This window comes from Streptomyces sp. NPDC006332 (assembly GCF_040612855.1).
GTDB lineage: Bacteria > Actinomycetota > Actinomycetes > Streptomycetales > Streptomycetaceae > Streptomyces.
The window spans coordinates 1-49,905 of sequence record NZ_JBEXRA010000062.1; the positions used below are offsets into that span (position 1 = coordinate 1).

Below are 49,905 nucleotides of genomic sequence, written 5' to 3' on the forward strand. Positions count from 1 at the left end.
GGGCCGAGGACCGCGTTCGGGCTGCCCGCGCTACCGGCCTGCGGAACCTGCCCCTGCACGACACCGCGCAAAACAGGGTCTAGCCGGCCGTTCCCCACGGGGTGTTCACAGGGATACCTCCCTAGGGAGTCATTTGACGGCGATCCGCAGGATGCGGTCCTTGTTGTCGCCTCGGTCTGTCGTGCCGAGCCAGAGTTCGTCGGCGCCGGGCACCTTGGCGAGCGCCCGCAGTCGGCCGTAGGTGCCGCTGTAGTACGACTTGGCCGTCCCGACGGTCTTGCCGGTGCTGTCGATCGGCAGGGCCCACAGCCGCTGGCCGAGCAGCGTCGTGACGTAGATGACGTCGTGCTTGATCGCGATCTGGGCGGGCACGCCGCCCTGGTCCGGGTTCCAGACCTTCTTGGGGTTGGTCATGCCGGCCTTGGAGCAGGACCCCTCACAGGTGGGCCAGCCGTAGTTCCGGCCCGGCTCGACGAGGTTGAGCTCGTCCCAGGTGTTCTCGCCGATCTCGGTCTCCCACAGCCTGCCGCGGGAGTCCCAGGCAAGGCCCTGCGCATTGCGGTGCCCGAGGCTGTAGACCCGGTTGCCGAACGGGTTGCCGGGCGCCGCGGCACCGCTTTTCGTGATGCGCAGAATTTTTCCGTTGAGGGAATTCTTGTCCTGCGCGAGATTGCGCTTGAGCGCGTCACCGACGCTGACGTACAGATAGCCGTCGGGGCCGAATGCGATGTTGCCGCCGTTGTGGTCGCCGCCCCGGGTGATTCCGCCGAGTACGACCTTGTAGTCGCTGAGCGAGCTGCCGTTGAAGTGCATTCTCGCGACCCGGATCGCGGAGGCGGCCGTATGGACGAAGAAGATGTCCTTGTCCGTGGTGCCGTTCCAGGTCGGCGAGGGGGCTACGCCAAGCAGCCCGCCCTTGCCCCCGCTCGGCGACGGGGGGACCGTCTGGGGCACTGTGCCCACCTTCTTCTTCGAGCCGTCGCTCGCCTGAAGCCATACGGCGGCGGTGTAGCGCTCGGTCACCAGGGCTCTTTTCCCGCCGGGCAGGAAGGTGATGGCCCAGGGTCTGGTCCATTTGTCGGACAGGACGGTGACGTCCGACGGCGCCCCGACAGCCCGGGTGCCTTCTGCGGGGTCGGCCGCGGCCGCCGACGCGGGCTGCAATAGGCAGGCGCCGAGAACAACGGTGACGGCGGTGATCGCGGCCCTGCCGGGCCGGAGCCAATACGGTGCCGGTTGCGTCAAACGTGGCATTCAGATGCCCTTTCCTGTCGTGGGGGCGACCGGCCGCGCAGTGAAAGAGAATCCGCCGCCGAATCGAAAAAAGGGGGGACACGGGCCGAAATACGGCATCGACTCCCTCAAGGAGTATCGGGGCCAGGTTTTCACGCGGGCCACCCGAGACCGTCCATCCTGCTGACGCCCACCGGCCGCCGGGCAGCCTCAGACGGCGCCGGCGCCCGGTGCGGCCGATTCAGCCCTCACCACTGGGCAGTTGGACCAGCACGGCAACTGCGACCACGAGCGGAGAGGCCATGCGGCTGACCACCGACACCGCCAAGCAGGCGCCCACCGCCGTCCCGGCCGCCTACGGCCACGCCCTCCTCCGCCTGACCGCATCCCCGACGTCCGCAGCCCGGCCGACGCCGCGCCCACTCGCCGAGCCGGGTACACCGGTCTCGCCCTGGCAACCCCCAATCGGCAGCTCGGGCTCCCCCATCCGAGGCGCAGCCCTCCAGGCGAGGAAAGCTAAGCAGCCAGCGCCTCGTCACTCGTGAGCTTGACCGTCACCTCGACCCCACACCACACCAGTCCGGCGGGCTGGAGGGGCTGAGGTCAGTCTCACGAGGGCACAACCAGGCCGCGGCCGCAGCTCAGAGATCGGCCCATTGCCCTCACTCGGCACCCTGTCCGACACGCAAGACGCTCAGATAACGACGTGACGCCCGATCGCCCATCCGCGTGCGGATACGCCCGGCGATGGCGTCCAGCAAAGGCTCACGGACATCGGGTTCGAGCCTCCGATACAGCGACAACGAGCGAAGGTGATCGGCAAAGCCGTCCCCGTCGAACCACTGAACCGTCGGATACCAGCGCACACTCGCCGGGCCGAACAGCTCTCCGGGACCATCGACCAGACCCCAACCCTCGTCAGTGGCGCGCACCTCGTCCTCCAGCGGCGGATGACCCCAGTCGGGGTTTCCGGGACAGAACCGCTCGTGGAGATCGGCGGTCTCGGCATACACCTGCGCCTCTCCCGGCCGGCGGACAACGACGTGGCCCAGCAGCGCCATCCAACCCCCGGGAGCGAGCACGTCGTGCGCCCGCCGCCATCCGACCAATGGGTCGACCCAGTGCCACGATGACGCAGCCACAACAACATCGAAGCGCCGACCGCGGTCATCCCACTCCTCGAACGTCGATGTCTCAACTTCGACATTAGGGAAGGAGGCAATCCGGTGGCGAGCGAGTGCGGCCATGTCCACGCCCGGCTCCACGGCGGTCACGGAGCATCCGAGCGCTGCCAGCGAACGCGTAGCCTGACCGGTGCCGCAGCCCACCTCGAGCACCGACGACCCTTCGCCCATACCACTGACCGCGCCAAGATCCGCGAACAGCTCGTCGGGGTACCCCGGCCGGACCCGGTCGTAGAGCTCCGGCACCTCATTGAACACCCGGCCCAGGGCACGCCGATTCGAGGACACCTTCGGATCATCGGTCATGAGGACACAAACTATGCCCCTCGTCCACGGAGGCGCCATCCGCTTGCACAGCCTCATCGCGTGCACTCCGAAGTCGGCGGCCACCTGCTCGCCTTCGAACTGCCGCCGCCTCAAAGCCTGGTGGACACGACGCCCCCACGGCCCCGGACACGCGTTCTCACCTGGCAGCGCTCCGGCTCACCGCGCCGAACTGCTGCTCGTAGGCGTTCACCTCAGCGACGACGTTCAGGCATAACGACTGAAAAGGGATTCAATATATCCTTCCAGCCTGTCAGTCAGGACACTGGCTGTCAGATCGACGCGGCCCAGTTCACGCCAGGGAACAGCGACCTTCTCCGCGTCCGGCGCGAAACCCAGCGCGTCCAGCAGCCGCCAGTGGAGATGGGCGGTGGGGTCTTCGGCCAAGGTTCCTCCTGCAGCGACGTAGCGATCGGCGAAGCGCATGCCTGCGGGAACCCCGTGCAGCAGGGCGAGGGCGGTCGAGCAATGGGCCACATCCAGGTCGGCCGGCCCCCAGGAGGTCTCTACCCAGTCGACGACACCACTGATCTGAAGATCATCGCCGGTGCCTGCGAAGAGGACATTGCCGGGGTGGAAGTCCCGGTGCAGAAAGCAACCCTGATAGGCCGGAGGCTCCCGGCGGATGACGTCGACAGCCTGCTGCCACAGCTCAGGCCGCTCTGTGGCTGCTGGGAGAGTCACTCGCTCGGGGGAGGTCCAGGCCTGATAACTGCGAGGTCGTTGTTGCGCGGTCACCGGCAGCTGATGGATACGCACCAGCTGCCGGGCAAGCAGTTCGGCACGGTCATCAGCACCCTGATCGCCCAGGCGCACAGTCCCCGGCAACAGTGACATCAGCAGGGAGGGGTGATCGCAGTACTGCGCCGTCGCGTCCACCGCCGCGAGCGTGGCCGCGGGCACGTCCGTGTCACCGAGCAGGCGCAAGACAGTCGCCTCACGGGTCAGTAAGCCCTCCGCGTGCCGAACGAAGAAAGGCTTGACGAAGGACCGCAGGACGAGTGAGCGCCGACCACCCGGACCACAGAGGTCCAGGCGGCGCATCTCCGACGTCCAGCCGCCGCGCAGCCGCACAACTCTCTCGATGCGCTCCGCCTCGGACAGCCCCTTCTCCACCCAGGAGCGCGTGGCGCCCCAGTCCTGACTGCCAAGATCCGCACCGATACTCTCGGCCCCCTCGCCCGAACCCATGGCGGCAGACTATCCGCCCCGAGCGCACGCAGCCCGTGAAACGAATTCGCCAATGGTGTCGCACTCGGCTCGGTGCCCGCACCACCAGCGTGTTCGCCGTCCGCGTCGCGCCGAGCACGGCGACCGTCCGCAGGATCATCAACGCCACGTGTCCCGGTGGGCTTGCCGACCTGCTCGGCGCCGACCGGCCGGGACCGACACCCTGGCCGTGGACGGCAAGAGCGCCCGCGGCTCGCGCAGCGGCGAGATCCCGGCCGCCCAGCTGCGGGTGCCGGACAAGACCAATGACATCGCCTGCTTCGCCGCTCTGCTGGAGCCCTACGACCTGACCGGCGTGACGGTGACCGCCGACGCCCTGCACACCCAACGCGCACACGCCCACTTCCTCGTCGAGCAGAAAGATGCGCACTACTCCGTCACCGTCAAGAAGAACCAGCCGATCCTCTATACGCAGCTCAAGAGCCTGCCCTGGGACAAGGCGACGGCGAAGTTCTACGACCGCTCCCACGACCACGGGCGGCTGGAGACCCGGGTGGTGCAGGTCTTGACCGTCACCGCCCTTGGCGTCGACTTCCCGCATGCCGCGCAGGTCGCGAAGATCGTCCGCCACAGGACCTGCATACCTTCGCCGAGGACGCCTCGAAAGTCCGCACCGGCCATGGACCGGAGAACATGGCCACCCTCCGCAGCTTTGCTATCAACCAGCTAGCCCGCCGCATCGCGGCCGAGAGCGGGGTGGGCAGGGATGCCTGCACCGCCTGGGCGATGGCGCGCATCGCGCGTCGGCCCGACGAACTCGCCTGCGCCGTAGAGCACTTGGGCGGTGGTCGCACCGCCGCCACCGACACTGGTGCGGCCCGTTGAGTCGGGCTCCTGCTACCGGTCGGCGGAGTAGTTCCTGGCCGAAACGGTGTCCAGGCAGAAGTGATGAGAATCAGTCGGTGGGGGCGCCTCGAAGGGGCGCCCACCGACCGTGTCACTTCTCGGTAGGAGCCAGACTGGTGTTCTGGACCTGCTTCGCGAGCCCGGGCCGTTCCTTGATCAGGTCGGCGCTGATCGGGTCCTCGAAGTACGCCTTGTAGAGCTCGAGGTATGTGCCGTCGTCGATCATCGCGTTGATCTGGGCGTCGATGTCCTTGCGCAGCTTCGGGTCACCCTTCTTCCGGATGGGGAAGGCGGTGCCCTGGAGATTGTCCACCTCGACGGCGACGCGAATCGGTTGCTTTGAGAGGTATTCGTCCGCGCTGGCACTGCTGAGAAGGATTGCCTCGACGCCTCCGGAGCGGAGCTGGCCGATGAGCCCGGTCTGGTCCTTGAACTTGACCATGCGCGCCTCCGGCATGAGCTCGGCCACGAGGTCCTCCGCCACCGAGCCGCTGACGACGCCGACCCGCTTGCCGTCGAAGTCCGACAGCTTGGTCTGCTTGCCGGTCTTGTTGGTCAGGACATCGGTGATGCCCCAGTAGTAGGGGGTGATGAAGTCGACCTGCTTCTTGCGCTCGGGGGTGGCTATGACGCCGGCGACGCCGACGTCGTACTGCCCGGCGGACAGTCCGGCGAGCATGCCCGTGAGGTTCGTGGTCTTGTACTCGACCTTCATGCCGAGGCGCTTGGCGGCCTCGTTCATCAGATCGACAGCGAATCCACTGGGCTTGCCCGACTCGTCGGCGACCGCGAAGGGCGGCTGCTCGGACTGAGTGCCCGCGGTGATCACACCGGGTTTGACCAGGTTCTGGTACTTGGCTGTTCCGGAGTCGGCCGCATTGCTGTTGCCGCCGCAGGCGGTGAGGGAGAGCAGCAGCGCGGTGGTGGTGGCGGCGAGCAGTGTTCTACGGGATGGGTGCATGGCTGGGACTCTCTGTGCGGGGAGGGTGGTTCAGAGGATTTGGGAGAGGAACTGGCGCAGCCGGGGGTGTTCGGCGGCGCCGAAGATCCGGTCGGGGGTGCCGATCTCGGCGAGGCGGCTGTCGCACATGAAGGCGACTCGGTCGGCGGCCTCCCGGGCGAAGCCCATTTCGTGGGTGACGACGGCCATGGTCATCCCGCCCGATGCGAGGTCCCGCATGACGGCGAGTACGTCCTTGACCAGTTCGGGGTCGAGCGCGGAGGTGGCCTCGTCGAAGAGCATCACTTCCGGCTCCATGGCCAGCGCGCGGGCGATGGCGACACGCTGCTGCTGTCCGCCGGACAGGCGGCTGGGCCGCTGGTCGGCGTAGGCGGCGAGGCCGACCTCTTCAAGGCGGCGTCGTGCGATGGCGCGTGCCTGTTCGCGGCCCATGCCCTTCACGGAGGTCAGGCCGAGGGTGACGTTGCGCTCGACGCTCATGTGCGGGAAGAGGTTGAAGTGCTGGAAGACCATGCCGACGCGGGCACGGGCGGCGTCGACGTCGGCCTGCGGGGAGGTGAGGCAGGATTCGCCGAGCCAGATCTCACCACAGTCGGGCGTCTCCAGCAGGTTCAGGCACTTCAGCAGGGTGGACTTGCCCGAGCCGGACGGGCCGATCACGCAGAGGGTCTCTCCGCGCTGCACATCGAGGGTGACCTCGCGTAGCACGGTGTGGGAGCCGTAGCTCTTGCTGAGCCCTTTGACCCGCAGTGCGGCGGGGGCGTCCGGTGTCCGGGGCGCGGCTTCGGGCTGGGGGGCGACCGGGTTCGGATCGGCGGTGGCAGGGGTCATCGGGCTTCTCCTCCGGCGGTCTGGAGCGGGGTGTCGGGCAGGTCCGGATCGGCCGGGGCCGGTGTTTTGTCGGGGCGTGGGCCCTCACGCAGTCGCCGGTCCAGGTAGTTCACGAGGTAGGTCATGGGTATGGTCAGCGCGAGGTAGCAGACTCCCGCAGCGATCAAGGGCGAGGAGTTGTAGGTACGAGCGACCTCCTCCTGGGCGATGAAGTAGAGCTCGCGCTGTCCGACGGCGAGACCGAGGAGGTAGACCAGTGAGCTTTCCTTGATGTCCTTGACGAACTGGCCGGTCATGGCGGGCAGTACACGGCGGATGCCCTGCGGCACCACAACCAGGCGCATCGCCTTGAGGTAGCTCAGACCGAGGCTGCGGGCCGCCTGCATCTGTCCGGCGTCGACGCTCTGGATGCCGGAGCGGAAGATCTCCGCGGTGTAGGCGCCGGAGATCATGCCGATCGCCAGGACCGCGTAGCCGAAGGGCTCGGTGCCGAAGGGGCGTATGCCGGCGGCGGGCAGGCCGACACCGACCAGCATCACCGTGATGATCACGGGAAGGCCGCGGAAGACGTCGACGTAGAGCCGGGCGGGCAGCCTCACCCACCACCGGTTCGACAGCAACAGCATCACGGCCACCAGAGCGATGACGACACCGAGCACGATGGCCCCGGCGGCAATCGTCAACGTGTTCAGCAGCCCCTCGGAGATCAACCGCGGAAACGTCCGGGCGATCAGGTCCCAGTCGAAGAACGTGTCGACCAGAGCATTCGAAGCCAAAGACATGGGGGACGAGAGGGTCATCACAACTCCTGACCAGGCACGAAGGAAGAAACGGAGGGGTGGAACTCCGAGCGGACCGCCCCATCACCGTCATCGACAGTGCGAAAGTCAGGTACGTGCGGCACAGCAGCGCCGAGAACAGCCGGCTCGCCTCGCTGACGGCGATACCGAAGCCGACGATGAGGACTGTGGCCGGCGGCGGAAAGGTCACGAAGTTCCCGGCAGGCGGTGTGCGGGGCTCTCGACTGAGGCTCAGTCGGCTGTGACTGGGCGAGGGTGGAACTCACGGGGACCTCCTTGTGTGGTGGGAGAGGGAGCGCACGGCCGTCTTGCGGAGCACCGTGCCAGGGCGGTGCGTCGTGAAGACGCCATCACGCAGTACGGGGCGGCCGTTGACGAGGACGTGACGAGTGCCCACGGCATAAGAGAGCGGGGCGTCAAAGGTGGCGGTGTCGCTGACCGTCTTGGGATCGAAGACGGCGAGGTCGGCGAACATACCTTCGCTCAGGGTGCCTCGGTCGGTGAGGCCGAGGCGGGCGGCGGGCAGCGCGCTCATCTTGCGGACGGACTCCTGGAGCGTGAGGACCTGGCCGTCGCGGGTGTACCGGGACAGGACCCGGGCGAACGCACCGAAGTTACGGGGGTGGGGGTGGCTGTCGGTGGCGGTGTCCAGGACCGAGCCGTCACTGACGACTGCGCTGCGCTGGTGGCGCAGCACTGTTTCCACATCCGCCTCGGACATCGCGTGGTTGACGATCCAGACCTGGGCCTGGTGCGCGTGCAGTACGTCGAGGGATGCCTCGGCCGGATCGCGGCCAGTGGCGGCGGCGATGTCCTGGACCGTGCTTCCCACCCACGAGGAGTAGCGGCCCGGCGGCATCGCAGCGATGACGGTGCATTCGGGAAGGAAGGTGTGCCCGGTCTTCGCCCGGAGTTCAGAAGCGATCGCCTCGCGGGTCTTCGGATTCTCCAGTCGGGCGAGGAGCGCGTCGAGACCGCCGTCCAGCGCCCAGTCGGGAAGGCGCGAGGTGAGCCGGGTGGAGGAGGCGGCGTAGGGGTAGACATCGCACGCCACGTCCACTCCTTCCGCGACAGCGGAGTCGATGAGGGTCAGCGCCTCGTGCACCTTGCCGTGGTTGGCGGGCCCCATGGCCTTGAGGTGCGAGATCTGAAGGCGCACGCCGCTGCGTCGGGCGGTTTCCAGAGCTTCGGTCACGGCCTCGACGAGATGGTCACCCTCGTCGCGCACATGAGTGCTGTAGAGCAGTCCGGCCTGCCGAGCCTCGGTGGCCAGCGCCACGACCTCGTCGGTGTCGGCGAACAACCCCGGGGCATAGATGAGTCCGGTGGACAGACCGAACACCCCCTGTTCGGCAGCCCTGGCGAGGAGCTTGCGCATGAGGGCGGTCTCGTCGGCTGTCGCGGGGCGCCGTTCGGTGCCAACAGCGGCCACGCGGAGGGCCCCGTGGCCGACGAGGGCGGCGAGATTGACGCATGGTTCGGCCTCCTCCACCGCGCGCGCGAATCCGTCGAAGTCCTCCCAGGGCATGTCGGCGGTGCTGAGGCCGCCGCGTGCGAGCGTGGTGTCCCACGCTTGGCGCCGCTCGGGGGTGATGGGGAAGGGGGAAGCGCCGCAGTTGCCCGTGACGATGGTGGTGACGCCCTGTCTGATGCACGCTTCGGCGCTGGGCGCGTCGCACACGGTGTAGTCGGCGTGCGAGTGCAGGTCGATAAAGCCGGGCGCGACGACGTGGTCGGTGCAGTCGAGCACCTCCCGTGCGGTGCCGTGAGGCGTGGCCCGTCCGAGGAAGACGATGCGGTCGCCACGGATGCCGACATCCGCCCGTCGGGCCGGGCCGCCGGTGCCGTCGATGACGGTGCCGCCGACGGCGAGTACATCGAATTGGTTCAACTTTCTTCCTTCGCAGTGGAGTTCGGTTCGGGTACCTGGCAGTGCGCGGCGGTCGGGTGAGCCGTACGAGGATGAGGGCGTACATGACCGCTACCGGGATGAGGAGCGTCCAGCTCCATCGAGAGCAGCGTCCTCAGCCCAGTGCCTTGGGCAAAGCGGAGAGCGCCCATCGTGTTCGCGTCGGGGCAGGGGCCGCAGGTGGCGGCCTTCGATCCCCACAAATAGGTCACCGCCCAGGCGGCAGGTGTGAGGCCGAAGCTGAAGCCGAGGAGGGTGACGCTGTCGATGGGTGGCCGGTGGACGAGGAAGACCGCGGCCGGCAGGGAGACCATGGTGGCCGGCAGAAGGTTCATGCCACACAGCGAGAGCACGGCGTACATGACGAAGGGGAGCAGTTTTTCCCGGGTCGTCGGCGCGTGGAACGCAACCGAGTGCCAGTGTGGCGGTCAGCCCCGCTACGGCAACGGCGTAGGGTGCGGCCTCGTTGGCCGCGGGCAAACCGCGAGCGGGTGCCGTCGGAACTTCAGTCAGTGCCACGATCAGGCTTCTGTCTGTACGAATGGCGCGTGGGCCGGGGAGCTGTCCTCGTCACTGAAGAGGAGTGCGTCTGCCTGGTCGACGCCGCTTTCCGCCAGGATCTCGACGAGGGTCTGTTCCGGGCGGACCGCGGCGAACCGTATGTCCCGTTCGCGTGTGGTGAAGCCGTGTACGGCGGGCCGGGCGAGACTGTTGTACGACCAGTGGGAGGAGAAGTAGTAGCCGCCGGTGTCCAGCAGCACCACGACGTCCCCAGGTTCCAGTTCGGGCAGCTTGCGTCCGCGGGCTACGAGGTCCCCGGCGAAACAGCATGGGCCCGCGACATCCTGGGCCCGCTCCGGAGCATGCTTGGGCCTGCCGTCGGAGTCGTACACGGCGATCCGCAGGGGCCATGCCTCCGGCATGAAGACGGTGCGGGTGGCGATGTGCGCGCCCGCGTGTGTCAGCGCGATGCGGCGGCCGCCGGTGTCTTTGGTGTACTCCACGACCGCGGCCGTGAAGCCGTTCTTGGCGACCAGTGAACGACCGAACTCGGTCACCAAGTCGTAGCGCCCGCCCAGAAGTTCGGGAATGGAGGCACGCAGCTGCCGGACGTAATCCGCGTAGGTCGGGCGGATCTCGTCGTCGTCAAAGTTGACCGGCAGGCCGCCGCCGATATCCAGACTGGTCACCTGCTGCCGGCCCGCCATCGCGTTGATCTCCTCGGCGAGTTCGTACACGGCGCGCACTCCCCGGCCGATGAGTTCCAGGGAGCAGCCTTGCGAACCGACGTGCACGTGCAGCCGAGTGAGCCAGGGACGTTCGGCGAAAGCCTGGAGGATGCGCTTCCGTGCTCCGGCATCTTGCAGTGGCACGCCGAACTTCGAGCTGAGCGAGGCGGTACTCATCGCGTCGATGGCTCCGGCGCCGACCTGTGGGTTGATCCGCAGCCCGAGCACCGAGGTACTCTCGCTCACAGCGAGTAGTTCGCCGATGCGGTCCAACTCGGGAAAGTTGTCGGCGTTCACCGCCACTCCCAAGGCGAGCGCGTGGACCAGCTCGGCACGGGTCTTCGCTGGTGAGTCCAGCACTATGCGTTCCGGCGGGAAGCCGGCAGCGACGGCTTGGGCGAACTCACCCGGGCTGGCGACCTCGCACCCCATGCCGGACCGGGCGAGCAGTCGCAGCACGGGGACCAAAGGCGCGGCCTTGGCGGCGAACGTGTGCAGCACTGGCGCGTCGCCAAAGGCCCGTCGGAGGTCGCGCACGGACTCCTGGATCCCGTCGGCGTCCAAGAACCCCGCCGCCACGTGGGCGGGGCCGATCAGGCCGGACCGTACCGCCTCGCGGACAGCTCGGTCACGCTGCTGACGACCGCCTTCACTGTCTTGATCGACTTGCGCAATCCTCACGATCTCGGACCTCCTCGGTGCCCCAAGAGTGTTCGGGCCACCAGAATCGGCAGGCTTCGCGGAACTTCTACCGATACGCAGCATTCCGTCACGATGGGGCGGATGAGGCCTATACGCAGCTCGTGCACCGTGATAAGCAGAGTCATGTCGCACGATTCCGTCGATGAGAAAGACTTGGAGCTGATCCATGCGCTCCAGCTCTCCCCACGCGCCTCCTGGACCCAGTTGGGCCGTGCGCTCGCGCTCGATCCTGTGACCGTGGCGCGCCGCTGGGAGCGGCTGGCCGAGGCGGGACTGGCGTGGGTCACTTGTGTGGCCGGCACGGCCCTGCACAGCGAGTTCTGCATGGTGTACATCGAGATCGAGTGCGTGCCCGGCCGGCTGGACGACATTGCCACCGCGTTGAGCGCCGAGCCCCACGTGCGCTACGTCCACCACCTCACAGGCCCGTACGGGCTGCTGTTCGTCGCGACGTTGCGCACACCCGCGGAGATGCCGGCGTATCTGCGCGGGACGGTAGGGCAGCTGTCCGGTGTCCGGGCGTACCGAGCAGAGATACGGACCGTGGGCTACCGCGAGCCGAGCCGATGGCGTCTGCGCAGCCTCGAACAGTCGCAGCGACGCGCATTGGAACCGTCCGGCGCACCGCCCACGACGGTGGGAGGTGCGCGGATGGACGCCGTGGACCGTGAGTTGTACCGGCTGTTGCACGAGGACGGCCGCATGTCCTACACCGCGCTCGCCGACCGCGCCGGGATCAGCGAGCCCACCACGCGCCGGCGCGTCAAGCGCCTGCTGACCCACCGGTGGCTTCGGCTGCGCTGCGAGATGGCGCAGTCCCTGTCGGGCTGGCCGTACTCGGCCTTCTTGTGGGCGAGCGTGGCACCGCAGCACATGGAGGCCACGGCACGCTGGCTCACGGCCCTCCCCGACGTACGCCTGTGCTGCGCCCTCACGGGAGAGCGGAACCTCCTGCTGATGGTCTGGCTACGGTCCCTCGGAGATCTGCCGCAGTTGGAGGCGACGATCACTGAGCGCTCTCGAAATCTCTCCATAGTGGACCGGGCCGCCTGCCTGCACACCGTGAAACAGATGGGCCGACTGCTCGACGGCGAGGGGCGCAGCGTCGGGCACGTGCCGCCCAATGTGGGGGCGTTCCTGGACGCCTGATGAGGTCATCAGGCCGCATTGGGCGGAACCTCGGTGGGCGAGATGTCCTACGACAGCTTCCGCCGACCGCTGGACCCTCTCGGCCTCGCCTGACCAGCACTCATGCAAGATCAAAAGACTTTGCAACAGCCCTGCCCACCTTGGCCGCCAGGCGGTGGCGGGAATCGTCATATCCGTGTCCTTGCCGCCATTGGAGGCCGTGACCACGATGGATGGGTGAGCATCCGACGCATCGTCTTCGCCGTCTTTCCGGATTTCCAGATCCTTGATCTGGCCGGACCTCATGAGGTATTCACCCAGGCGGGACGTCTCACCGGAGGTGTCGTCCTGGAAACTGTGGCTGCCGCGCCCGGTCCAGTGCTCTCCAGCGGCGGTCTCGCGGTCTCCCCGACCCTGACGATCGATGAGGACGCAGGGCCGGTGGACACGCTTGTCGCCGTGGGCGGCGGGGGTGTCCACCGAGCTTGCGAGGACGGACGCTTCGTCGACTGGTTCGCCCGGACCGCCCATCGGGCCCGCCGTACCGCTTCAGTGTGCAGCGGCGCCTTCCTGCTGGGCGCCGCTGGTCTCCTCGACGGGCGACGCGCGGTCACTCACTGGTCTCGCTGCGACCAGCTGGCCGAGCGGTATCCGCAGGTCACGGTAGATCCCAACCCGATCTTCGTACGGGACGGTGAGGTGTGGACCTCGGCCGGAGTCACTGCGGGCATGGACCTCGCGCTCGCCATGACCGAAGACGACCACGGGCCCGAGATTTCCCGCGCCATCGCCCGCCAGATGGTGATGTTCGTCCAACGTCCAGGAGGGCAAGCGCAATTCAGCACCCAGCTCGCCGCCCAGCGCCCGGGCCGAGCGCCATTGCGCGACGTCCTCGCCTGGATTGCCGACCACCCCGAGTGCGACCTTGGTGTGCCCGCCCTCGCGGCACGTGCCGCGATGAGCGAACGGAACTTCACCCGTGTCTTCCGTGCGGAGACCGGCCACACCCCCGCCGCGTACGTCGAGAGCGCCCGTATCGAGGCAGCCAGACGGCTCCTTGAGAGCACCTCCGCCACCCTGGAATCGGTGGCGCACGCCTGCGGCTTCGGAACCGTCGAGACCCTGCACCGCAGTTTCAAGCGGACGCTCCAAGTCACCCCCGGCGAGTACCGCAAGCATTTCACCGCGCACACCGCCGCTGTCTGACAGCGGCGGCCGCCACCTGCGAAAGGCACACTTATGCGTATCGTCATCCCTCTCTTCGACGGATTCACCGCGCTCGACGTTGTGGGCCCCTACGAGATCCTTCGCATGCTTCCGGAATCCGACGTCGTCTTCGCCGCCAACGCGCCCGGACCTTGCACGGACGGCGAGGGCCATCTCCATCTCCTCGCCACGGCCTCCTTCCAGGACGTCGCGGAAGCCGACGTCCTGTTGGTGCCCGGTGGTCCGGGCGCACGGCGCAGCCTCGCCGACGAGTCGCTCCTCGGCTGGATCCGTCGTATCCATGCCACCACCACGTGGACCACGTCGGTGTGCACCGGTTCCTTGCTGCTCGGCGCGGCCGGTCTGCTCGACGGACTGGAGGCCACCACTCACTGGGGGGCCGTCAACATTCTGGAGTCGTACGGCGCCACCTACACGGAGCGCCGAGTTGTGGAGCAGCCCGGCGGCATAGTCACCGCGGCCGGGGTTTCCTCGGGCATCGACATGACACTGCGGCTTGCTGAGCTCATCGCGGGACGGGTAGCCGCCGAGGCATTCCAGCTCGCCATCGAGTACGACCCCCAGCCGCCCTTCGACTCCGGCTCGTTTGCCAAGGCGTCCCAGGAAGCGAAGAACTACCTAGCGGCACGTCCCCGCCGCACGGCCAGGCCCGCGTCCGTTTAGCTACGGCCAACAGGCGTCTGGCACTGCGTAAAGCTCGGTAGGTGTTTGCAACTCGCTTCCTTGGACTGCGTCCGGCCCTCCCGGAGCGAGTGATCTTTGGTGCGGAACAGGTGTGCATGCCGTAGGACGTTGATGGACTGGGGCGATGAAGACATTGTCGCCTCACCTCCTGCGGGCTCTTGAACGGTTCAACGCCGCTTATCCCTGGGATCACAACGCCCAATACCATCGCTGGATCCTGCGGCAGTTGCCGAGGCGCTTCGACCGCGCCCTGGACGTCGGTTCCGGGACGGGTTGTTTCTGCAGAGGCCGTGTCCCCCGCTGGTCGTGTCGCTTTACGAGGCGGCCAACGACGTGGTCAGTGTCGTATTGCAGCAGCGCATCGTGTCGTTATCCTCATCCAGAGCTGTGACGAAGCCCACACTCAATTGAGTGTGCCTCCCCAGTCTCGGTGAAAATCCGCTCAACTGCTCTGCTGTGCAGGTCGGTTGCGTCGATGCGGCTCCTCCCCTCCCTTGGCGCGCGTGCGGGGAAACCGTCAGAATCTGAAGGTGACAGGGATCTCAGAGGATGCAGCAGTTTCGTCGGTTTGGGACCAGCAGAGCATCTGGTCTCAGAGTGCGAACCGACTCAAGGCGTCGGTCGAGCGGGCACGTGCGTTGGCATTGGTTCTGGGCATTGCTGCAGCAGCCATGGGGACGGCGGCGTCCCAGATGATGAGCTGGAACTCCCCACTGGGCAAGACACTCGCCTTTGCCGCCGCGGCGGCTGCTGGAGCGGCTCCCCTGGCGGCACAGCGCGGCGGCCCGAATCGGTTGAGCGATTGGACGCGCCTGCGGGCCGTATCCGAGGCGCTCAAGGCCGAGGTGTATACCTATCTGGCGAGAGTTGATCCTTACCGCACGGCGACGTCACCGACAGCACTGCTCGCCGAGCGCAGCCGCAGCTACCGTTCCGACGGCATCGACCTGGTGCGTTACACCACCGGGATCGCAGCACGGCCGCGATCGGTCCCGGCGGTAGTCGATGCCGGCACCTACGTGGAGTATCGCCTGCGACAGCAGATCGCGACGTACTACCGGCCCAAAGCGGAGGCGATGCATCGCAAGGTCCGATTCGTCGAACGGATCGAGTTGCTACTGGGGGGCTTCGGTGCGGTGCTCGCTGCTGCCGCGGGTGTCTTTTCCGTGGAGCGGGCGGCAGCGTGGATTGCCGTTGTCGCGTCGGTCTCGATCGCGGTAACGGCGCATGCAATCGCTCAGCGGTACGCGTATCAGCAACTTGAGTTCACGCGCACCGCTGAGGAACTGGAACGTCTGCTTGAACGATGGGGCACGTCACCCCATCACTCTGCGGAGTTCGCTGACGCATTCGTCGCCGAGTGTGAAGGTGTCATCTCCGTCCAGAACGAGGCATGGATGATCCGCTGGAACGTGGGGTGAACCGTTCCGTGGTGGGGCGGCTTTCAGCATGGTGACCTGTAGTGCTCCCTCGGTGCGGCGTCCTGCCAGTCGGAGTTGCTGAGTGGGCCCGTGAGCATTCCGCACAGAGCCGCTGCCCACGCCGAGGGGGCTACACGGATCCTCGTGATGCCGTTTCCGTCTGCGACGTCGATCCGGGTGGCATCGGAGCTGAAACCGACAGCTGCGTCGCGGTGTGTCACGAGCAAATCGGGGCCGACCTTACGGTGACTCGCAACGTCCCACAGGGTTAAAGCCACATCGGAAACATCCCCAGCTCCGACCACAGCCAGGGTAAGACCGTCGGGACTGAACAACGCACGAGAAACGCCCCCTTCGGGTACGAGACTTTTCCCGATCTTCTTTTGGGTGGTGACGTCCCACAACGTCACGGAGCCACCACCAAAATCGTCATTGTTATCCTCACCGACTGTCGCGAGGACACGTCCGTCAGGACTGAGCGCGGCATTACTGACGTTGTGGACTTTGAAGGGGAGCTGGTTTCCAGTTGCGGTGTCCCACAAACTCACGGTCTGTTGACGGCCGGTGAGAGCCAGCGTCGCTCCATCCGCACTAAGTGCAGCTTGGTCTGCGTATCCGTCGCTACCGGGATCCAGACCATAACTGTGGACCTCAGAGCCGGTTGATAGATACCACTTCGCAACCCTGGATTCGCCCTGTAGCGTGCCGTACAGCTCTCTACTGTCCGGAGAGAAAAGCAGCGTCGGGAGACCACTCTTCAGACCGGGCGTGTATGGCATCTGCGCTACACGATGGCCACTAGGCACCTCGAAGACTTCGATCGGGGAGCGCCGGAATGTTCCTGCCCTCTCGGCCACAGCAAGCAGCGACCCGTCCTCATTGAACGCCAGGGTCGTGCCCGTCTCGGCAAGCCGGATCGTGCCAGTGAGGGTTCCTGTGCTGCTATCCCGCAGTTGCACCACGGGCTGCTGAGAGTCCGCCGTGGCAAAGGTGTTCGTGCCGGGACTTACGGCGAACCCATTCAATGGGGCCTTGGCCTTGGGTAGGACGTGGTGCTCGGCGAGCCGCCCAGTAGTCGTGCGCTCCCAGATGACCACTGCCCCGTCCTTGGTCAAGGTTGCGACCTGTTTTCCGTCAGCAGTGGCCGTTTGGCGGTCACCGCTTGTGTCGCTGTACTGGGGCTCGACAGGGGCGTCCGAGGGGACAGTGTGGGCAGCTTCCTTTCGGCCGGTCGTGGTCCGTAGCCTCTTGTGTGACTTCAGGTCCCACAGCTCCCAACGCCTCATGTCTGTCGAGTGGACAACCGCATGCCGACGATCGTCCATCAAGAGACCGTAGTTCAGCGAAATATTCTTTGACGGGATCCAAGGGTGGGGAGATCCTGGCTCATAAACCCTGGCCTCACCTACGACGTCCGCCGTCTCGCCGTAGTTCACCACCACACCGTCATCTGTGGTGTAGCCCTCGAAACTCCAACCCGGTGTTGAGATCATTTGCCGGGTTCGTAGGTCTGGCAACCCGAGCACCTGCACTCTCTCGTCTCTTCCGCAGGTGAGAGTCTTCCCTGAGGGTGCCATTTCGGCCACGTCGCACGAAAGGACCTTCAGGGTACGGTGGTTAGGAACGTCCCACACGGCTATCGATGCTCCAGCACCAAACGCCCCTCCAGCCATGAGAATTTCACCATCCGGGCTTAGCCCGCCACCGCTGTCACGGATTGCACCTGTGCTTTCGGTCTTCGGAACCGAGAAAGTCTCCTTGGTTCGCAAGGTATCGGTGTCCACTAGGTGGATCTGCTCGCCGTGCCGTCCGGTGCGCAACGCCAGAGTCTGACCGTCGGCGGTGAGGGAACGCGCCCCGCCGTCAGGCCAACTGAGCAGAATTCCTTGCAAAGTTCCCCGACTGCGTGCATTTTTCACATCCCAGATCTGAACGGTGCTGTAATCCCGCTCGATAAAGAGGAGTCCGCCATCAGGGCTGAGGAACAGTCGTGATACCACACCCTTTTTTGGTGGAATGATGGTTCGTACCTTGTTGAAGTTCGCCAGGTGTGAGGCCAATGCGCTTTGAGCCTCGGCCGTGGACTCCTGACCGTAAGCGGCCAAAGCCAACTGAACGGCCTTCTCCGGTTCAGTCTCCAGCAAACCTAGCGAGGCTGCGGCGAGCTTCCGAGAGAGTGCCGTACGTCGCTGGGTCTCGGCGTCCCCTTGTGCAGATACAGCCAGTGAGCTTAGGCCGACCACGGCTGCAGTGACGACGGCAACGCCGGCGCGGAGACGCCTAGCACGCCGCTTGGTCGTGCGCCGACTATCACTGAGATATCGGATCTCCCGCTCGGTCAGGCCAATTTCGTGCTCCTCGCCCCAAGGATGCTCTTGCCATTTTTCAGCAAGAGCTAGTTCCTCGGCGCGGAGCAAAAGACCGTCTTTGCAGCCACTCTCCCACCACTCGTGAGCTAGATTGCCCAGGCGTGTATGGAAGGCATCCCAGCGATGGCGTTGCGTGACGAAGGAGACGATGCGCTGAATCCCTCGTTCAGAATCTTCATCGCTTCCCTCAATCATGTGGAAGCTCTGGTATGAGCGGAGCGGCTCCCAGCCATGCTCGTTCATTGCGGCCGTGACGCCCGTGGCCAGGTTCGGGTCGATGATGACAGGAAGAATCCGCTTGCGTAAATCGATTGCCTTCATGCACTCGTCACGACAGTACGGGGACCGCAGTGAATCCTCACTCACAAGGAGGATAAAGGCATCGGAGGTGCGGATTCCCTCGTCGATAGCCTGCCGCCACTTCTCGGAAGGCTCGATCGCCTCCCAGTCCACCCAGACGTGGCGCAGCTTGCCTTCCAGACTCTCTCGGATCCCACGGGCGGCGGCGCCGTCCTTGCGTGAATAGCTAAGGAACACCTTGCCGGTCGCTTCTGGCAACGGGGCGTCCGCCCGTGGCTCGGAGGAAGCGTCGCTGAACGGGTCCGATGTCGTGCCGAGCCGTGATGCGAGATCTCGGAGGAGGGCCGAGGAGAGAGCTGCCAGCAGTCCGACGCCAGCGACCAGTCCCACCCAGTACTGCTGATGTTCGTATGTCGGCCCGAACAGGCTGGCGGAGAACTGTGCGTCGAGCAAACGTACTGCGTCTGCAGCTTGCTCCATGCCTGGAGCAACTTCGGCTGTGCCGAACGCAAGCGGGCGGCCCACGGTCCGCAGGACCCAGGCGCCGCCACCCGCGATCACTGCAGCAACGAGAGCGTGTGAAGCGAGAAACCATCCCGAGGTGCGTACAGACCGTGGGCCTCCCCGTCCGACATTTTCCTGCCCAAGGGGAACACCTCCCACGGCTATTTGAACCCCAGCCCACCAGGCCGTGCCCACGATGCCGAGGGGCAGGAGCGTCACGGCCTCCCAGAAGTAAAAGATTCCGGATGGTGCCACGGTGACCTGCCATGCCAAAGCGACGGCAGTGGCGAACGGCACCGCGAGGGCCTCCGGCCGCAACAGACGTTGCCAAGCCCAGGAAGCCGCAAGCTTGCCGACCTTCCCGGCCTTCCAGATGGCTACCGGTGAAGGACCTGGGAAGTACACAAAGAACGGCACGTACAATCCTAGGAGTGCAGCCGATGGCCCGAAGAACGGGTAGAAGAGCGCCCAACTGACCAAGCAGGAGACAAGCCAGGCCGCTGTCCTCTTGATGCCCGGCCGACGCTCCCTTGAAGTCGATTCGTCTGGTGAAGAATGCGCCTGACGCGCCACACCTACCCCCGTGTGCGATCGTCCACCTGCAAGACGAAGTGCAGACTACCGATGCCGGCAATCGGTTGGCGTCATGTCCTTCGATTCGACTGGTCATACACACAAGCGGGTTACCGCATGAGACCGAACGAGGAGTCTTTGTCTTGAAGCCGCATGGCGGGCGTAGTCGATGAGGCTACTGAGCTGCTCGGGGCGCGGGCATCGAACCTCCCATGCGGGCAGGGCTTCAGCTGCATGACCCGTACGGCGCCGTTCCTGCTCTGCCCGATGGGAGCCTGCGGACGTTGCCGACAGCTTCGGCTTGTTCCCGTAGACGCTCGATCTCCAGGTGCTGGGCGGCAATTTGGGAGAGGGCACGTCGCTTGAAGTCCTTGAGCGTCTCCAGCTCGGCGTCGCGTTGATCGAGCCGGGACTTGAGAGCGGCGTTGGCCTCCTTGAGCCTTTCGATCTGCGCAGCCCTGGGGTCGGGGACCGAGCCGGCGTCGCGCAAGGCGGTCAGTCGTCGCTCGAACTCCTGGGCCAGGTGCTGATACGGCCCTGGCCGGGCGGTGCCGTCGCGGTTCTTCTTGGCGTAGAAGGCCGTGCGAGGCACCTCGGCCTCACTCGCCAGCGTCCGCAGGTCGCACTTGCCGCCGGATGGCAGGTCGCCGCGCAGTAGACGGTCCATCGCGGCTCGGATCGCCTCCTCGTTGCGGGTTCGGGTGTCCTCGCTGATGCGTCCCATGTCATGCTGCCGTTCCGGTCGCGGCGTCGATCTCGGCCAACACCCGCAGGTCGCGGTCGAGTTCCTTCTGCAGGCGGGTCTTCTCGTCCTTCTGCCCGCGTCCGATCTTGCCGATGAACACCTTTTTGTTCTCCGCGCTGGAGGCCCATACCGGCCGGCGTCTGCTGTGGTGGGTGGCCTGCGGGCAGCGGGCCGAGTCGCACATGCCGACCAGTGGCTTGTCCGCTTTCGGTGTGCCGGCCAGGAGCAGGCACAGCGCTTTGGAGGGGTCGGCGAACCAGCAGTAGTTCGCGATTCCCAGGTGCAGGGTCTTCGCCCGGCGGGCCAGGAGTTGGATCACCTCCTCGTCCCCGGGACGGGTACCGGGTGACGAAGCCTGCATCGCGAGGATCTCCTCATCGATGGTTTTGAAGTGGTCAATCAGATCGCGGGCGCCAGGCCCGGCAGGACGGATCCCGTTCTGGTAGTCGCGAAACGCCGACAGGGTGAGGTTCCTGTTGCGGGCCTGCTCCTCCGCGCTGACCTCCGCCATGAACTTGCCTTGGGAGCCGCCAGGGCTGGCGGCGTAGCCCTCGGTCGTGACGATCGAGACGTGCTTGAGGTGGATCTTGGCGGCCAGCAGGCCGCCAGGCCGGTGCGCGAGTGCCACGGCCAGGGTGCGGCGGGTGATGCGCATATTGATCTTGTCTTCGGGAATCTGCTCCAGGCCCAGGCGCTGTCCCTCGGGGCCGTTGACCCACCGACGCAGCTTGGCGCAGCGGTTGGCCAATGTGGTGCGGCCGAAGACGTGCTTGGTGGGCCGGCGGGGGTCAACCAGTTGCACGGCGAGGGCAACCGCGTCGTAGGCGGGGGCCACGGTGACCCAGTCCTCCCACACCCCGCCCAGCTTCTCCTGGCCCTTGATCAGCTTGGTCCGCAAGTGGTAACGCAGGCGTCCGGCGCCGAGGTCCTGCGCGGGGACGCACGCGTCGAGCGGCATCGCCGCCAGCTCGCTGTTGCGTATGCCGGTGAGCAGGGCGACGACGACCTGGCAGGCGGTGCGGCCCCGCTCCACCATGTGGCCCGCTTCTTCGGCCGTGGCGAAGCCCTCGGTCCACGGGACTGTTCCGGTGCCGTCGGCGCGATCCACCTGGGCGGCGTTCCACGCCCATCTCGGCCGCAGTCCCACCGCCACCAGGGTCTGTTCCAGCAGGGGACGCAGCGGGGGCAGGTACTGGTAGGCGAAGGACGTTATCCCCGCCTCCCGGGCGATGGAGAGCACATTCACCGCGAGCAGGGGGTCCTCGGCGGACCAGCCCTCGTCGGTCCGCGAGCTGACCTCCCTGGCGCCGACCGGCTCCAGGGGGACACCCTGGTCGAGGTGGGTGCGTATGGCCGCTTCCAGGCGCTCCAGTTGGGTGCCCTCGCTCTTCCAGGGCGCCCCGTCCTCGTACTGCAGCACGGTGCGGATCAGTTCGAGCATGTGGGGGCCGAGCGTCTGCACGATGTACAGGGCGGCGGCCAGCCAGGGTCGCAGTGCCTCGTCACACAGCGGCTGGGCGATGTTCTCTCCGGCCCGCTTGCAGCCCGCGACCTCGTAGGGGCTTCGGCCGGCCCACGGGACGAACCCTTCAGCGAAGCGGTCCGCGGTGAACAGTTCGCTGTAGAAGGCAGGTTCCTGCACGACCTGGACCGCGGCCATGCGTGTGCTCTGGCCGGACGGGCGCAACGGCCCTTTGTGCGGGCCCCGGGTATGCCGACGGGACTCGTAGAAGCCCTGGCAGTGCTGCTGTGTCACGTCTTCCAGCGACGTGACGCCGCGCTGGGTAAGCCAGTTGAGCCACCGTCTCAGCTCGTCCAGACGGTCTCCGCAGGTCTTGAGGTGGAGCGGGATGCGGAACGCGCTGGGCAGGTGCCGCACCGCCTCGTGCCCGGGGGCCATGCGCGCGAACATGTACTCCTGGGCAAGGGTCCGCCACTTCGAGCTGTGGATGCCGGTGAAGTCCACCCGGGCCTGAGCTGGCTGCAGGTGGGCGGGCAGGTCCTCCAGATCGGCGAAGTCCCAGATCAGCTGGCCGACCAGCGGCCGGTTTCCGCCCGGGCGTACCGCCAGGCCCACGGCCTGACAGATGTCGATGCCCGACAGCTGACTGGCGTGATGGTGGCCGTGGGCCAGGACGGTGGTTGTAATGCGGCTCATCATCGCGTCGTCTCTTCCGGCCGCAGGGGCAGTTCGTCGTCGCTATCAGCCACTTGAGCTGCGGCCTCCAGCAGCGTCGCGGAGGGGAAGTAGACGTCGGGGGCGAGGATCTCGGCCACCCGCTGGTCGTGCGGGCCGAAGTTCCGCATGAACTCCTCGGCAGTCCTCTGGTCCCACTGGCGGGCGAAGAACGCGCGCAGGCGCATCAGGTTCGGCAAGTGCCGCGGAGTGAACAGTGCCAGCGGGCAGAGCAGGCAGACCCATGGCCGGGCGGGACACGGCTTGCCCTTGGGCCCGTGTAGTCCCGACAGGTAGTCGCCGCAGGCTGCACTGAAGACATCCCGTTCCCCGTGGACGAGATCGGCGAGCGCCGTGTCGTCCAGTCCGAGAGCGGCGACCTGCTCAGGGTAATCCCGCACCAGCGTTGCGGCGTCCTCGGTGGCAAGCACCATCGGCGGCTCGGCCTTGCGCAACATGTCGTTCTGCGCCTCGACGATGATCTCCTCGACCAGGGCCTGCTGTTCGGGTGTGCCGGCGCCGAGATAGTGGTCGGCTTCGACCTGCGGGCTGCGGTTGGGATCCAGCGTCGCGCGTCGGCTGCCCGCCCATGAACGGCGGTCCCGCATCGAGTCATAGGTCGTCCGGATCCGGTGCAGATGCAGTTGCAGCGGCCCGCCGCCGTCGGCCAGGAGCCCTTGCGAAAGGATCCACTTCTGGCTCGTCTCGTTGCTGGTCGCCGTGGTCACCCAGTGGTGCACGCCGCGGGGTACGTAGCGCACCCACAAGGCGTCGCGCATGTGCGCCGGAGCGAACCTCCGGGTCAGAGAGGAGTGGTCCAGCCACTGCTCCAGCAGCCGGCTGGCCCGCTTCGTCAGAGTCCGGCTCTCCTCAGCCGTGCGGCCCTTGATGTAGGAGAGCAGGACAGTCGACTCGCCGGCCCAGTCCACATCACCCAGCCCGAGGTCGTCCAAGCCGTCGGGCACGATGCCGGTGTAGATGCCCAGCAACAGCCGGTAGGCCAGCGCAGTGGAGGCGTCGGGGAACAGCAGCGCCGAGACGGCGACCTTGCGGTACGGGAACTGCCTCTCCGGCAGGCCGGAGAAGTGGCCCGGCGACCAGTCGGCGTACGGCGTCGCCTCCACTGGTCCGAACTGCGCATAGGCCCAGTACACGTTGGCCTCGCTCCATCCGCCCTTGAGCGGATCCTGTCCGTCTTCAGCGGCTCTCCTTGCTCTGCCATAGGCGGAGTACGAATCCGTGACGACCGTCTCGCATGCCCTGGTGAGTCGGGCCCACTCGCTCTCGGTGTACGGAGCGAGCGTGTTCTCGGACTGGCGCTGGATCTGGAAATGGCGGCCGTCCACCATTTCCCGAACATCCGCTTTCAGCAGTCCGTGGAGATCGTCGGCGCGGGCGAGCATCCGTCGGCTGAGGGACTCCAGTGCGGCCCGGTGGGAGCCTCGCAGCCAGTGTTGGGCCAGGTGAGCACGCGTCAACTCGGTGGCGCCGCCGGTAAATCCCTGGTCGGCCAGATCGTTGGTCAGCGCGCGGATCGCCGCGGTGTAGTCGTTGAGTGTGCGCTTCGCGTCGATGTCGCCGTGCGGGCGTACGAGATCGGCGAGCCCCAGCAGCATGTCCTGAGCGAGGGCAGGGTTCCGTGTGGAGTAGGTCTTGCCGCCCGCCGTGACGTTCACCATCATCGACACGCTCGTCCCGTCGCTGAAGACGGCGGCGACGCCCAGTGGGTCCTTGAGTACGGTGGCAGGCATCAGATGTCCTCGCTGTCGTCGTCTTCGTCGTCGAACTCCGCTTCGGCCTCGCGGACGGCCGACGCTGGCAAGAGCCCGATGGCCTCGCCGACCCGCCGGTGCAGTTCGGCGAAGATTCGGGTCGTATCCAGGCGATTGAGATAAACTTCCGTGGTCAGGACACTGGAGTGGCCAAGAAGGTCACGCAGGACCAGCAGCGGCTCGGTGGTCTTGAGGTACAACGCCAGTCCCGCGTCGTCATCGCCGTCCTTGACCAGGCGTGCGGCCCGCTCGTAGTAGCCGCGTACCAGCTTGGTCATGGTCTGCATGGCGAAGGTGTGGCGCGCGCGGTGGGGGGTGACATGGGGGAATCGCGGTTCGTAGCGTTCACGGATCCGGTCCGATGCGCGCTCGAACACGGTGTTCCAGTCGGTGAACGGGCGCCCCGGGCCGCACACGGAGAGCAGCATCGACCCGCCTCCGGGCACGACGAGGCGGCAGCGTTCGGACGGGCCCAGCGTTTCCCAGGTCGTCCAACTGCCGTTGACCCTGCCGCCCAGGGCCGTCGCCTCGGTCACGATGAGCGGTTCGCCCCAGCGCCGCGGCGGCATCCAGGTTGATCCCTGAACTGCTGCGGCCCGCTCGAACTCCAGGTAGTTGTGCAGCTCAGCCAGCGCGTCGTAGTTGATCCAGGCGTTTCGGAACTTGCTGCCCTTGGTGATGCCCTCTGGCAGCGGGACTAGCACTGGCACCTCGCTGCGGCGGCTGGGCAACTTCGGTACCTCGCAGGCCAGAAGGTAGGAGAACTCCTGCTTGCGCGGCCCGGAGGAGAAGACGAACCGGCCAACCGCCGCGTTGCGGGCCATCTCGCGGCCGCGGTAGCCGCGTTCCACCGATCCATCGGGCTGCAGCCGGGCCAGGCCTTTGTGGAACAGGTCGGCGAACTCGTCTTCCAGGTACTTGATGGTCACGTGGGGCTTCGGCTGGCGGCGCCGGGCGGAGTTCCGGCGGACCTCCCGGCGCTGCCCGGAGAAGACGGCCGTGGCCTGCCGGTAGGTGAACGGCAGGGACGTGGTGTAGCCGTTCTCGATCGCCCAGGCGTAGAAGATGCTGAGCATGGTCATGTGCTGGTTCCAGGTGGTGACCCTGAACCTCTGCCTGCCGCTGATGGGGCCTTGCGAGCGGTAGACCGCGTAGGCGCTCAGCAGGGCTTTGAGCCGCTCTCGACTGTCGAAGAGGCCAACCCCGTGTTCTTCTCCGAACTCCGACCACTGGCGTACGGCGCCGACATACGATGTCCAGGAGTTCGCCGCAGGGCATCCGTTGGTCGGAAGCTCGCAGGCCCACCGGTTCACGATCGCTGAGGTACGCAAGCCGTGCTCGTCTTCAAACCGAAGGTCGTCATCGAAGACGAGCACCATCCCCTCAGGAATGACCGGCTTGAACTCCAAGCCCCAACTTCCCCAGCCTTCTGATGAGTAGAACGCCTGTTCCATGCCGGGGATGCTAACCAAGGAGACACCCCTTGGGCTCCCTCACAGCTGCTGGCCAGCGGGAGACTCGGCCATCAAAGAGACACTGCAGTTATGTCGAAACAACAGCGGTGAGCTTGCGAGACTCTTGTCTGGACGAGCCGACGCTGTGCAGGCCGTCGATTCCGATCCGGTGATCACGGCCCAGGCCCAGAAGCTGACACCTTCCGGGTTCCCCGTCACCTTCACCGTGGCGGAGGCAATAGCCGAGTTTCCCGTCGGCCCTTACGACGTCATCACGTGCGTCGCAACGATCCACCACCTGCCGTTCACCCAGGCGCTCACCCGCTTCCGTCGTCATCTGGCTCCGGGAGGCACCCTCGTGATCGTCGGCCGGTTTCGCGCCCAGGTCCCTGTGGACCACTTGCTCGGTGTTGTTGCGTCGGTTGGCCATAGCGGCGTAGGCGACTCAGCACCCCGCATCACGGCCGACTCGTGATGCCGGCCGGGGCTCGCCCTCCAGCCCTAGGCACACGGGGGGTTCGGTGTTTCGGCCAAGATCGTTCGCATCTCGGGCCCAGTGCGGGCAAGGGTCGTTGTATCCCGCAGGCCCCACCGACCCCGTCCTTTGGCGGAAGTGAGCGCGTCTCAAAAACGTGCGTTCGAAAACCATGCCGCCTCGTTGAGCCAGACGTACTCGAACTCTCACGCGGCAGGAAGAGGAGGAGCCTTGGCCCCGGCACAGCACAGCGCAACGGAACCCGCGAGGGATCCGGCTGATCCGGCCTCGCCCGCAGCGGCCCCGGCGCTCACGCCTCTGCGCACCGTCCAGGACCCGCTCACGGCCCGGAAGGCTATGGTCGCCCGGCTGGAGGTGGCTGGGGGTCTACGCCCGGGCGCGGTGCGCGACGCCCTCCTCGCGATCCGGCGCGAGGTGCTGATACCCCAGGCCTACGTGCGGCGCAGCCGGCCCGGCGAGGAGCCGCCACGGTGGGATCTACTCGACTGGGCCGAGCCGGCCAACCGCGACGAGCTGCTCGCCTCGCTGTACGGCGGGGAGAGCGTGCTCGTCCAGCACGCCGGGGAACGGCTTCTCGACCGTGTCCCGCGTCCGCGGTCCGGGGGAGCGATCACGTCGATGTCGAGTGTGGTGGGCATGACCGCCGTTCTGCTGCAGAGCCTGGACCTCCAGCCGGGGCAGCGGGTGTTGGATATCGGCACCGGCGCCGCCGTGACCGCGGCAGTCGCTTGTTGGATCAGCGGCGATCGGACCGTGGTCACGCTGGATCGCGATGCACATCTCACCGAGGCCGCGCAGGTGCGCCTGGCCGGTCTCGGCTACCGGCCGAGGGCGGTGACCGGGGACGGGGCGGACGGCTGGCCAGCCGACGGACCCTACGAGCGGATCTTCGTCTCGTACGCCGTCCCCAGGGTGCCGCCGGCGTGGGTGGACCAACTCGCCCCCGGCGGGAAGGCGATGGCGACCCTCAGCGGCACGTCGCCGTCGTGGCCCGGGCTGGCGATCATCACCGCCACGTCCGGCGGCCGGGTACGAGGGGAACTACGACCGGTGGAGTTCGGGCATCGGCCCGGTCATGGATTCGAGCGGCTATGCATTTCGCGGGAGTTCCTCGACCGGATCGAGGCCGGGGACGAGACCCGTGTCGTCCACACCAGCAGCTCGCCACCACCGGACGGCGCCCGCGGATTCTGGCTTGCTCTCGATCACTTGCGGCCCGGGCTGGTCCGCAACTGGTCTGCCGACCACGTGGTCATCGGGGCCCCGGCCTGTGGTTCGTGGCTCACCGCCCGGGCTGCCGGAGCCGACCGCTGGAGTCTGACGGCCTGTGGGCCTCGGGACATCTGGGGAGACATACAGGACGTCGCCGGTCTGTGGAGGGCCGCAGGCGAGCCCTCCACCTACCGGCTGCACCTCGAGGACACCCAGCAGTGGGCCACCGCCGGCTCCGCCACCGCGGAACTCTCCTGGCAGCTTCCCAACACCGCCATCACGGGTGCCGAGGAGGAGAATTGACGGCTCGCGGCACCCGGGCTCCTACTGCCCAGCTCCAGCAGCGAGCTCCTGCTCACGGACCGGACAACGACCACCCCAGCTGGTTCGGTCGGTGCTCCCGCAGGTGCCAGGCCATGTCGTCCGAGGGCCTTCCGCGTGATCCGAGGCGTGGGCTCGGACACCGCGCCCGCCCGCATCTGTTCCCCGATCTGTTCCCCGACCTTCGAGAGGTGCTGACATGCCTCCCACCCGATCCGACATCAGCACTCTCGTGCAGATGTACCTGACGCGCCATCCCTCCGAACGCGGCGCCCTGGACCCATTGTTGACGCTCCTTGAGGGAGAGCAGGACCCGACGAGCCGCGCAACGATGCCGGCGCACATCACGTGCAGTGCCGTGGTCATCGACCGGGACCTGCGCGTGCTGCACATCCTCCATAGGGCGAGCGGCCTGGTCCTCGTCCCCGGCGGTCATCCCGAACCGGGGGACCGCACGTTGCGCGCTGCGGCGGTGCGCGAGGTGGTCGAGGAGACCGGGATCAAAGCAGGCGATCTGTGCCTCACCCCGCAGCTTCTCGGTGTCCCGATCGACATCGACGTTCACGACGTCGAGGCCCGCCGGGGAGAGCCGCCGCATCGCCACTACGACGTCCGGTTCGCGTTCTACCTGGTCGGAGAGCACCCCGAACTCGTTCTGCAGGACGCGGAAGTCGCGGGAGCCGAGTGGCGCGGGTTCGACACGGTCAGCTCCCCGGCACTGCGCGCCAAGCTGCTCTCCTCAGGGCTTGACGGGCGTCCGCAGCCGGTGAACGCCTCGGCGCTGATCTTCGATGATGCCGGCCGATATCTGCTTCATCTGCGCGACGACCTGCCGGGAATTTGGCAGCCAGGGGCATTCGACCTGCTCGGCGGCGGCAGCGAGCCGGAGGACGTGACGCTCGAAGACACTGTCCGGCGCGAACTCGGCGAGGAAGTCCCCGATCTCGTCATCCCGGACCTGGAGCCCTTCGCCGAGGAGAGGGCCACCGGCACCGACGGACTATGCGTGCCGATCCAGGTGTTCGCCGGCCGCTGGAACGGTGACCCCGACCGTCTGCGCCTCACCGAGGGCGTCTTGCTGCGCTGGTTCGCACCCGAGATGCTGCACCGGCTACGGCTGAGCCCGGGAACACGCGACCTGCTGCTCCAGCACGCGGCACACCGCTGTGCCCTCCTCCGCCAGGGCCCCCGATACGAGCAGCGGAACGACACCGGGCAACGCCTTCTCGCCGCCGACCACGCGCCCGTAGGTGCCACCGTGCCGGGTCCGCGCACGGGAGCAGTGCCGCGGCCGGCAGTTCCGGCCGATGCGGGCGAGATCGCCCGTCTGCGGTCCGAACTCATCTTGTCCGAGCCGCTGGACGAGGACTGGCTGTCCACCTGCCGCGATCACCTCGCCGCCCGCCTTGCCCCGGGCGGAGACGCCCGGGCCTACGTCGTCGACAACCCGGGGGGCGGGCTCGCCTGCTGCGCTCTCGCCCTTGTCGACGCCGTGCTCCCCGCTCCCCGCTACCCCAAGGGACTGGCCGCGCGGATCCAGGCCGTCGCCACCGTTCCCGACTTCCGCCGCCGCGGTTACGCCAAGGCCGCGCTGACCGCGTTGCTCGCGCACCTGGAAGGGGACGGCGTGACGCTCTACGAACTGCACGCCTCCGACGAGTCCGCCCCGCTGTACGCCGCGCTCGGCTTCACCAAGGACCCGGCCCTGATGCGGATGACCCGGATCCCGTCCTCCGCTCACGCAACCGCGCACGGGACCTGACCGGCGCCGAACCTGAGCACCACAGCGAACGCCGATCACCGCACCACACGACGAGGAGCAGCTACGTGACCTATGTCCGCCGGGCCCAGTGGGACCAGCACTACGCGCTGGGTCGGGGCTTTCGCCGGGTCGGTCAGACCGAGAGGGCGCTGCTGGCCGAGCACGCTCCCGCGCCGGCCAACGGCCGGGCGCTGGACGCGGGTTGTGGAACCGGGGAACTGGCCGCCTACCTGGGCGAACTCGGCTATCTAGTCGATGCCGTCGACTTCGCCGAGAACGCCCTGGACCGGGCCCGGGCCGAATGGGCGGACGCGGTCGGCGTGCGCTGGCTGTGTCTGAACATCGCCCACAACGACCCGGCTGAACTGAGCGAGGACGGATACGACCTGATCACCCTGCGCCTGGTGTATCCCTTCCTCGGCGACCGGCAGCGGGTCATGCACGCGCTGGCCGGGCGGCTGCGTCCGGGCGGCGCGATCGTGGTGATCACTCCCCTCGCTGTCGGCACCCCGGCCGGCCGGCGCGACATCGCGCTCGACGAGGACGAGATCCGGATGCTGGCCGAGCAGTGGCAGACCGTGGAGCGGTGCGACGCCGACGGACTGGCGGTGCTCGTCCTGCGCGACGCCCTCCGGGAGTTCACCGCGGTGGAGACGGAGAGGGCACCGTCGGCGCAGGCTGTCGCACGCGCGGGCCTGGTGGTCACCAGTGCTGCCGGGCCTGCCGCCCGGCACACCTACCCGGTGGCCGGCCCGCGGCCGGGCTACCCCCACGTGACCGTGCACCCGGACGGCACGGCGGACCGGAACCTGCCCGAGGGCCAGGTGCTGGACAAGGCGGATCCCCGGCTGGTCTTCCATTGGCCCGTCCTGGGCAGCGGCACCCCCGGTCACTCCCACAGCAAAGGATGTGACGACGCCGCAGACTGCCGGTGATCGGGTGGATCATCCTCGTGCGGTCACGCACTGCCTCCGTGCCAACGGTCACGTCATCCGCACCACCGGCCTCCCCCGCGAACAGCCCCACGCTGCCGTAGTCGACCGACTCAGCGTCCGACCCCGTACTGCTTGAAGGAGACACCGAACCATGCACGGAACCGTCTGGGACACCATTCACCGACTCGCCCGCCGCTTCAACGAACACGACGCCGCGCTCGGCCTGGACCAAGACGAGCAGTGGAGCCTGCAAGTCCTCAAAATCGCCGAGGAGACCGGGGAAGCCTCCCAGGCAGTCATCGGTGCCCGCGGCACCAACCCCCGCAAGGGGACCGCTTCATGGGGGGACGCCCACGCGGAAGTCGCGGATGTGGCCATCACGGCCCTGGTCGCCCTGGCCCGCATGCGCCCCGACGACGCCGCGGAGTACCTCGACCGGCATCTGGCCGCCAAGTCCGCGAAGTTCCTTCTCCCTGGACCCGCATCCGTCCCGGCCCCGTCGGCGCCGGCATGAGCAACTGCCGTTCGACACAGCAGCAAGGACCGGGCCACGCACGGGTAAGGAGGCTGTGCGTGACGGCTTCCGATGAACCACTCCCCCAGACCTAGGGAAACGTGACGGGCGATGCCAGCGTCGCGGCCGATGCCCGCGGCGAAGGTGTGGAGGCTGAGAGGCCGTCCTGCCTGACGACGGCTATGTGCGGCACCAGGGCCATCCCCTGCATGCCGCGGGCCCTTCGCGCGGCCTCTCCAGGTTGTACCGCTTCGCCGTGTGTGGCGGTGACAGGAACCACACAGGGCCCGTTGTCGACCATGGCGAGTTCCCAGATAAGGTCAGCCTTGCCTAATGGCAACAGAGTGGTGTCACAAAGGAGTCCTGTCATGTTCCCTCGGCGTCGCGGCCCGTCCGCCCTCGCTTTCGCCGTCGCCGCGGCGCTGATCCTCGGGGCGTGTGGCGCTTCCGCCGACGACGGCAAGGACGCGGGATCGGGGGGCGGTGACAAGAAGGCCGTGGCGCAGGGCGGCAAGAACTTCGGGGCCGCCGCGCAGAAGACCGCGGCGATGGGCACCGGCGCGAAGCCGGGCGAGTGGCCGCGCACCGTCCGGCACGCGATGGGCAAGACCGTGATCGAGGCCCAGCCCAAGCGCGTGGTGGTCCTGGACGTCGGCGAGCTGGACAACGTGGTGTCGCTCGGCATCAAACCCGTCGGGATCGCCCCCACCGAGGGCTCCCCCGCGCTGCCGTCGTACCTGAAGAAGGACGCCGGCACGCCGAAGAACATCGGCACCATCAACAACCTCAACCTCGAAGCGATCGCCGGTCTCCACCCGGACCTCATCCTCGGCAGCCAGCTGCGTGCCGCGGACAAGTACGACGAGTTGTCGAAGATCGCCCCGACCGTCTTCTCCATCCGGCCCGGCTTCACGTGGAAGGAGAACTACCTCCTCAACGCGTCGGCCCTGGACAAGACCGCGGAGGCAAAGTCGAAGCTCGCCGCGTACGACGTCAAGGTCAAGGCACTCGGCACCGAACTCGGCGCCGACAAGCCGACCGTCTCGATGGTGCGTTACCTGCCCGACGGCCTGATCCGCCTCTACGCGAACGCCTCGTTCATCGGCACCATCCTCAAGGACGCCGGCATTCCCCGCCCCAAGAACCAGGACATCGAGGACCTGGCCGCCGAGGTCAGCGCCGAGAACATCGACCAGGCCGACGCCGACTACATCTTCACCGGCGTCTACGGCGACGCGAAGGCCACGGACAAGTCCCGTGCGCAGGGCAACCCGCTGTGGAAGAACCTCAAGGCGGTCAAGGCCGGGCACGCCTATGACGTACCGGACGAGACCTGGTACCTCGGGCTTGGTGTCACCGCGGCCGAGCAGGTCGTCGGGGACCTGGACAAGTACCTGACCAAGTAGGCGGCCGGGGCTACCCGCCCCCCCCCCGGCGTCGCCGGTCTGTCTCCCTTCGTCCGTCACATGCATCACATGAAGAGGTAGCGCATGTCCCATACCCGGCGCCGGGTCGTCCGGCTGGCCGCGGGCGTGCTCCTGCTGCTTCTCACCGTCCTGTTCAGTCTCGCGGTCGGCAGCCGCCAGATCGCCCCCACCGAGGTGTTCGACGCCCTGCTGCACGGCGGGACCAGCGACAACGTTCAGGTCGTGCGGGCCCTGCGGGTGCCCCGCACGCTCATCGGTGCGATGGTCGGCCTCGCCCTGGCGGTCGCCGGCGTGGTCATGCAGGGCCTCACCCGCAATCCGATCGCCGAGCCCGGCGTCCTCGGCGTCAGCCAGGGCGCCTCGCTCGGCGTGGTCTGCGCGATCGCGTTCTTCGGGGTGCACACGCTCAGCGGATACGTCTGGTTCGCCTTCGTCGGCGCAGGGCTCGCGGCGGTGGCCGCTTACGCGGTGGCCAGCGGAGGACGCGGCGGCGCCTCCCCGGTGAAACTGGCCCTGGCCGGTGCCGCGATGAACGCCTTCCTCGCCTCGGTGGTGTCCGGAATCGTCACTGCCGATGCCCAGGTCCTGGACGAGTTCCGCTTCTGGGACGTCGGCTCGATCAGCGGACGGGACGGCTCTGTCGTCGCGCAGACGTGGCCGTTCCTGGTCGCGGGGCTGCTGCTGGTCGCCATCACGGTCCCCGGCCTGGACGCGCTCGCCCTGGGTGACGACGTGGCCCGGGGACTCGGCCACCACGTCCTGCGGGTGCGGATCCTGGGTGCTCTCGCCGCGACCGTGCTGGCCGGTGTCGCGGTGGCCGCGGCCGGTCCCATCGCGTTCGTCGGGCTCGCCGTGCCGCACATCGCCCGAGCTCTGGTGGGCTCGGGCCACCGCTGGGTTCTTCCCATGGCCGCCGTTCTGGGGCCCTCGGTGATCCTGGTCTCGGATGTGCTCGGGCGGGTCCTCTTCCCGCCCTCGGAGGTCCCGGTGGCCGTGATGACGGCCTTGTTGGGCGTGCCGTTCCTGGTCGCGCTGGTACGGCGGAAGGCGACGGTGGCGGTATGACGCAACTCGACCGGACCGACACGGCGACGGCCCGCCCCGTCGGCTACTCCGTCGTCCGCGTGCGCGACAACAGCTTCCTGCTGCACCGCAGGGCCGTCGTGATCGCCGCCGTTCTCACGGTCGCGCTGGCGGTGACCGTCGTCGCCTCGCTCTGCGTCGGCGAATCCTTCGTTTCCCCCGGGGAGGTCGTCCGCGTACTGCTCGGGAAGCCGAGCCCCGACGAGCTGGTCGTCGGCACGCTGCGCCTGCCCCGCCTGGTGACCGGTCTGCTGGTCGGCGCCGCCTTCGGGATCGCGGGGGCGCTGGTCCAGACGGTCGCCCGCAACTCCTTGGCGAGTCCGGACGTCATCGGCGTCACCCACGGCGCCGGCGCGGCGACCGTGACCGCGATGACCTTCGGCGTCACGTCCCCCGCCGCGCTGCCGTACGTCGCGATCGTCGGCGGGCTGTCCGCCGCCGTGCTCGTCTACGCCTTCGCCTGGCGCGGGGGCCTGCACGCCACGCGGTTCGTGCTCGTCGGGATCGGTGTCTCGATCGCCCTGGGCTCGCTGACCCGGCTGTTCCTGACCAAGGGCGACTACCTGGTGGCCCAGCAGGCCAAGGTGTGGCTCACCGGCTCTCTCAACGGACGCGGTTACGACCAGGCGGCGCCCCTTGCCCTGACCATGCTCGTCCTGGTCCCGCCGCTGCTGTGGGCCGCCCGGGCCCAGCGGGCGGTGACCCTGGACGACGACATGGCCACCGCCTTGGGCGTCCCGCTGGGTCGCGTACGGCTGGGTCTGACCGCCCTCGGCGTAGTGCTGGCATCCGTCGCGACGGGCGCGGCCGGGCCCGTCGACTTCGTCGCGCTGCTGGCGCCCCAGATTGCCCGTCGCCTCACCCGCACCGCGCAGATCCCTCTGTTCTGCTCGGCGTTGACGGGAGCGTTGATCGTGACCACGGCGGATCTGCTGGCCCGGCGCATGCTCTCCCCCACCGAACTGCCGGTCGGCGTGCTGACCGCGGCGGTGGGCGCGCCCTGTCTGATGTGGCTGATCGCCCGCACACGGAGCCGCGGCGGTGCCACCGCCTGAGCCAAACGCGCCGCATATCATGCCGGGTCATGGCCGATGACGCGCTCGACTACTCCCAGCCCGGACCCCTCACGCGCCTGGAGGCGACGCAGCTCCAGCTCATCGCAGGCTTGCCGGACGACCCCGTCGGTATCTGCGCCGTCGCGCAGGGCCTGGTCATTCAGCCCGCCGACGCCGCCGCGGTAGGAGTCGGTGAAACGCGGCTCGAGGAGAAGAACATCCGGCCGGTCAGCGAGCTGATCGCCGCTCTGATCGCCCTCGATCCGTCACCTCTGCAGCAGGCCCGCCCGCCTGAGACACGCGTGGTCGGAACCTGCCGGCACTTCGCCACCATCGCCTGCGCACTCCTGCGAGCGAGGGGCGTCCCCTCGCGGGCCCGGTGCGGCTTCGGAACGTACTTCCTGGAGGGCTGCGGCGTCGACCACTGGATCACCGAGTACTGGAGTACCGACCAGCTGCGCTGGGTGCGCATCGACACCGAATACCTCGGCAAGACGTACGTCGAGCGTCCCGACGATCTTGCTGTGGGCGAGTTCCTGACCGGCGGCGAGGCATGGGTTCAGTACCGCCAAGGTTTGGTCGACGGCCAGAAGTTCGGGGTGGCCGGTGTCGATTTCGCCTGGGGGCCGGCCGAGATCAGCGGCAACGCTGTCCGAGACCTCGCGGCACTCTGCAAGAAGGAAATGCTGAACTGGGACGAGTGGGGCCGCATGACCGATGCGTATCAGGGCAGGACGGGACCCGACTACGACCAGCTCATCGACGAGGTTGCCGACGCCTGCTCCAAGGACGATCCGCTCGCCCTGACCAGCCTGTTCTCCCGGGAAGACCTGGCCGTGCCATTTTTGTGACGTCAGAGCTCAGAGGTCAGAGCTGATGACGGCCATCAACAGCTCCATGTTGGAGATCATCAGGCGTCCGGGCCGCTGTGTGCCGGTGTCCGGGACGGCCGCCCGGACGATTGGCTGGTCGCCCTTCTCGACGGTCACCTCCGTACCGTCGAACTTGGGTGACTCGTCGGCCACGACCGAACGCAGCTTCGCCGCGGCGCGGTCGGCGGTTGCGTCGTCCTTGGCCACTGCGCACAGCACCTCGGTGTTCTTGGCAGCGGAGGCGGCCTGCTGGCCGACGGCTGACAGGTGCACCGGCTTGGCGGGAGTGAGGGGGAGGAAGTCGGCGCGGTACACCTCGCCCAGGCACTCTGCCACGCGTCGGTATTCCTTCTTGTCGGCCAACGAGTTGCCGTCTTTCGGCGTGACGGCCGCCATGGAGGCGTCCCGGGCGGTATAGGAGATCTCGTCGTTGGAGATCTTCAACGACATCACCACCCCCTTACTGCCGGACCGCGTCCACGTCTCACCGTCTGCGCTCTGCTTGTATCCGTTCGATTTCAGTGAGGCGGTGATGGCTGACGCGTCGAACGAGCCCTCCCAGTGGCCGGCAGTGTTGGTGTCGACAGCTGTGTCGATCTGAGTCACCTTCAGGGCCTCGCCCCACGGCGGGGGCTCATGCGTGTTCAGCAGGCCGCTGGCCGGCTGACCGAAGGAGCCGACCCGTATCCGATTGCCCTTGCTCAGCTCTTGCGCCTTCGCCGCGTCGAGGTAGGTGACCAAGTTCGCGCTGTTGCCGTGAGCCAGGGCGGCGAGCCCTTCCAAGACCTTGGAGTCGCTGCCGGACTGGCCGGGGTCGGCCGAACAGCCGGTGTTCACTGCAAGGAGGACGGCGAGAGCGGTGACACCGAGGACAGGCCTGGACGCTGTTGTGGGCATGACGAGAAAGCTTAGCGGCACGCTCCGGGAGCGCTGACATCGCGGCGGCCGCCCGTGGGACCAGTCGTCACAGCGGCAGCGTCATACCGAGCTTCGGCAGCGGTGCTCATCGCTCGGGGTCGGACCAAGTCGCCACGAGTGCTCGCCGATCCGGAAAGCGGTGACCGGGGACCATCTCCTGCGTGGTTTCACCGTTGAGCCAGCACACCTGCTCGGGGCCGCCGTCGCCGGTGTCGAACAGGCAGCACACTCCGCCGCTGGCGGCAGTGAGGTCGGTGAACGTTTTCCTGATGGTGGCGGACCGCGCGAACAAGCGGCTCATCCCCGACGACGCTGCGCAGCATTCCACCGACGCGTAACCAGGATGCAGGAAAGACTCGAACCGGATCGTCGCGTAGACGTAACCGATCTGGACGCGCCCGCCCGCCGCAGGTTCACGGCCGTGTGTCTTCGCGAACTCGCGCAGTGCGTCATCGACGTCGAACATGATGGACGTGTCGAGATCGAGCTTGCTGGTCGTGGAACAGTCGACCGGCTCACTCTTGAAGTGGGACGTGAACGGGAGGACGAGCCGGTCACCGCCCGGCAGTGTGATCTCGAGCGGCGGCACGGCACGGGCCGGTGGCGCCAGCTCGGCCAGATTAGCCAACGCCCTGACGACGTTCCAGGGACGCAGGTAGATGTCGTAGCTGTAGATCAGCCCCAATTCTTCCCCCTGTGCCGAATCGAACCGCACCCTCTCATGACCCGACCCTGGGGCGCCTGCCAATTTCGGAGACGCACGTCGATCGGCGCCACAGCGGCACTCCTTGCCTGGGTGGGCTCACCGTGAGGGACGTACGCCTCGTGGGCATCGGGAGCCGGGGCGGTGTGACGCCTCAGGACGGGCGCATGCCGGTAGGTGGTGGAGAGGCAGGCTCCAGACGGACGCAGCAGTGACCGGGGCTGGGCGCCAGGCATGCCTGGAGGCCGTTTTCTGCGAGGCCTCCCAGCAGACCGCGAAGCAGGTGGAGGTTCATGCCGCACACCGTCTGGGTGTGGTCGCGGGCGAGCGCGTGGAAGGGGCAGTTGCCCAGGACGATGGCGTCGCCGTCGCAGCGGGGTTCGAAGCCGTGTGCTTCCAGTACGTCGAACACGTCTGCCTGGCCCGGTCCGGCGAGCTGTGTGCCCAGCTCGTGGGCCTTTCGGTGCAGAACCGAACGGACAGGTTCACCGGTGGCTTCGGATTCCTCCAGCGCCTGGGCGAGGAGCCGCCCGGCCAGCTCGTAGTGCCGCTCCGGCAGGCTGACGGTGACCTCCTTGCCTGAGCGCTTGTAGAGCTTGGCGGGCCGACCCGCTCCTGGGCCGGTGCGTCCGCTGCGCCGTTCGTAGACGACGTCGAGAAGTGATTCGTCGGCCAGCCTGTCCAGGTGGAAGGCCGCGGTTTTCCGGGCGAGGCCGAGCGCCTCGGCGGCTTCGTCGCGGCTGACCGGTCCCGGCTGGCGTACGACATGGTCGTAGAGCCTCCTGCGGTTCGGTTCGTCGAGCGCGGCGACGGCGGAGACGTCGGGACGGGGTGCTTCCTTCGAGTGATCCACGAACACCAGTGTAAAACCCATAGCCATTGACTAAAGAAGATTTGCGCGCTTCTATCGTTAATGAGAGTTGCCGATAGAAGGAAGGGACGTCATGTCGTCCGCAACCACAACCACCACCACATCCGCCGCCTCCCGACGGCCCGCGCTCAGCGACCCCGGCTACCAGGCCTTCGTCATCCTGCGCACCGGATTCGCCGTGGCGCCGATCCTGTTCGGGCTGGACAAGTTCGCCAACCTGCTCGTCGACTGGCCCACCTACCTCGCCCCGTGGATCAACGACATCGTTCCGGGGAGCGCCCAGGCGGCCATGTACGCAGTGGGAGTGATCGAGATCGTCGCGGGCCTCGCGGTCGCACTCGCCCCACGCTTCGGGGGCTGGCTGGTGGCCGGATGGCTCGCCGGCATCATCGTCAACCTGCTGACCATCCCCGGTCACTACGACGTCGCGCTGCGCGACTTCGGCCTTCTCCTCGGCGCGGTCGCCCTCGCTCGGCTCGCGCAGGGATACCAGGGCAAGCCGCGGTCTCGCTGACGGCGAGCACCCGCGCCCGTTGCCGTGGCGGACTCGGCGACCAGGAACGCTTGGGCGCATGAAGGAGGCCGTCCGTCCCGGCCCTCAGGTGCCCTGGGAAGGACGTAGGAGGCATCGCCCGAAGCGACGCAGGAAGAAGCTCATGAGTGAGAACCTGGACCGGCTGGCCGCCGAAGGCGTGGCGATCTGGCTGGACGATCTGAGCCGGGAGCGAATCGCCGGCGGCCGGCTGGAAGGCCTGGTGAGGGAACAGCGGGTGGTCGGTATCACCAGCAACCCGACGATCTTCGCCAAGGCGATCCGCTCGGGTGCCCGCTACGACGAGCAGGTGGCGGATCTCTCCCGGCGCGGGGTTCGCGTCGAGGAATCCGTCAGGCTGCTGACCGCGTTCGATGTGCGCTGGGCCTGCGACGTCCTGCGCCCGGTGTACGAGGCCAGTGACGGGGTGGACGGACGAGTCTCGCTGGAGGTGGACCCGCGCGTCGCCCACGACACGGCGGCAACGGTCGCCGAGGCACGGGCCCTGTGGTGGCTGGTGGACCGCCCGAACCTCTTCGTGAAGATCCCCGCCACGCAGCAGGGCCTGGAGGCGATCAGCACGGCGCTCGCCGAGGGCATCAGCATCAACGTGACGCTGATCTTCTCTCTGGACCGCTACGACCAGGTGCTCCGCGCCTTCCTGGACGGCATGGACAGGGCGCATGCGGCGGGACGTGACCTGGCGTCCATCGCGTCGGTGGCCTCCTTCTTCGTCAGCCGGGTGGACACCGAGGTCGACAGCCGGCTCGACAAGATCGGCACGCCTCAGGCGGCGGAGCTGCGCGGGCGGGCCGCGATCGCCAACGCCCGCCTGGCCTATCAGCGGTTCGAGCAGGCGGCTGCATCGGAGCGATGGCGGGCTTTGGCCGCGGCCGGGATGCGCCCGCAACGCCCGCTGTGGGCATCCACCGGAGTAAAGGACCCTGCCTACGACGACACCCGCTACGTGGACGAACTGGTGGCGCCGGGGGTGGTCAACACCATGCCGGAACAGACCCTGCGCGCGGTGGCGGACCACGGCCGCATCCAGGGCGACAGCATCCACGGCACGTATGCGGGAGCCCAGCAGGTACGTGATGACCTGGAGGCGCTCGGAGTGTCCTACGACGATGTGGTGCGTGTGCTGGAGGACGAGGGCATAGCCACATTCACGGCTTCAGGCACTGAGTTGTTCGCGCAACTGGATGCCGAACTGCGCACCAAGCGTGCCGCCCTCTGACGCAACCCATGCGGGCGGACCTGGCTGCAGCGGTGAGCTTCATCGGAGTAGGACCGCTGGACCTCAAAATTCCGGTTCCTGAAGAGCGGGGGCCATCTGCGGGACGGGGTGGTAGGACAGGGCGAACAAGAGGACGTGAGTGGGGAGTTGGGCATGGTGGCGGAGAACATCGACGATGTCGTGGACGGGCTTGCCGGGATCGTGCGGGAGGCCGACCGCGCCGGTGACCGGATCGGGTACTTCGCGGCACTGTACCGACAGGTGACCGTTGAAGTCCGCACGGCCATACACGGGGGGCTGTTCGACGACGGTGCCCGCATGGACCGTTTCGACACGCACTTCGGCAACCGCTACTTCGACGCGTACGACGCCTGGCGTCGCGACAAGAGCGGGCCGCGTTGTTGGCGCGAGGCGTTCGGGCTGCTCGACGACACCGACAGCGTCATCGTCCAGCACCTGCTGCTCGGCGTGAACGCGCACATCAACCTCGACCTGGCCATCGCCGCCGCGCGGACCAGTCCGGGCGAGGCCATCCATGCCATGCGGCACGACTTTCTGCTGATCAACGACATCCTCGGACGAGTGGTGCTGGTGGTGCAGGACTCGGTCGGCGCCGTGTCGCCACTGCTGTCGCTGCTGGATCAGGTCGGAGCCCGCACCGACGAGCAGATCCTCGACTTCAGTGTCCGTCAGTCCCGCGAGGAGGCGTGGTACAACGCCGTCCTGCTGGCCGGCCAGAACGAAGAGGAGCGCGAGGCCACCATCCGGCGGCTCGACATCCGGGCCGCCGTGCTCGCCCGACTGATAGCCCGACCGGGCGGCCTCGTCCGGCCGGCCATGCACCTGATCCGGAGCACCGAGAGCGACGACGTGCCCGCCGTCATCACCCACCTGGACCACGCCATGGAGCGGGCCTCCGCCCGGCAGAGGACGGAGTAACTCCCGCGGGGCGACTTGACCTTGACGTAAGGGTCAATGTCTAGCGTCGGCGGCATGAGTCCTGTTGCCAAGAGCATCACGCCGCCTGCGTTCGCCCGTCTGCCTCGTACGGCTCTGGAGGTCCGGCTCGCCGCGCGTCCCGTCGGGCTGCCCGGTCTGGACGACTTCGAGATCGTCGAGGTCGACGTGCCGGGCCCCTCGGTCGGTCAGGTGGTGGTCCGGAATCTGTTCATGTCGCTCGATCCTGGGATGCTCACGCTGATCAGGGGTGACTCACGACTGCCGATGCGGCCCTACGAGGTGGGAGAGGTGATGTACGGGGACGCTGTCGGCGAGGTGGTCGCCTCGTCGGATCCGGCGCTGAGCGAGGGTGAGTTGGTGGTCCATCGGCTCGGCTGGCGGGAGTACGCCGTGGCCGAGGCCGGTGCGTTCCGCCGCGTGGACAGGGCGGCGTACCCGAGCCCGTCCATGCACCTCGGCTTCGGCCTGGTGGCGTACGTCGGACTCATGGACGCGGCGGGACTGCGGCCCGGCGACACCGTCTTCGTCTCCAGCGCGGCCGGGGCCACGGGGAGCATGGCGGGACAGATCGCCCGACTCAAGGGAGCCGGGCGTGTGATCGGCAGTGCCGGCTCGCCCGACAAGGTGGCCCACCTGACCGGGAGTCTCGGGTTCGACGCGGCTTTCGATTATCACGACGGCCCGGTGCTCGACCGGCTTCGCGAAGCGGCTCCCGACGGCATCGACGTCTACTTCGACAACGTGGGAGGCGAACAACTGCGCGCCGCCGTCGAGGTCATGAACGTGCACGGCCGTATCGCGGTCTGCGGAGCGCTGGGCCTGCAGAGCACCGGCCGTCCGGACGAGGGTCCCGGTGATCTGCTGAGCGTCCTCGGTAAACGCCTGACTCTCCGCGGCTTCACCCTGTGGGACCACCTGGACCGTGCGGCGGAGTTCGGTGAGCAGTTCCGCGCCTGGCTGCGCGACGGCTCCCTCGTCTACGACGAAACGGTGATCGACGGGCTGCGGAGTGCGCCCGGGGCGCTGCTCGATCTGGTTCGTGGCAGGTTCACCGGGAAGACCGTGGTCCAGGTCGGGGTTTGACCCCAAGGCGCGCTGGAAGCGGGCGGCCGAACGGGAGTTGACCGCACGTAGCGCTCCGAGCCCACGACCGAACAGGAGACAGTGACGTGTTGATCGGCGAGCTCGCCGCACGAACCGGGTCCACCACCCGAGCCCTGCGCTACTACGAGGAGCAGGGCCTGCTGGAGTCCGGCCGGGCACCCTCGGGTTACCGCGTCTACGGCCCGGAGGCGGTGACCCGGGTCCGCAACGTCCGCGACCTGCTGGCCTCCGGGTTCACCGTCGAGAACGTCAAGTCCTTCGTGCGCTACCTCGACACCGACCTCCCCGAGGTGTTCGCGTACTCGCCCGTGTGCGCCGACGGTTACGTCGTCGGCGCGCAGCGGGTGGCCGAGCTGGAGGAGAAGATCGCGGCCCTGACGCGGCTGCGCGACATCCTGGTGCACCGCATGCCCTGGCTGGCGGCACCCGATGACGCCCCACGGAAGGGGGCCCGCTGACGACTGCGTCCACGTCCGCGCTACGACCGGAGAAGAGCGACACCACGTCAGGCGTCCCGGTATTGATCCCGGACCTCGGGGCGTAGCTCGAAGCCGGCCGACGTGTAGGTGGCGACGGCGCCGATGTTGGAGCTCGGGGTGCAGACGATCGCGCTCGACGAACCCAGCCTCTGGAGTGCGGCCGCCGCGGCGACGGTGATCGCCCTGCCGTAGCCGTGACGGCGATGTTCCCGGTGCACGCCCATCGGTTCGAGCAGACCTGGCCTGCCCGGACCGGCCGACCACACCGTCACCGCCGCCACCGCGTTGCCTTGGTCGTCGTACGCCAGCAGACACCGGGCATCGGCGTACGGCAGTCCGGCCGCCATCGCGTGCCAGCGCTCGCCCGTGAAGCTCGACCCGTCGAACGCCGCACGATGTACGGCGGTGAAGGTGTGCGCCCGCTCCGGTCCGACCACCTCGATCCGCACGCCTGGATCCCTCACCGGCTCCGCGAGGTCGCGACGCAGCGGCGTCCACGGCTCGTCGGCTTTCCAGCCGTCCTCGAACAGCAGATCTTGGACCAGTGCCCCCGTCGGCGACTCGATGTTCACCCTCCCCTCGGGCAGCACGCCGCGCTCCGGCTGGGTCACGTCCTCAACCAACCGCCGCGCCAGTTCCTCGTCCCGCTGAGCATCCGGCGCCATCGTCAGCCGCAACAGACCGGGTCCGTCCAGTAGCCCGACGGCGAGAATCCGTCCGTCCCGGCTCCACGTCCTGACCGCCGCCGCGGTCGCTTCGGCACCCGACCGCCAGTACCAGCCCAGGTCGCCCGGATGCAGTTGCATGGGCGCCCCGTCGTTCTGCCACTCCCGCAACGCGCCAACGACCTCGCTCAACCTGTCGGCTCCCGGCTTTCCTGACGTCGTCGTCATAGCCCCGATCACACACCACGGCACCGACAGTCCGCACCCGGTTTCCGACCGGCCGGTGTCGTCGCGCGTGGGCGTCCGTCCGCTCAGGTGGCGTGGCGGGTCACGGCCTGGATCAGGTGGTCGGCGTCCTGTTCGGTGGTGGTGAAGGAGGTCACGAAGCGGACGACGCCCGGCTCCCAGCGGTCGTGGTAGAAGGTGTAGCCCTCGGCCAGGAGTCCTTCGGTGACGCGCTGGGGCAGGCGGCAGAAGAGGATGTTGGCGTCGGCGGTGCCGAGCAGTCCCACTCCGGGGACGGCCTTCAGGCCCTCCTGGAGGCGGGCGGCCATGGCGTTGGCGTGGGCCGCGTTGCGCAGCCACAGGTCGTCTCTGAGGTAGGCGTCCAGCTGGGCCGCCTGGAAGCGCATCTTCGAGGTGAGATGGCCTGCGCGCTTGGCCCGGAAGGTGAGTTCGGCGGTGAGGGAGCGGTCGAAGACCACGATCGCGTCGGCGGTCATCGTGCCGTTCTTGGTGGCCCCGAAGGACAGCAGGTCCACCCCGGCCCGCCAGGTCAGCTCGGCAGGAGTGCAGCCGACGGAGGCCACGGCTCCGGCGAAACGCGCTCCGTCCATGTGCAGGCGCAGACCCGCCTCCTCGGCGATCGATCCGAGGGTGCGGATCTCGTCGAGGGTGTAGACGGCCCCGGTCTCGGTGGCCTGGGTGAGGCTCACCACGGAGGGCTCGACGCTGTGCACGTCCCCGGCCTTGTGCCGGGCGGCCGCCCGCAGCTCCCCCGGGTCGATCTTGGCGTCGTCCCCGCCGAGCGGGACCAGCTTCGCGCCCGCCGTGTAGAACTCGGGCGCGCCGCACTCGTCGTTGTTGATGTGGCTTTCGCGGTGGCACAGCACGCTGCCCCAGGGCGGGGTCAGTGCGGCGAGGCTCAAGGCGTTCGCCGCGGTGCCGGTGGAGACCAGCAGCACGTCGACGTCACGTTCGAAGATTTCGCTCAGTCGGCGCCTGACCGCCGCCGTGCCGTCGTCCGCTCCGTAGGGCAGGGCCGGGCCGGAGAGCGCCCGGGTCACCGCTTCGATGATCTCCGGAGAGGTGCCGGCGGCGTTGTCGCTGCTGAAGACGCGGGAGGCGGGGGTCGAGGTGGTGGTGGCGGGGGTGCTCATGGTCGGGGGTCCTTCGTGGTCTTGGACGGCTTGTTCCGGTTGTCCTTCCGCATCGGCGCGGCCGCCTGGATGAGTTGGCGCAGGCCGCCGTAGTAGATCTCGTGGTCGGTCACGGCGGGCACGATCGCGGCCAGGTTGCCGCTCAGCGCCGGGAACTCCTCCGGGTCGAGCGCGGCCAGCGCGGTGCGGGTTGCCGACTGGGCGGACTTGGCGTCGCGGTGGTCCACGAAGCCGGCGCTGCCGAGCGTTAGCAGGTACATCCGTCGGTACGCGGTGATCGCCTCCTCGGGAGTCAGTCCGGCCGCGAGACTGTGGGCGAGCTGCGGCTCGACCAGGCGGGCCAGCAGGTGGGGGCCGAGCCAGGGGCGCGTGCCGCGCAGGGCGAGCAGTCCGGGATGTGCCACCAGCAGCCGGTAGAGCGCGGCGAACCGGATCTCGGTGGCGGCGGCCCAGTCGGTGTCCGGCCCTGTCTCGGGCAGCTGGGCGGCCAGGTGGTCGACGCACAGGTCGAGCAGTCCGGCCAGGTCGGTGCAGCGGCGCTGGAGCGAGGCGAGGGAGATCTCCAGTCGCGACGCCAGCGCACGGAAGGTCAGGGCTTCGGGGCCTCCCGCGTCGATCATGAGCAGGGCGGTTTCGGCGATCCGGTCCGGGGTCGCGCGGTCCAGGGAGGCAGAGTGCCGGGGCATGCGAGTCAGCGTACGGTACGGCGTATCGCGGGTCCACGCTACGTTCCCGACAGCCCCGCCGGCGGTCTCCCGGCGGGCCCGGGACACCGTGGCCGGAGGAGCGTGCCCGGAACTGTGGCTTCCACCACGGCGAATATCGTCACGTCCTGGTGAGATCACCGCATGCTCGGTCTCCTCCTCCGTCTCCTGCCGTTCTGGGTCCGCGAACCCCTGCTCATCGCGGTCGGCTCCGTTCTCGGCGTACGCCTCATGTATCTCGCCGTCAGTGATCACGAACTGGTCGCGGCCGGTCTGGGCGCGGTGTTCCTCTTGTTCACCGCGATACGCGTGCACACGGTGGTCCGGGCCCTGCGCGCACGCCGGAACCCGAGTCCGGCAGCTTCCACGGACGGGGCGGTGGTCGACGCTGCCCCCCAGGCCCAGTACCAGGTCCAGCCACAGCCGCAGGTCCAGCCACAGCTCGAGCCCCAGGCGGGAACCGCGCCGGCTGTCGCCCCCCACACTCCGGAGAAGGAACCCAACGCGTGGGGCCAGGCCCTCGCGGCCGTGGCCGTGTTCGGGGTGCTCGCGGGCGCGGTGTGGCTGGGCCCCCGCTTTGCGCCGTCCGACGACAACACGCCGCAGCCCGCGTCGTGTTCGAGCACGGAACACGAGAAGCTGCCGAAGGCCTACAAGCAGACGCCCCAGTCCGTGACCGGCGAAGAGCTGTGCGAGGCGCTCAACCGGCCAGACCTGGCCACGCTCCTTGGAACGCCTGAAGAGATGGCAACCACTGCTTCCGGCACCAGCAACACCGCTGCCCTGACTGATGGGAAGGTCGCCCAACCGGAGGCTGAGGTCAAGTTCGAGACGTACACCGTGAATGTCTCGGCCACCTACAACGAGCTGACGACCGACCAGTACGTGAAGCTGATGAAGTACGGCGATGAGCAGGACATCAAGACGCTTACGGTCCTCGGTCGTCCTGCGGTCCTCTACTCGGATCACACCATGAAGTTCGAGATCAATCTCGGGACCGGTGGATCCGGCGGACCGGTCGAACAAGGCCCCCCGGCCAGGAATCTGTCCGTGGCCCTGGACCGCAAGGACCGGGGCGGCTACTGCGAGATAACCGTGTGGAGCACGGCCGGAGGCCTCCCGGACGACAGCGCTCTCCTCGCCATCGCAGAGAAGGTGCTCCCGAGCATCCCCGAACGGCCTGCCCGGTGAGACGCCGAGAACAGCCGGCGAAAACAGGGGCGTCGCTGTCGTTCTGAGATCTCAACTGCCGTACCGCATCTCCCTCTCGAGGAAGGCGCGGAAGGTCCGCGCGGGCCGGCCGGTGAGACGCTGGACCGTGTCGGTGGTGCGTTCTTCCGCCCCATCGGCGATGGCACGGTCCATGTCGGCCAGCATGGAGGCGAACTGCACGGGGACGACTGCCGTGAGGCGGTCGCGCATCTGCTCGTAGGACAGGCGGCGGTGGGCAACGGGCCGACCGGTGACCTCGGTGATGATCGTGGCGACGTCGTCGTAGCTGAGCGCCTCCGGCCCCGTGACGACGAGATCGGTGTCGGGGGCGTGGTCGTCGGTCAGAGCGCGGACGGCGACGGCCGCGATGTCCTCGGCGTCGACGAAGCCGACCCGGCCGCTCCCGGTGGCAGTCCATATGGTGCCGTTCTCACGGATGCTGAGAGAGTGCGCGTGCGTGCCGGTGAAGTTCTGCATGAACCACGAGGGTCGCAGCACCGCCCACTGGTCGAAGAGTTGGGGCAGGGCCTGGTGCACCGCTCCCACCGCCGGGCCGCCTTCGGAGATGGCCGAGGCGCTCAGCAGCACCGCGCGGTGAGTGCCCGCGGTGCGGGCCTGTCGGAGGAACGGCAGCATGGTCGCCGCCGGGTCGGGGTCCCCCAGGGGCGGTATGAGGTAGACGCGGTCGACTCCGTCGAGTGCGGCGGAGTGCGTGGTGGGGTCGTACCAGTCGAAGGGGACCGGCTCAGCGCCGGGAACCGGGGTGGCGCGACGGCTGGCGGCTCTGACGCGGTGACCGGCGGCTGCCAACTGCGCGGCGGTGCGGCTGCCGGTGGTGCCGGTGGCGCCGATGACCAGAGTGGTACCGGCGGTGTTCATCGGCTGCTCCCGGTGAAGTCGGTGCCGGCTGCGAGGACGGCCAGGGGGTTCCAATAGTCACGGTAGGACGTGATGCGCCCGTCCTGAGCGGTTACGACGGCGATGTAGGTCATGTCGAAGGGGCCGTCGGTCTCCACCAGGCGGCCGACGCCGCGCATCTCGACCACGATGGTCCGCGGATCGGTGGTCTGGTGGATCCGCAGGTCGGGGAAGTCATGCAGGTCGATGTGGTCGGGGTAGCCGTCCATGTAGGCGGCGACGGCGCCCTTGCCCTCCAGCCGCCGGGGCCAGCCCTCAGGGGCGAAGGGGAACTCCATCACACCGTCCTCGGCCCACAGGCCGACCCAGCCGGTGATGTCCTTGTCCAGCAGCAGGCGCAAGCTGTGGCGGTAGAGATCCGCCGGAGAAGTCGGTTCAGGCATGGGTGTCCTCCATCAGGATAGAATCCGGACCCTCGGTCCGTTTTCAAGATACGGACTGGCGGTCCGTTTTGCAAAAAGAAGGGAGCAGCATGCCTGAGCGCAAGTCCCGCAAGGATGCCGTCCGCAACCGGGAGGCCGTCCTCGCAGCCGCTGACGCGCTCTTCGCCCAACGGGAGAGCCCCGAGGACGTCACCATGGCCGATATCGCGGTGGCGGCGGGTGTCGGCAAGGGCACGCTCTTCCGGGCCTTCGGCGATCGCGCCGGGCTGCTCCGCGCGATGTACGAGTCACGACTCGAACCGATCCGGGAGGCCATCGAAGCCGGCCCGCCGCCCCTGGGGCCCGGCACACCACCGCGGCAGCGCGTGCCCGCCCTGCTCGATGCCATCCTGTGCTTCAAACTCGACAACCGGCGCCTCGCGGTGGCCCTGGAGGAAAGCGGGAGCGGCAGCCCGTACCAGGCGGAGCACTACGAGCGGTGGCACGGCCTGCTGAAGGACGTACTGGAACAGATCCCCCACCTGACCGACAGTGGCTTCACCGCCCACGCGCTGCTCGCCGCCACCCGGGCCGACCTCATCGAGCACCTGGCCGGACAGGAGGGCTTGCCGCGGGAAAGGGCACGGGCGCAGCTGGCGAACTTCGCCGCCAAAGTGCTGACCTCCGGCCCACTGGAGGGTTCGACCGACGGAAACTGACCGTCGGAGGCGTGCGCGTGCGTGGCTGCGAAAAGGACTGGACGGGTGAAGTCCGGGCTTGTAGCTTGCAGTTGACCGTGACACCACCCGAGGAGGTGAGACCCATGAACGCTGTATCGATGTGGGTGCTCCCCCTTCCCGTCACCGTCCGGCGACTGACGTAGGTGTCGCCGGGAGCGCCTCGCCACCAAGGCACTCCCGAAAGGCAACACCTTGTTCGATGTGATCATTGCCGGATGCGGGCCCACCGGCGCGATGCTGGCCGCCGAACTGCGGCTGCACGACGTGCGGGTGCTCGTTCTGGAGAAGGAAACCGAGCCGGTGTCGTTCGTCCGCATCGTCGGTCTGCATATTCGCAGTCTCGAGCTGATGGCGATGCGCGGACTGCTGGACCGCATTCTCGGGCACGGAAGACAACGTCCGGCCGGCGGATTCTTCGCCGCCATCAACAAACCCGCGCCCGAGGGCCTCGATTCCGCGCACGCCTACCTGCTGGGCATCCCGCAGCCGGTCATCGTCGACCTGCTTGAGGACCATGCGAGGGAACGGGGTGCGCAGGTCCGCCGCGGTTGCGCGGTGGCCGGTTTCGAGCAGGACGACGAGGGTGTGAACGTCGAGCTGGCTGACGGCGAACAGCTGCGTGCGCGCTATCTCGTCGGCTGTGACGGCGGGCGCAGTACGGTACGCAAACTGCTCGGCGTCGGCTTCCCCGGCGAGCCCTCGCGGACCGAGACGTTGATGGGCGAGATGGAAGTGGGGGTGCCGCAGGAGGAGATCGCCGCCAAGATGACCGAAATCGGCGAGACCGATAGGCGATTCTGGCTCAGGCCCTTCGGCGGCGGAGCCTATAGCGTCGTGGTCCCCGCGGCGGGAGTCAGCGACCGCGCAGAACCGCCCACTCTCGAGGATTTCAAACAACAGCTGCGCGCCGTCGCCGGAACCGATTTCGGCGTGCATTCCCCGCGCTGGTTGTCCCGCTTCGGAGATGCCACCCGGCTGGCCGAACGGTATCGGGTCGGGCGGGTGCTGCTGGCCGGCGACGCGGCACACATCCACCCGCCCACCGGCGGACAGGGCCTCAACCTGGGCGTTCAGGACGCATTCAACCTCGGCTGGAAACTGGCCGCACAGATCCGCGGCTGGGCGCCGGAAACACTGCTGGACACCTACCACGCCGAACGGCATCCGGTCGCCGCGGACGTGCTGGACAACACCCGCGCCCAGGTGGAACTGCTGTCCACCGAGCCGGGCCCGCAGGCCGTGCGCAGACTGCTCACCGAACTGATGGACTTCGACGAGGTGAACCGCCATCTGATCGAGAAGATCACCGCGATCGGTATCCGCTACGACTTCGGCGAAGGCCCCGACCTGCTCGGTCGCCGCCTGCCCGACATCCCCGTGGCACAGGGCCACCTCTACGGTCTGTTGCACAGCGGCCGCGGACTGCTGCTTGACCGCACCGGACACCTCACCGTCGGTGGCTGGTCGGACCGGGTCGATCACCTCGCGGATCCCGCTGCGGCACTGGATGTTCCGTGCGTCCTGCTACGCCCCGACGGATACGTCGCCTGGATCGGCGACGACCAGCAGGACCTGGACGACCACCTCTCCCGCTGGTTCGGCAAGCCCGCCAACTGATTTCGCCTGATTGCTGGAACTTTTCCGGGGCCGATGGCCCGCCGGTGGGGGGCCGGCGGGCCGTCAGCGACAGGGGGGTTAGGGCCTGTCGTTTGGATCAGGCCGCAGGAAACTGACGGTGCTGGTCGATGCCGGTGAGCGGGGTCTGGCGCGTGCAGCTGCAAGGCGGAGGAGGGCGTCGATGCGGAGCATCGGCAACCGACGACAACGCGGCAGATGTGC

The 49,905-nt window shown here is 67.8% G+C and carries 44 protein-coding genes and 1 pseudogene; 23 read left to right on the forward strand and 22 right to left on the reverse strand.

Features of this window, described 5'->3' with window-relative positions:
• Positions 1–129: 129 nt before the first annotated feature.
• From ABZ027_RS36615 to ABZ027_RS36625, 3 genes are all read right to left on the reverse strand, one after another.
• Complete coding sequence (locus tag ABZ027_RS36615; protein ID WP_356776156.1) at positions 130–1,245, reverse strand: PQQ-dependent sugar dehydrogenase; 1,116 nt, start codon at positions 1,243–1,245, stop codon at positions 130–132.
• A gap of 650 nt (positions 1,246–1,895) precedes the next feature.
• Positions 1,896–2,723, reverse strand: a complete 828-nt coding sequence (locus ABZ027_RS36620; RefSeq protein WP_356776158.1) for a methyltransferase domain-containing protein — start codon at positions 2,721–2,723, stop codon at positions 1,896–1,898.
• Between the two features lie 225 nt (positions 2,724–2,948).
• Positions 2,949–3,932: a phosphotransferase gene (locus ABZ027_RS36625; protein WP_356776160.1), complete on the reverse strand. Its 984-nt coding sequence runs from the start codon at positions 3,930–3,932 to the stop codon at positions 2,949–2,951.
• Between the two features lie 208 nt (positions 3,933–4,140).
• Between ABZ027_RS36625 and ABZ027_RS36630 the strand changes: the two genes are divergently transcribed.
• A complete protein-coding gene (locus ABZ027_RS36630; protein ID WP_356776162.1) occupies positions 4,141–4,641 on the forward strand; it encodes a transposase in 501 nt (166 codons plus the stop codon).
• 267 nt (positions 4,642–4,908) lie between these two features.
• On the opposite strand, the gene ABZ027_RS36635 is transcribed toward ABZ027_RS36630, so the two are convergent.
• From ABZ027_RS36635 to ABZ027_RS36660, 6 genes are all read right to left on the reverse strand, one after another.
• A complete protein-coding gene (locus tag ABZ027_RS36635) occupies positions 4,909–5,778 on the reverse strand; it encodes a transporter substrate-binding domain-containing protein (RefSeq protein ID WP_356776164.1) in 870 nt (289 codons plus the stop codon).
• 30 nt (positions 5,779–5,808) lie between these two features.
• Positions 5,809–6,609 (reverse strand): amino acid ABC transporter ATP-binding protein, encoded by an 801-nt coding sequence (locus ABZ027_RS36640; protein ID WP_356776166.1) that lies wholly within the window; start codon positions 6,607–6,609, stop codon positions 5,809–5,811.
• Complete coding sequence (locus ABZ027_RS36645; RefSeq protein WP_356776168.1) at positions 6,606–7,409, reverse strand: amino acid ABC transporter permease; 804 nt, start codon at positions 7,407–7,409, stop codon at positions 6,606–6,608. Before ABZ027_RS36645 ends, ABZ027_RS36640 begins: the two co-directional genes overlap by 4 nt.
• A gap of 262 nt (positions 7,410–7,671) precedes the next feature.
• Positions 7,672–9,300 carry a D-aminoacylase gene (locus tag ABZ027_RS36650; RefSeq protein WP_356776170.1) on the reverse strand — a complete coding sequence of 543 codons (1,629 nt, stop codon included), beginning with the start codon at positions 9,298–9,300 and terminating at the stop codon, positions 7,672–7,674.
• Entirely contained in the window at positions 9,297–9,680 is a 384-nt protein-coding gene (locus tag ABZ027_RS36655; RefSeq protein ID WP_356776172.1) for a hypothetical protein, read from the reverse strand. The genes ABZ027_RS36650 and ABZ027_RS36655 overlap by 4 nt, the downstream gene beginning before the upstream one ends.
• A gap of 159 nt (positions 9,681–9,839) precedes the next feature.
• Positions 9,840–11,228: a diaminopimelate decarboxylase gene (locus ABZ027_RS36660; RefSeq protein ID WP_356776174.1), complete on the reverse strand. Its 1,389-nt coding sequence runs from the start codon at positions 11,226–11,228 to the stop codon at positions 9,840–9,842.
• A 174-nt stretch (positions 11,229–11,402) separates the two neighbouring features.
• Here ABZ027_RS36660 and ABZ027_RS36665 point away from each other — a divergent pair, with 174 nt between their 5' ends.
• From ABZ027_RS36665 to ABZ027_RS36685, 5 genes and pseudogenes are all read left to right on the forward strand, one after another.
• A complete protein-coding gene (locus tag ABZ027_RS36665) occupies positions 11,403–12,398 on the forward strand; it encodes an Lrp/AsnC family transcriptional regulator (RefSeq protein WP_356776176.1) in 996 nt (331 codons plus the stop codon).
• A 216-nt stretch (positions 12,399–12,614) separates the two neighbouring features.
• Positions 12,615–13,583: a GlxA family transcriptional regulator gene (locus tag ABZ027_RS36670; protein WP_356776178.1), complete on the forward strand. Its 969-nt coding sequence runs from the start codon at positions 12,615–12,617 to the stop codon at positions 13,581–13,583.
• A 33-nt stretch (positions 13,584–13,616) separates the two neighbouring features.
• The gene (locus ABZ027_RS36675; protein ID WP_356776180.1) at positions 13,617–14,267 is read left to right on the forward strand and encodes a DJ-1/PfpI family protein; all 651 of its coding nucleotides are present in this window, start codon (positions 13,617–13,619) and stop codon (positions 14,265–14,267) included.
• A 145-nt stretch (positions 14,268–14,412) separates the two neighbouring features.
• Positions 14,413–14,562, forward strand: a pseudogene (locus ABZ027_RS36680) (SAM-dependent methyltransferase); the annotation flags it as partial.
• A 256-nt stretch (positions 14,563–14,818) separates the two neighbouring features.
• On the forward strand, positions 14,819–15,709 hold the full coding sequence (locus ABZ027_RS36685) for a DUF4231 domain-containing protein (protein WP_356776182.1): 891 nt from the start codon (positions 14,819–14,821) through the stop codon (positions 15,707–15,709).
• Positions 15,710–15,732: 23 nt separating this feature from the next.
• Here the strand turns inward: ABZ027_RS36685 and ABZ027_RS36690 are convergent, their stop codons facing one another.
• The 5 genes from ABZ027_RS36690 to ABZ027_RS36710 all read right to left on the reverse strand — a co-directional run bounded on the left by ABZ027_RS36690 (position 15,733) and on the right by ABZ027_RS36710 (position 25,602).
• The gene (locus tag ABZ027_RS36690) at positions 15,733–19,299 is read right to left on the reverse strand and encodes a toll/interleukin-1 receptor domain-containing protein (protein WP_356776184.1); all 3,567 of its coding nucleotides are present in this window, start codon (positions 19,297–19,299) and stop codon (positions 15,733–15,735) included.
• Positions 19,300–19,681: 382 nt separating this feature from the next.
• Entirely contained in the window at positions 19,682–20,179 is a 498-nt protein-coding gene (locus ABZ027_RS36695; protein WP_356776186.1) for a hypothetical protein, read from the reverse strand.
• Position 20,180: 1 nt separating this feature from the next.
• Complete coding sequence (locus ABZ027_RS36700; RefSeq protein ID WP_356776188.1) at positions 20,181–22,358, reverse strand: site-specific integrase; 2,178 nt, start codon at positions 22,356–22,358, stop codon at positions 20,181–20,183.
• Positions 22,358–24,127 (reverse strand): hypothetical protein, encoded by a 1,770-nt coding sequence (locus ABZ027_RS36705; protein ID WP_356776190.1) that lies wholly within the window; start codon positions 24,125–24,127, stop codon positions 22,358–22,360. The genes ABZ027_RS36700 and ABZ027_RS36705 overlap by 1 nt, the downstream gene beginning before the upstream one ends.
• Positions 24,127–25,602 (reverse strand): site-specific integrase, encoded by a 1,476-nt coding sequence (locus tag ABZ027_RS36710; RefSeq protein ID WP_356776192.1) that lies wholly within the window; start codon positions 25,600–25,602, stop codon positions 24,127–24,129. The genes ABZ027_RS36705 and ABZ027_RS36710 overlap by 1 nt, the downstream gene beginning before the upstream one ends.
• Positions 25,603–25,609: 7 nt before the next feature.
• Between ABZ027_RS36710 and ABZ027_RS36715 the strand changes: the two genes are divergently transcribed.
• The 9 genes from ABZ027_RS36715 to ABZ027_RS36755 all read left to right on the forward strand — a co-directional run bounded on the left by ABZ027_RS36715 (position 25,610) and on the right by ABZ027_RS36755 (position 35,258).
• Entirely contained in the window at positions 25,610–26,077 is a 468-nt protein-coding gene (locus ABZ027_RS36715; RefSeq protein WP_356776194.1) for a class I SAM-dependent methyltransferase, read from the forward strand.
• 231 nt (positions 26,078–26,308) lie between these two features.
• Positions 26,309–27,613 (forward strand): protein-L-isoaspartate O-methyltransferase, encoded by a 1,305-nt coding sequence (locus tag ABZ027_RS36720; RefSeq protein WP_356776196.1) that lies wholly within the window; start codon positions 26,309–26,311, stop codon positions 27,611–27,613.
• 217 nt (positions 27,614–27,830) lie between these two features.
• Positions 27,831–29,393, forward strand: a complete 1,563-nt coding sequence (locus ABZ027_RS36725) for a GNAT family N-acetyltransferase (protein ID WP_356776198.1) — start codon at positions 27,831–27,833, stop codon at positions 29,391–29,393.
• A gap of 65 nt (positions 29,394–29,458) precedes the next feature.
• Positions 29,459–30,328: a class I SAM-dependent methyltransferase gene (locus ABZ027_RS36730; RefSeq protein WP_356776200.1), complete on the forward strand. Its 870-nt coding sequence runs from the start codon at positions 29,459–29,461 to the stop codon at positions 30,326–30,328.
• A 151-nt stretch (positions 30,329–30,479) separates the two neighbouring features.
• Complete coding sequence (locus tag ABZ027_RS36735) at positions 30,480–30,842, forward strand: MazG-like family protein (protein WP_356776203.1); 363 nt, start codon at positions 30,480–30,482, stop codon at positions 30,840–30,842.
• Between the two features lie 368 nt (positions 30,843–31,210).
• Positions 31,211–32,248 carry an iron-siderophore ABC transporter substrate-binding protein gene (locus ABZ027_RS36740; protein ID WP_356776205.1) on the forward strand — a complete coding sequence of 346 codons (1,038 nt, stop codon included), beginning with the start codon at positions 31,211–31,213 and terminating at the stop codon, positions 32,246–32,248.
• Positions 32,249–32,332: 84 nt separating this feature from the next.
• On the forward strand, positions 32,333–33,334 hold the full coding sequence (locus ABZ027_RS36745; protein ID WP_356776207.1) for an iron ABC transporter permease: 1,002 nt from the start codon (positions 32,333–32,335) through the stop codon (positions 33,332–33,334).
• On the forward strand, positions 33,331–34,407 hold the full coding sequence (locus tag ABZ027_RS36750) for an iron chelate uptake ABC transporter family permease subunit (protein WP_356776209.1): 1,077 nt from the start codon (positions 33,331–33,333) through the stop codon (positions 34,405–34,407). Before ABZ027_RS36745 ends, ABZ027_RS36750 begins: the two co-directional genes overlap by 4 nt.
• A gap of 29 nt (positions 34,408–34,436) precedes the next feature.
• Complete coding sequence (locus ABZ027_RS36755; protein ID WP_356776211.1) at positions 34,437–35,258, forward strand: transglutaminase domain-containing protein; 822 nt, start codon at positions 34,437–34,439, stop codon at positions 35,256–35,258.
• A gap of 9 nt (positions 35,259–35,267) precedes the next feature.
• On the opposite strand, the gene ABZ027_RS36760 is transcribed toward ABZ027_RS36755, so the two are convergent.
• The 3 genes from ABZ027_RS36760 to ABZ027_RS36770 form a co-directional block, all read right to left on the reverse strand.
• The gene (locus ABZ027_RS36760; protein ID WP_356776213.1) at positions 35,268–36,176 is read right to left on the reverse strand and encodes a hypothetical protein; all 909 of its coding nucleotides are present in this window, start codon (positions 36,174–36,176) and stop codon (positions 35,268–35,270) included.
• Positions 36,177–36,282: 106 nt separating this feature from the next.
• A complete protein-coding gene (locus ABZ027_RS36765; protein ID WP_356776215.1) occupies positions 36,283–36,882 on the reverse strand; it encodes a hypothetical protein in 600 nt (199 codons plus the stop codon).
• A 172-nt stretch (positions 36,883–37,054) separates the two neighbouring features.
• Entirely contained in the window at positions 37,055–37,759 is a 705-nt protein-coding gene (locus ABZ027_RS36770) for a helix-turn-helix domain-containing protein (RefSeq protein WP_356776243.1), read from the reverse strand.
• 85 nt (positions 37,760–37,844) lie between these two features.
• Here ABZ027_RS36770 and ABZ027_RS36775 point away from each other — a divergent pair, with 85 nt between their 5' ends.
• The 5 genes from ABZ027_RS36775 (at position 37,845) to ABZ027_RS36795 (ending at position 42,065) form a co-directional block, all read left to right on the forward strand.
• On the forward strand, positions 37,845–38,285 hold the full coding sequence (locus ABZ027_RS36775; RefSeq protein ID WP_356776217.1) for a hypothetical protein: 441 nt from the start codon (positions 37,845–37,847) through the stop codon (positions 38,283–38,285).
• A 142-nt stretch (positions 38,286–38,427) separates the two neighbouring features.
• A complete protein-coding gene (gene tal, locus ABZ027_RS36780) occupies positions 38,428–39,543 on the forward strand; it encodes a transaldolase (RefSeq protein WP_356776219.1) in 1,116 nt (371 codons plus the stop codon).
• A 135-nt stretch (positions 39,544–39,678) separates the two neighbouring features.
• Positions 39,679–40,482, forward strand: a complete 804-nt coding sequence (locus ABZ027_RS36785; protein ID WP_356776221.1) for a DUF5995 family protein — start codon at positions 39,679–39,681, stop codon at positions 40,480–40,482.
• A 54-nt stretch (positions 40,483–40,536) separates the two neighbouring features.
• A complete protein-coding gene (locus tag ABZ027_RS36790; RefSeq protein ID WP_356776223.1) occupies positions 40,537–41,586 on the forward strand; it encodes an NADP-dependent oxidoreductase in 1,050 nt (349 codons plus the stop codon).
• Between the two features lie 86 nt (positions 41,587–41,672).
• On the forward strand, positions 41,673–42,065 hold the full coding sequence (locus ABZ027_RS36795; protein ID WP_356776225.1) for a MerR family transcriptional regulator: 393 nt from the start codon (positions 41,673–41,675) through the stop codon (positions 42,063–42,065).
• Positions 42,066–42,112: 47 nt separating this feature from the next.
• Here the strand turns inward: ABZ027_RS36795 and ABZ027_RS36800 are convergent, their stop codons facing one another.
• The 3 genes from ABZ027_RS36800 to ABZ027_RS36810 form a co-directional block, all read right to left on the reverse strand.
• On the reverse strand, positions 42,113–42,979 hold the full coding sequence (locus ABZ027_RS36800; RefSeq protein WP_356776227.1) for a GNAT family N-acetyltransferase: 867 nt from the start codon (positions 42,977–42,979) through the stop codon (positions 42,113–42,115).
• An 83-nt stretch (positions 42,980–43,062) separates the two neighbouring features.
• A complete protein-coding gene (locus tag ABZ027_RS36805) occupies positions 43,063–44,130 on the reverse strand; it encodes a low specificity L-threonine aldolase (protein ID WP_356776229.1) in 1,068 nt (355 codons plus the stop codon).
• Entirely contained in the window at positions 44,127–44,816 is a 690-nt protein-coding gene (locus ABZ027_RS36810) for a TetR/AcrR family transcriptional regulator C-terminal domain-containing protein (RefSeq protein WP_356776231.1), read from the reverse strand. Before ABZ027_RS36810 ends, ABZ027_RS36805 begins: the two co-directional genes overlap by 4 nt.
• A 162-nt stretch (positions 44,817–44,978) precedes the next feature.
• Here ABZ027_RS36810 and ABZ027_RS36815 point away from each other — a divergent pair, with 162 nt between their 5' ends.
• Entirely contained in the window at positions 44,979–46,025 is a 1,047-nt protein-coding gene (locus tag ABZ027_RS36815; RefSeq protein WP_356776233.1) for a DUF6215 domain-containing protein, read from the forward strand.
• A gap of 51 nt (positions 46,026–46,076) precedes the next feature.
• Here ABZ027_RS36815 and ABZ027_RS36820 read toward each other — a convergent pair whose 3' ends face one another.
• Positions 46,077–46,925 carry an NmrA family NAD(P)-binding protein gene (locus ABZ027_RS36820; protein WP_356776235.1) on the reverse strand — a complete coding sequence of 283 codons (849 nt, stop codon included), beginning with the start codon at positions 46,923–46,925 and terminating at the stop codon, positions 46,077–46,079.
• The gene (locus tag ABZ027_RS36825) at positions 46,922–47,347 is read right to left on the reverse strand and encodes a nuclear transport factor 2 family protein (RefSeq protein WP_356776237.1); all 426 of its coding nucleotides are present in this window, start codon (positions 47,345–47,347) and stop codon (positions 46,922–46,924) included. Before ABZ027_RS36825 ends, ABZ027_RS36820 begins: the two co-directional genes overlap by 4 nt.
• Before the next feature lie 89 nt (positions 47,348–47,436).
• On the opposite strand from ABZ027_RS36825, the gene ABZ027_RS36830 reads away from it, so the two are divergent.
• Positions 47,437–48,045 (forward strand): helix-turn-helix domain-containing protein, encoded by a 609-nt coding sequence (locus ABZ027_RS36830; RefSeq protein WP_356776239.1) that lies wholly within the window; start codon positions 47,437–47,439, stop codon positions 48,043–48,045.
• Positions 48,046–48,258: 213 nt separating this feature from the next.
• Positions 48,259–49,683, forward strand: a complete 1,425-nt coding sequence (gene rox, locus ABZ027_RS36835; RefSeq protein ID WP_356776241.1) for a rifampin monooxygenase — start codon at positions 48,259–48,261, stop codon at positions 49,681–49,683.
• Positions 49,684–49,905: the final 222 nt, after the last annotated feature.

Bases quoted from the DNA above. Each gene is read 5' to 3' on its own strand.
- ABZ027_RS36620 (WP_356776158.1), bottom strand. From the start codon at position 2,723: ATGACCGATGATCCGAAGGTGTCCTCGAATCGGCGTGCCCTGGGCCGG.
- ABZ027_RS36625 (WP_356776160.1), bottom strand. From the start codon at position 3,932: ATGGGTTCGGGCGAGGGGGCCGAGAGTATCGGTGCGGATCTTGGCAGT.
- ABZ027_RS36635 (WP_356776164.1), bottom strand. From the start codon at position 5,778: ATGCACCCATCCCGTAGAACACTGCTCGCCGCCACCACCACCGCGCTG.
- ABZ027_RS36640 (WP_356776166.1), bottom strand. From the start codon at position 6,609: ATGACCCCTGCCACCGCCGATCCGAACCCGGTCGCCCCCCAGCCCGAA.
- ABZ027_RS36645 (WP_356776168.1), bottom strand. From the start codon at position 7,409: ATGACCCTCTCGTCCCCCATGTCTTTGGCTTCGAATGCTCTGGTCGAC.
- ABZ027_RS36655 (WP_356776172.1), bottom strand. From the start codon at position 9,680: ATGTACGCCGTGCTCTCGCTGTGTGGCATGAACCTTCTGCCGGCCACC.
- ABZ027_RS36675 (WP_356776180.1), top strand. From the start codon at position 13,617: ATGCGTATCGTCATCCCTCTCTTCGACGGATTCACCGCGCTCGACGTT.
- ABZ027_RS36695 (WP_356776186.1), bottom strand. From the start codon at position 20,179: ATGGGACGCATCAGCGAGGACACCCGAACCCGCAACGAGGAGGCGATC.
- ABZ027_RS36700 (WP_356776188.1), bottom strand. From the start codon at position 22,358: ATGAGCCGCATTACAACCACCGTCCTGGCCCACGGCCACCATCACGCC.
- ABZ027_RS36705 (WP_356776190.1), bottom strand. From the start codon at position 24,127: ATGCCTGCCACCGTACTCAAGGACCCACTGGGCGTCGCCGCCGTCTTC.
- ABZ027_RS36710 (WP_356776192.1), bottom strand. From the start codon at position 25,602: ATGGAACAGGCGTTCTACTCATCAGAAGGCTGGGGAAGTTGGGGCTTG.
- ABZ027_RS36715 (WP_356776194.1), top strand. From the start codon at position 25,610: ATGCTAACCAAGGAGACACCCCTTGGGCTCCCTCACAGCTGCTGGCCA.
- ABZ027_RS36725 (WP_356776198.1), top strand. From the start codon at position 27,831: ATGCCTCCCACCCGATCCGACATCAGCACTCTCGTGCAGATGTACCTG.
- ABZ027_RS36735 (WP_356776203.1), top strand. From the start codon at position 30,480: ATGCACGGAACCGTCTGGGACACCATTCACCGACTCGCCCGCCGCTTC.
- ABZ027_RS36740 (WP_356776205.1), top strand. From the start codon at position 31,211: ATGTTCCCTCGGCGTCGCGGCCCGTCCGCCCTCGCTTTCGCCGTCGCC.
- ABZ027_RS36745 (WP_356776207.1), top strand. From the start codon at position 32,333: ATGTCCCATACCCGGCGCCGGGTCGTCCGGCTGGCCGCGGGCGTGCTC.
- ABZ027_RS36750 (WP_356776209.1), top strand. From the start codon at position 33,331: ATGACGCAACTCGACCGGACCGACACGGCGACGGCCCGCCCCGTCGGC.
- ABZ027_RS36755 (WP_356776211.1), top strand. From the start codon at position 34,437: ATGGCCGATGACGCGCTCGACTACTCCCAGCCCGGACCCCTCACGCGC.
- ABZ027_RS36760 (WP_356776213.1), bottom strand. From the start codon at position 36,176: ATGCCCACAACAGCGTCCAGGCCTGTCCTCGGTGTCACCGCTCTCGCC.
- ABZ027_RS36775 (WP_356776217.1), top strand. From the start codon at position 37,845: ATGTCGTCCGCAACCACAACCACCACCACATCCGCCGCCTCCCGACGG.
- tal (WP_356776219.1), top strand. From the start codon at position 38,428: ATGAGTGAGAACCTGGACCGGCTGGCCGCCGAAGGCGTGGCGATCTGG.
- ABZ027_RS36790 (WP_356776223.1), top strand. From the start codon at position 40,537: ATGAGTCCTGTTGCCAAGAGCATCACGCCGCCTGCGTTCGCCCGTCTG.
- ABZ027_RS36800 (WP_356776227.1), bottom strand. From the start codon at position 42,979: ATGACGACGACGTCAGGAAAGCCGGGAGCCGACAGGTTGAGCGAGGTC.
- ABZ027_RS36805 (WP_356776229.1), bottom strand. From the start codon at position 44,130: ATGAGCACCCCCGCCACCACCACCTCGACCCCCGCCTCCCGCGTCTTC.
- ABZ027_RS36810 (WP_356776231.1), bottom strand. From the start codon at position 44,816: ATGCCCCGGCACTCTGCCTCCCTGGACCGCGCGACCCCGGACCGGATC.
- ABZ027_RS36815 (WP_356776233.1), top strand. From the start codon at position 44,979: ATGCTCGGTCTCCTCCTCCGTCTCCTGCCGTTCTGGGTCCGCGAACCC.
- ABZ027_RS36820 (WP_356776235.1), bottom strand. From the start codon at position 46,925: ATGAACACCGCCGGTACCACTCTGGTCATCGGCGCCACCGGCACCACC.
- ABZ027_RS36825 (WP_356776237.1), bottom strand. From the start codon at position 47,347: ATGCCTGAACCGACTTCTCCGGCGGATCTCTACCGCCACAGCTTGCGC.
- ABZ027_RS36830 (WP_356776239.1), top strand. From the start codon at position 47,437: ATGCCTGAGCGCAAGTCCCGCAAGGATGCCGTCCGCAACCGGGAGGCC.